Origin of the sequence: Tatumella sp. UCD-D_suzukii (genome assembly GCF_000611875.2) — a bacterium.
GTDB classification, from domain to species: domain Bacteria; phylum Pseudomonadota; class Gammaproteobacteria; order Enterobacterales; family Enterobacteriaceae; genus Tatumella; species Tatumella ptyseos.
On record NZ_JFJX01000053.1, the window covers coordinates 346,029 to 403,699 of the forward strand.

The window sequence follows — 57,671 nt, forward strand, 5'->3', positions numbered from 1 at the left end:
ATCCCGCTGAGCATTTTGGCCAGAGTCGATTTACCGGAGCCATTTTCGCCGATAATGGCGAGGGTCTGCCTTTCACGCAGGGTAAAACTGACATTTTTTACCGCATCCACCTGCTGAGGGCGAAAAAGGCCGGTTTTATAGCGATAGGTTTTCGACAAATCGCGGACTTCGAGTAAGGTTTCCATGGAACTACAGCTCTTTATTTAATGGAAAGTGACAGGCGTACTTATGGCTTTTCGTCCCGGTCAGCGCCGGGGCTTCTATACATTTCCGCTGGGCGTAGGGGCAGCGGGGGCCAAGACGGCAGCCCAGCGGTAAATGCTCCAGCGAGGGGATGGCCCCTGACAGGGTATTCAGTCGGCTCTTATGGGGCAGTGAACGCCCGAAGTCGGGCATTGAGCGGATCAGCGCCTGGGTGTAGGGATGATGCGGGGTAGCGATCAGTTCTTCACTGACGGCCGTCTCGACGGTTTGCCCGCAGTACATCACATTAATTCTGTTCGCCCACTGGCCCAGAGTACGCAGGTCATGGCTTATCAGCAAAATGGTCGTATTGTTGTTCTGGTTCAGGCGGCTGAGCAGCCTGAAGATCTGTGCCTGGGTTGTAGGCTCCATGGCATTGGTGGGTTCATCGGCAATCAGCAGTCGTGGCTTGGTGGCCAGGGCGATCGCTATCATGGCTTTCTGACATTCGCCTTCTGTCAGCTCATAGGGAAAACTGCGCATGATATCTTTGTGATCTTTAATGCCTACCCGGTGCAGTAATTCGATGGCACGTTTTTTACGCCAGAACCAGAAACGCCGGTACCAGCGTCCTTTAAAGGTCCAGCGGGGGATGGCCTGCATCAACTGACGACCAATACTTTCGGACGGATCCAGGCAGGACTGGGGCTCCTGGAAAATCATCGAGATATGGTGACCGATGATTTTTCTGCGCTCACGGGGAGAAAGACGCAACAGGTCGATGTCATTAAACCGCATCCGGTCGGCTGTGACCCGCCAGTTATCCGACGTGACGCCGCAGATAGCTTTGGCTATCAGACTTTTACCGGAGCCGGACTCGCCGACCAGGCCGCGGATTTCGCCTTCCGTCAGGGTCAGGTTAACCCGATCGACGGCTTTGACAGGACCTTCGGACGAAAAAAATTCAATGGTCAGGTTACGGATATCCAGTAATGGCATTATTTTACCCCAGCCTCAATGGCACGGCGCACGCCATCCCCGAATAAATTGATAATCAGCACTGCGAGCATCAGCATCAGCCCTGGCAGCATCACGGTCCAGGGAGCCACATAAATCAGCTCCAGTGAATCACCCAGCATGGCTCCCCATTCCGGAGACGGTAGCTGTGCCCCGAGGCCTAAAAATCCCAGCGCAGCAATATCCAGGATAGCCATCGACAGTGCGCGGGTCAGTTCACTGACCACGGAGGGCAATACATTCGGAAAAATGGTATCACGCAACAGAATAAACGGGCTGGCACCATCCAGCCTGGCCGCAATGACATACTCTTTATCCATTTGCTCGTGGATGGCGATATAAATGGCGCGGATAAGCCTTGGGATCAATGCCAGCCAGACCGCAACCAGAGCATGAAACAGTCCGGGGCCGACAAACGCGACCACAATGATGGCCAGCAGCATTGACGGAATTGACAATAAGGTATCGAGAATATGGTTCAGTAAGGCTGAACGCAGCCCGTGGGTCAGTCCTGCCAGTATGCCCGGCAGCAGTGCGCAGACACCGGAAAACAGAGTCACCAGCAGGGCGCTGCCTACGGTCGGTGCCACACCGCTCAGTAAGCGGCTCAGAACATCGCGGCCCAGATCATCCGTCCCGAGAAAGAAAGAGACGTCGCCATAGCGGGACCAGGAGGGCGGCAGTAACTGATACCCCATAAATTGCTGATCGACTCCATAGGGAGCCAGCAGGCCGCCAAACAGACAAAGAAAGATCAATGCGGCAAAGCCATACAGCCCGACCATGGCTGAAGTGTCATGGTAAAACTTCCCCCAGGATTGCCGGAATGCGCCAGGCAGTCGTTTTTCCTGATAGACATTATCGATGGGCATAAATACCTGCTTTGCTTCTTCTTAACATATTTAATATCGCTTTAAATTATCAGTATCTTACGCTGGCTTATAGCTTAATAACTTTATATTTTGATTCAATACCGTCAGCGACTTCGCTGCTGTGGAGGCAGACAGCCTCTGACTTTATCCTCACCGGGGGAAGACCGGCAACCTGATCCACACAGAGAAGAGGCGGCCCCGGATTATCCGTTGGATCCACAATGTTATGCAAGGACTGCCCGTGCACAAAACGCCGTCGCCAGCGGAACGAAAGGCTTTCGTGAGGGCGATGTTAACGGTGTCTTTAAAATCCGTGCAATTGTAACAGACCGCAGTTTTATACTTTTACTGCATTTCGTTTCCCATTAAGATTGCAAACTACATTTGTCAGGGAGGCAACACCATGAATAAGAAAACAGGTTTGGTATTGATTATCGGCAGTCTTCTTTCCGGCTGTACCCTGTCTGAGCATCCTGCGACAACGGCAGTGACGGCCATCCAGGGAGTTTATTCAGACAATAGCAGTCAGTATGGATACATCAAGTCTTTTCCCCATCCGGCCGGCGAGGGCGTCAGTGCGGATAAACTCAGACAGTGTGTATTATCCACTCGCGCGGCACAACGCCTGTCTCCGGTCGGTAATGGCTTCAGCGGTCAGACGACCTACACGGTAAACCGCATGGGAGCACCGGTGCCGTTTGTGGTGAATTTTACCCTGCAGGTGTCAGAGACATCGTCACAACGTAATTATGTTTTCAGCCAGATTACTCAGGCACCTGAAGAGGGTAAATCAGTCACGTCCGATGCCTGGGTAACGGCAAATCCGGCACAGGTCGTCGGTACCTTCAATAATGTCAGTGCGGATACCAATCGTTGTCTCAGTCACCCTTCATAACCCGGTGACCGCTGTCGCGGGTTAACGATGTCCCGGCAATATTTGGGCCTGTGCAGTGATAAGGGTAACTACGCTTTCACCCTGAAGCCAGTGACCGGCATTCAGGGCTATTCCCGGGAAAGCTTCCCCGGGAATTCAGTTTAACGCAGGGCATACCATTCTTTATGTTTTAGCGGGTTCAGTGCCGCGCCGATAATATCGGAAAGCACATTCACCAGCATCACCATGGTGCCGATGACCATCACGCCGGCAGAAATCGCTGCATAATCCTGCTGACGGATGGCCCCAATGAGCCAGTGTCCCAGCCCCGGCCAGTTAAATACCACCTCGGTTATCATCGTCAGTGTCAGCATGGTAGAGAACTGTAACCCCAGATGCGGGATCACCGGTGGCAACGCATTGTGCAGGACATGACGACGGATCACCGTCACGCGGGATAAGCCGCGGGTTACTGCAGCTTTAACATAGTTCTTTTCCAGTATATCCAGTGTACTGTTACGGACAAGGCGGATGACTTCGGTCATCGGCGCCACCGCCAGGGTGACTACCGGTAATATCAGGTGGCAGAGAATATTCAGCAACATCTCATGCCGCCAGGGTGAGTCTGACAACCAGGCATCGATGAGGACAAAACCGGTCACATGTTGCAAAGGATAGAGCAGGTCCAGTCGCCCGGAGACTGGCAACCAGCCGAGGGTCAGAGAGAAAAACAGGGTCAGCAACAGCGCCAGCCAGAACACCGGCACCGAAAAGCCGACTAAGGCGAGGGCGCTGATCAGTTTATCCTGCCACTTTTTACGCATGACTGCCGCGGTGATCCCCAGCGGGATCCCCAGCAGCAGTGCCAGCAGGAAAGCGAGTACGCATAATTCCAGGGTGGCCGGGACCACTTCTTTCAGCTGGTCTGTGATTGGCTGGCTGTTAACACTGGACACGCCGAAATCCAGTTGCAGCATACTTTTGAACCAGAACCACCAGGCATCGCCCAGCGAAGCGCCTTCCAGGGGGGCGTGCGGGGTAAAATAACTCAGGCTGAAGGCGACCAGCGACAGCAGAAACAGCGTGATCCCCAGCAGGACAAGGCGGCGCAGAATAAAAATAATCATGGAGCGTTATCCTCAGAATCATCCCGATAGACGCCGGCAAAGGAAGTATTACCAAACGGACTCAGGATCAGCCCTTTGATATCGTAGCGGTAAGCCTGCAAGCGCAGTGAAGATGCCAGCGGCAGTACCGGGAGCTGATCGGTCAGCATTTGTTGTGCCCGGGAGTAACGGTCGATACGCTCCGCCAACTGTTGTGACGTGAGTGCCTGATGGAGCAGCGTATCAAAGGCCGGGTCACACCAGTGGGCATAGTTGGTGGCAGAGCTTATCGCGGCACAACTGAGTAGTGGCCTGAAGAAACTGTCCGGGTCATTACTGTCGGTCGACCATCCCGCGAGCGTCAGGTCATGATTGAGCGACATTAACTGCGCTTCCTGAAAACGCCCCTCTACAGGAATAATGCTGACAGTCACCCCGATACGGCCCAAATCGGCCTGGATGAGTTCCGCCGTTTTCAGCGGGCTGGGGTTCCAGGGCTGTGAGGCGGTCGGCACCATTAATCTGAGATGCAGGTCATGCACGTTCAGTTGCTTCAGTGCCTGTATCGCTTTCGCCGGATTATAGTCAGAGACGGTTGCCTGGCTGTCATAAGCCCAGGATGCCCGGGGCAGAATAGAGGCTGCCGTTTCTGCGGTACCATAATAGATAGAAGACATCAGCCGGTCATTATTGATTGCCAGCGCCAGTGCTTTTCTGACAGCGGGATTATCCAGCGGCGGTTTACGGGTATTAAATGCCAGATAGGCGATGTTCATGCCGGGGCGCAGGGTCATCCGCAGGCGCGGGTCATCCCGCAAAATGGTCAGCTGGCTGGCGGCAGGATAGGCCAGAACATCACATTCGCCGGTCAGAAGTTTAGATAAACGGCCCGTACCACCCGCACCGATATCGATCACCACCTGCTGCATGCGGGGGATCCCTTTCCAGTAATCCGGATTCCGTGCCAGACGAATAAATTGGCCGGAACGATATTCGCTCAACTGGAAAGGTCCGGTCCCCACCGGCTGACGATCCATCTGCTCTTCATGACCGCTGGCTGTCAGCTGATCAGCGTATTCTTTGGACAGTATCGGAGCGTAATGGGTGGCAATGTGCCAGAGGAACGAGGCATCCGGATGTGTCAGCTGTATTTCAACGGTGTAATTATCCAGCTTTTTGATGCTTTTGACGTTATCCGGAAACTTCAGACTGTCAAAATAGGGGTAGCTGCCGCCGCCAATGTCATGCCAGGGGTTATTGCGGTCGAATATACGTGAAAAGCTGAAAACAACATCATCAGCATCCATGGCGCGGTGCGGTGTAAACCATGCCGTTTTCTGAAAACTGACATGATGGCGAAGATGAAAAATATAGGTCGCGCCGCCATCTTTTACATCCCACCCGGAAGCCAGTTCAGGCGTCAGCCGATAGGTATAGGGATCCACACCCAGCAAACTGTCATATAACTGGGCCGCCAGTGTATCCACGGTCAGTCCGCTACTGGCCAATTGCGGGTTAAAGGTATTCAGCACGCCGTTTACACAGTAAACGAAGCCATTCTGCCGGATATCAGGTGTTACTGACGCAGATGCAGTGTTGCAGAGCAGAGCGACGCCAAGACACAACGCGGAATATAATTTCAGCATAGTACTCAAAGATTATTTACAGATTACCTGAAGTGTACCGTAAACCCGGCAGTGACCCCAACTTTAGTATTTGTCCCTCAGGAGAAGTCCCGGAGGCTCCTTACCGTGAAACACATCACCGGTGGTGACCCGGCGCAGACGTTGGCCCGGGCCGGCATTATTCTGATGACGGCTCCGGGGCAGGATCAGCGACTGACCGGTATCTGATGCTTTTTGATCAGAGCACGAAGCTGGTGATAAGTCAGGCCAAGGGCAGCGGCGGCTTTACGCTGATGGAAGTGGTGTGTCCGCAGACTGTATTCGACCAGCGCACGTTCCTGCCGGTGCTGCCATCCTCTGAGGTCAAGAGGCAGTTCAGGTTCGGCGCTGAATGGCAGAGAACTTTCAGGCACTTTCTTCAGTTCCTCGCCGGGCGAAAATTCGGGACGGAATGGATTAAAAATAATCCGGTCAAGCATCTCTTCGCTTGAGTGATGGCGGTAAACAGAACGTTCGATGACATTTTTCAGTTCACGCACATTACCCGGCCAGTCCCAGTTCAGTAACTGCTGACGGGCCTTTTCGGTGAACCCCTGGAAAAGGGGGAACCCCAGCTCCCGGCACATCTGGATGGCAAACTGCTCGCCAAGCAGCAGAATATCGGACTGCCGCTCGCGTAGCGGAGGAATATTTACCACATCGAATGCCAGGCGATCCAGTAAATCGGCACGGAACTGACCGCTGGCGGCACGGGCCGGAAGATCTTCATTGGTCGCGCAGATCAGTCTGACATTGACCTGCAGTGGCTGGCTGCCGCCAACGCGCTCCAGCTGGCCGTACTCAATGACTCTCAGTAATTTTTCCTGGACCTGCATAGGCGCAGTGGCGAGTTCATCCAGAAACAGGGTGCCACCATCGGCCCGTTCGAAGCGGCCCTGATGACGGGTACGGGCGCCGGTGAAGGCACCGGCCTCATGCCCGAACAGTTCCGAGTCCAGCAGATTCTCGTTCAGTGCGGCGCAGTTAAGGGAAATAAAAGGGCCAGCCCAGCGCGGGGAGAGGTAATGAAGACGATTGGCAATCAGTTCCTTACCGGTACCTCGTTCACCGATGACCAGCACAGGTTTATTCAGCACCGCCAGAGCCGAAACCTGCTCAAGCATAGCGAGAAAATTATTCGCTTCTCCTGACAGAGGATCCCGTTGTTCCATGATGAATATAACCACTTAGTGATGAATATCACCATTCTACAGGCGCAGGGAATCAGGGCAATAAAAACAAAGCATTATAAATCATCATCTTAAAAACTGGCACGCCGCTTGCAATACTGATTATGCCACATGATTTTGTGTGAAATAATTTTCGCCGGGAATACCGGCAGCTTTCAGGAGAGTCCTTATGGGTATTTTTTCGCGCTTTACCGACATTGTGAATGCCAATATCAATTCGTTACTGGAACGGGCGGAAGACCCGCAAAAAATGGTAAGACTGATGATTCAGGAAATGGAAGACACCCTGATTGAAGTCCGCACCACCTCCGCGCGGGCACTGGCGGAGAAAAAACAGTTAAGCCGCCGCATTGAGCAGGCAACGGCTCAGTCCCGGGAGTGGCAGGAAAAAGCAGAACTGGCTATCCGTAAAGAGAAAGAAGATCTGGCCCGGGCCGCGCTGCAGGAAAAACAGAAACTCAACGGGGTGATTGAGGCATTGCAGCAGGAAATTGCACAGACAGAAGAAAGTCTGAACCGGATGAAAACCGAAATCACCGAACTTGAGAATAAACTGACTGAAACCCGCGCCCGTCAGCAGGCCCTGACATTACGTCATCAGGCGGCTTCTGCCTCCCGGGATGTCCGTCGCCAGCTGGATAGCGGAAAGATGGACCAGGCGATGGCCCGGTTTGAGTCGTTTGAGCGCAGGATTGACCATATGGAAGCCGAAGCCGAAAGTCAGCGTTTCGGTAAGCCACAGTCGCTGGAAAGCCAGTTTGCCAGCCTGAAAACAGATGATGAGATAAGCCAGCAACTTGCTGCACTGAAAGAAAAAATGCAGCGTACCGACGGGCAGTAATGCCCGATCATGGCTTTCTGCCTTTAACGCGACTCAGTAAGGAGAATTCATGAGTGCCGTCATTCTTTTTATGGTTCCACTGACCATTTTTGTCCTGTTTGTTGCGCCTGTCTGGTTATGGCTGCACTACAATAAACGGGGTAACGAACTCTCGTCGCAGGAGATGGAACGCTTGCAACAGGCGACGCAGGATGTCCGGCGTATGCGTGAGCGCATTGATGCGCTGGAAGCGATCCTTGATGCGGAAAATCCGCAATGGAGGCAGCCGCAATGAACCCAGGGTTGTCATCACGTAAATTATGGCGTGACCCGCAGCAGGGTAAACTGATGGGGGTATGCGCAGGGCTGAGCGAATACCTGAATGTCCCGGTGACACTGATCCGTATTATGGTCATCATTTCTTTATTTATCGGCCTGTTCATGATCACGGTAGTGGTCTACTTTTCGCTGGGGTACTTTCTGGAAAAAAGGCCACTCTCCGCCGACGGGGAGGATACTACGGCACCGGATGCGTCTGCATTACTGGAGGTTCTGGAAAGCGAAACAGGCCGGAATGAACGGCGTTTGCGTGATATCGAACGCTACGTCACGTCGGAAACATTTTCAGTGCGCAGCCGTTTCAGGCAACTGTAAACGGTGCGCCGTTCACAGCTAAGAGGTTAACGATGAAAAACACCGGACAGCAGAATGCATGGCAACGTGGAGTACCTGTGCTTAAATCTGTGTTGAAATTTGTCCTGATCACCGCTATCAGTCGTACACCCGCCGGCCTCAGTGCCCGGGTACTGAATCGCGTCGCCCGTAAGCCGGTACGTATTGTCCTGGCGATGGTGCTGGAACCGGCATTGTCTGCAATAATGAAAAAAATGTCGGCTCGCCTATTCAGGGAAAAGCATGAAGAGACTGCAAAATGAGATTGCATCACTGGTACAGCGCGGGGCGGATAAGCACCTGCGCCTGGCCGTTACCGGCCTGAGCCGTAGCGGCAAAACCGCTTTTATTACCTCACTGGTTAATCAGTTAATTAATGTTCATAACGGCGCGGCATTGCCGCTTTTTTCCGTGGTCCGGGACGAACGATTGCTGGGCGTCCGGCGAGTCCCCCAACGCGATATGGGAATTGCCCGTTTCAGTTATGACCGGGGCCTTGCTCAGCTTTTCGATTCCCCGCCGGCCTGGCCGACACCGACCCGGGGGATCAGTGAAATGCGGCTGGCGCTTCGTTACCGCTCACAGGACTCATTGCTCCGTTATCTGAAAGAAACCTCAACGCTGTATCTGGAAATTATTGATTATCCCGGCGAGTGGCTGCTGGATTTACCGATGCTGGCACAGGACTTTTTTAGCTGGTCAGAGCAGATGACCGGACTGCTGCACGGAGAGCGCGCGGCGCTGGCTGCCCGATGGCGGCAACTGACGGCGTCGCTGGACCCTTTTGCGCCTGCCGATGAGAACCAGCTGGCGGATATCTCTCACGCCTGGACGGCGTATCTTCATGACTGCAAACACCACGGGTTACATTTTATTCAGCCGGGCCGCTGCGTTATGCCGGGTGAGATGGCCGGCGCTCCGGCATTACAGTTCTTTCCCTGGCCGGTCGGCCCGGACGATGACAGGGCCGCGCTGAGTAAGGCCGATAAAAACAGCAATTACGGCATGTTGCAGGCCAGATATCATTATTACTGTCAGCATGTGGTTAAACGGTTTTATAAAGAACACTTTGTAAAATTCGACCGGCAGATCGTGCTGGTGGACTGTCTGCAGCCGCTGAACAGCGGACCTGAGGCTTTCAATGATATGCGGATGGCCCTGACACAACTGATGCAAAGTTTTCACTACGGTCAGCGCACACTGCTCAGGCGCCTGTTTTCTCCGGTCATCGATAAGCTGCTGTTTGCCGCGACCAAAGCTGACCATATCACGACCGATCAGCATGCCAGTCTGGTCTCGCTGTTACGACAGATGGTGCAGGAGGCGTGGCAGCAGGCAGCCTTCGAGGGCATCAAAATGGACTGTGTTGCATTGTCGTCAGTGCGCGCTACCGGCGCGGGGACGATGATGCACCAGCAGCAGCGTTTTCCTGCTTTGCGTGGACATCGTCTTTCTGATGGCAGTCCGCTGACGTTCTATCCGGGCGATGTTCCGGCCCGTTTCCCGGCTGATGCCTTCTGGCAGAACGGCGGCTTTCGTTTTGAAGCCTTCAGACCGCCGGTCATGGACAGTGACCGGCCGCTTCCCCATATCCGTATGGACAGTGCGCTGGAATTTTTACTCGGAGACAAATTACGATGAGTGACGATACTCCGCTAAAACCGAGGATCGATTTCCCCCCGCAGGATACCGGCACGGCGGAACCGTTGCGTGAAGCGCGGTATTTTGACCCGGGGGAGGGGGAATTTACCGCCTCACCGGATCCGGCAGAAGAAGAGGACGTGGTTGCTGAGGAAATTGTACTTAACGGTGCATTGCGGCCACGAAAGTCGTTCCGGTGGCGGCTTTTTATGCTCGGGTTGGTGATCTTCTTCATGACCGTCATCGCCCGGACCGGGCAATGGCTGACGGATGCCTGGCATCAGCGTGACTGGATAGCTCTTGGCGGAACCCTTTCTCTCGGGCTGGTACTGTTTGCCGGCGCCGCGAGCCTGGTCAGCGAAGGCTACCGTTTATACCGGCTGAGACACCGGGCGCAGGAACGCGATGAGGCTTGCGAATTACTTAACAGCCACGGAACCGGTAAAGCGAAAGCCTTCTGTGAACAACTGGCGGCGCGCAGTGGGATCGGCGAGGCGCATCCTGCCTTCCGTCGCTGGCAGACATCTCTGCAGGAAACGCACAATGATCGGGAGACCATGACGCTCTATGCCTCATGGGTACAACCCATCGCGGATAAACAAGCCCGCGAGAAGATTAGCCGTTATGCAGCGGAGTCTGCGGTGATTATTGCCGTCAGTCCGCTGGCGATGGCCGATATGTTTTTTATTGCCTGGCGTAACATCCGAATGATTAACCAGATAGCCCGTATTTATGGCATTGAGCTGGGCTATTTCAGCCGGATACGTCTGTTCCGGGGGGTACTGTTCAATATTGCCTTTGCCGGTGCCAGTGAGCTTGTGCGTGAGGTGGGTGTGGACTGGATGTCTCAGGATCTCATGGGCCGGTTGTCGGCCCGGGCGGCTCAGGGGATCGGTGCCGGTCTGCTGACGGCCCGGCTGGGCATTAAAGCGATGGAACTCTGCCGCCCGCTCCCCTGGATTGACGGGGATAAACCCCGGCTCGGGGATTTCAGAACTGAACTTTTTAGCCAGTTGCGCGATACCCTGAAGAAAAAACCCTCCGATCACACACGGGATAAAAACAAGGAACGTACGGCCGGATAACCCTGTCCGCGCGGTTTTCCGACAGCCGGCCCCGGCATCCTGCCGGGGCCGGGGTTCCGCTCAGCCCGGAGTGTCAACTTTTCCTGCCAGAGCCCTTCAGCTCCTCCGGCTGACGCGGTATGATGACTCATTATTATGATGGTCGGGAAAATATTGATGCGCCTGGAAATTTTCTGTAAAGACAGACAGGGGCTGGTCCGTGAATTGCTGGATCTGCTGGTCGCGCGGAATATCGATTTATACGGTATTGAAATCGTGGCCCTTGAACGCCTGTATCTGCGTTTCAGTGCGATAGCTTTCGAAGAATTTAGTTCGCTGATGGCCGAAATACGCCGGACGCCCGGGGTGACGGATGTGCGTACTGTCACGGATATGCCCTCAGAGCGCGAGCGCCGGGTACTGACTTCCTTACTGGAGGCCATGCCTGAGCCGGTCCTTTCTATCGACCTGAAAGGACGTATTGAGCTGGCTAATCCGGCAGCACAGACGCTGTTTGGTCTGGACGAACAGAGGATGTATCACTCGCCAATCGGGCATTTGATTGAAGACAGAGAGCTTTCCCATTGGCCGGAAAGTGACATTGTCACTTCTGTTACCCGACATGTGGTGATCCAGGGCCGGGATTTCCTGATGGAAATTCTGCCCATCTATCTTCCGGGTGAGCTGGAACAGCAGATCCAGCCGGTCGGTGCCATGATCATGCTGAAATCCACGGCGAGAATGGGCCACCAGCTTCAGCGTATTAACATGACTGATAACTGCGGTTTTGAACACATTGTGGCAGCCAGCCCGAAAATGCGTCAGTTACTGAATCAGGCCAGAAAACTGGCCGTCCATGATGCGCCTTTGCTGATCACCGGTGAGACCGGAACCGGCAAAGATATGCTTGCCAGAGCGTGTCACCAGCGAAGTCACCGTCATCTTCAGCCTTTCCTGGCGCTGAATTGTGCCTCTCTGCCGGATGATGTCGCCGAAAGTGAACTGTTTGGCCATGCTGCCGGGGCTTACCCGAATGCACTGGAGAATAAAAAAGGATTTTTCGAACAGGCCAACGGGGGCTCGGTATTACTTGATGAAATCGGCGAAATGTCCCCGCGTATGCAGACCAAATTACTCCGCTTCCTGAATGACGGAACCTTCCGTCGGGTCGGTGAAGAGCATGAGGTGCACGTCGATGTCAGGGTCATTTGCGCCACGCAAAAAAACCTGCAGGAACTGGTCAGCCGGGGGGAGTTTCGCGAGGATCTTTTTTACCGCCTGAATGTACTGACGCTTAGTATTCCGCCTTTACGCGAACACGCCCGCGATATTCAGCCATTAACAGAGATGTTTGTCTCACGTTATGCAGATGAACAGGGAGGGGCAGCCCCGTCGATTTCGCCACAACTGGCCGGTTATCTTTCACGATATAGCTGGCCTGGCAATGTACGACAGTTGAAAAATACCCTGTACCGGGCCATGGCGCAGCTGGAAGGTGATGAACTTCGTCCTAAGGATATTATCCTGCCGGAGCAGGCGGAGCATGAATTACCCATGGATGACAATCTGGAGGGGTCTCTGGACGATATTACCGGGCGATATGAACGCGCGGTACTGGTTCGTCTCTACAGCCATTATCCGAGTACCCGTAAGCTGGCGAAACGACTGGGAGTGTCACATACGGCTATCGCCAACAAACTTCGTGAATACGGGCTGAATAAAAAAGGGGCCGGTGAAGACGAGGCCGGATAACCCCGGATCAGCCGCGAGACAGCAGGCCCGTCAGGAGGCGGGCCTGCTGAGCGGAACTTACTTCAGCACAGCCAGGGCTGCGTCGTAGTCAGGTTCCTGCGCGATTTCTTCAACCAGTTCTGCATGCAGCACAGTATTATTTTCGTCCAGCACCACCACAGCACGTGCACTCAGTGCTTTCAGCGGGCCTTCAAGGATTTCGACACCGTAATCATTTTTAAAGTCACTGCCACGGAATGCCGACAGTGTGATCACATTGTCCAGGCCGTCAGCGCCGCAGAAACGACTTTGTGCAAACGGCAGGTCAGCAGAGATACACAACACAACCGTATTGGTGATGTCTGAGGCCAGCTGATTAAATTTACGTACCGAGGTTGCACAGGTACTGGTATCGATACTCGGGAAGATGTTCAGTACCTTACGTTTTCCGGCATAGTCTCCCAGTGAGACATCACTCAGATCTTTCGTCACCAGGGTGAAGTCAGGAGCAACGCTGCCTTTAGCCGGAAACTGACCCGCGATGGCAATTGGCTGCCCTTTAAAATTGATAGTCTGAGACATCAGCGATTCCTTATCATCATTTGTGAGTGACTGCGACGCACTTCAATAGCGTACAGTGCAAGTGAACCCCTAATTTATCCCATATTTTGCACCCTTTTACGAGCAGGGACGGTATATTGCCGTATAAATATCATCTCTGTCTGGCCGTGAAAGGGGCAGCCTGCCTGATATCAGGCCAGAGGAACGAAAAACAAGAGGGAGCACATATGGTTAACTGGTACAGGCTTTCCGCGCTGGCCCTGGCGATGATGCCCGCGACCGAGTGTCTGGCGGCGACACTGCCCCCCGGCGCGCACTTAGCGGCCCGGCAGGAAATTGTCCGGCAAATAAAAGATGAGCCGGCGTCACTCGACCCGGCACAGGCGGTGGGATTACCGGAAATGCAGGTGATCCGTGACCTGTTTGAAGGCCTGACGAACCAGGACAGTACCGGCAACATTGTGCCGGGTGTCGCTGAACGCTGGCAGAGTAACGACAATAAAACCTGGATATTTACTCTGCGCCGGGATGCCCGCTGGTCAGACGGTAAACCCGTGACTGCCGCCGATTTTGTCTATAGCTGGCAGCGTCTGGTGGACCCGGCACAACGTTCCCCTTTTGCCTGGTTTGCGGCGCTGGGCGGTATTGAAAATGCCGGAGCGATCACCCGCGGAGAAAAGCCGCCGTCTTCACTGGGCGTCACTGCGATTGATGCCTGGCATCTGAAAGTGACACTGGATCATCCAGTGGCTTATTTCCCTTCACTGGTCGCCAATGTCTGCCTGTTCCCGGTCCCGCGGGACGTTATCCGTAGCGCTAAAAATGACTGGACGCAGCCGGGGGAACTGGTGGGCAACGGGGCGTATCAGTTACAGCAGCGGGTGGTGAATGAAAAAATCGTGCTGGTCAGAAATAAGGATTACTGGGATAACACCCATACGGTGCTGAATAAAGTTACCTTTGTCCCGATCAATGAGGAGTCTGCAGCGACTCAGCGTTACCGTGCAGGGAATATCGATATCACCGAGTCTTTCCCGAAAAACATGTATCGTTTGCTGAAGAAAGAATTGCCCGGCCAGGTGTATACCCCGATGCAGCTCGGCACCTATTACTATGCGTTTAATACCCGTAAAGGCCCGACGGCAGACGTCAGAGTCCGACGGGCTTTGTCGTGGAGTATCGACAGACAGGTGATTGCCGATAAGGTGCTGGGAACCGGTGAAAAACCCGCCTGGGGTTTCACCCCGGTCGGAACACAGGGGTTTCATCCGCAACCGCTCTATATTCAGCAGCACACACAGCAGGAACTGAATGCGCAGGCCAAATCACTGCTGGCCTCTGCGGGCTATGGGCCGGGGAGACCGCTGCATCTGACGCTGTTGTACAATACGGCAGAAGTGCATCAGAAAATTGCCATTGCCATCGCCTCAATGTGGAAGAAAAACCTGGGGGTGGATGTCACTCTGCAGAATCAGGAGTGGAAAACCTATCTGGACAGCCGTAATCAGGGGAATTTCGACGTGATCCGGGCGTCCTGGATAGCGGATTATAATGAACCCTCTACCTTCCTGGGGCTGCTGACCCGTGGTAACAGCGGTAATATTTCCGGATTCAGTAACCCGCAATACGATGCTCTGCTGGCCCGGGCGGCCCGCGAACGCACGGAAGCTGCCCGCAACAGCGACTATAACAAGGCCGAGCAAATGATCGCCGAAGAGGTACCTATCGCCCCGATTTATCAGTACACCAATGCACGTCTGATCAGCCCGCGGGTCAAAGGTTATCCGATCAATAATCCTGAAGATGTGGCTTACAGTCGTGAGATGTGGATTGAACAGCCGCCGGAGAAATCTGCGCGGTAATTTCCTATCAGACTGATTATCCGGCTATTATTATCGAACGGGGCAGCCATTGTGTAATGCCCCTTTACGTTTTAAATGCAAATTATGGTAATCAATACACTACAATGCAGGTTTTGATTTACCGGAAACAGAATTAAGGGGAATGTGTGAGCATCATCGACGGTAAAGAACTGCAGATATCTGATGCGATTATTTCCTGTCAGTTAGACGGGCAGGGTGGAATGCTGCCTATCAGTGAAACTGAAATGGTGAATTGCGAGCGCCCCTGCTGGCTGCACCTGAATTATGCCCAGGAAAACAGCGCCGGATGGTTGCAGAAAACTCCGTTATTGCCGGACTCCGTAAGGGATGCTTTAGCCGGTGAGAGTATGCGCCCCAGGGTGAGCCGTCTGGCGGATGGTTTTATCATCGTTCTGCGCAGTATCAACTTTAATGAACATGCCCGTCCGGACGAGCTGGTGGCGGTCAGAATTTTTATCAGTGATAAATTAATCATTTCGACCCGCAAACGCAAAGTAGCCGCGGTGGAAGATGTCTGGGGTGAACTCCGGCAGGGGAACGGCCCGGAAAATGCGGGCGACTGGCTGGTGGAGTTTTGCGACTCACTGACGGATCATATCAGTGAATTTATCGAAGATTTACACGATAAAATTATTGATATGGAAGACGGGCTTATGGAAGGCCAGGCACCGGCGCGGGGCGAAATGGCATTGCTGCGTAAGCAACTGATTGTGATGCGTCGTTACATGGCACCTCAGCGGGATGTGCTGGCGCGCATCGCCAGTGAAAAATTTACCTGGATGGACGAGGCACAGCGCCGTCTGATGCAGGATATCTCAGACCGGCTGGGCAGGGGACTTGAAGATCTGGATGCGGGCATTGCACGGACCGCGGTTCTGACCGATGAAATCGATGCCTTGCTGACAGAATCCATGAACCGCAGAACCTATATTATGTCTCTGCTGGCGATGGTTTTTCTCCCTGCGACTTTCCTTACCGGACTGTTCGGCGTTAATCTGGGCGGGATTCCCGGCGGACAATGGCACGATGGCTTTGCTGTGTTTTGTGTGATTCTGGTACTGATTGCGCTGGGTGTGACCTGGTTCCTTAAAGAGCGCAAATGGTTATAAATCATGTGGTTGGATTAATAATCATAAAAATGATCTGAGTCAATGTATGCCGGGCGAAAATCGCGGATACTTCTTCCCGCAGGTGAATGCAACGTCAAGCGATGGGCGTTGTGCTCCACATTGTCTTACTTTTGAATTACTGCATAGCACATTTAATTCTTATGACCCCGGCGTTAGTGACGCCGGTTTTTTTTTGCCACCTCGCGGCCGCCTTTCACCGGTGCCTGACCGTGTTCTCTCCTCTGCTGCATCTTTGTTCTGTTCTGCGATATCTTTTGAAAGGTGATTTCCCCCTCGCGTAAAAGTCCGTATAATCCGCGCCCATGCATGCAGGCTTTTAACCAGGAAATAAACGGCCGGAGCACCCGGCGGTGAACAGAACCTATGAATCAGACCGATACCAGAAAAGACACACTCGAATTCAACAAACTCCAGAAGCGTCTGCGGAGAAATGTTGGCAATGCAATCACCGATTACCAGATGATAGAAGAAAATGATGTGGTAATGGCCTGCATGAGTGGTGGCAAGGACTCTTTTGCCATGCTGGATATTCTGCTGAGCCTGCAAAAAGTTGCTCCTGTCAGCTTTGAAGTGATTGCAGTCAACCTGGACCAGAAACAACCGGGTTTCCCGGAGCATATTCTGCCTGACTATTTCGAGCAGCTTAACATCCCTTACTATATCGTCGATAAAGATACCTACTCAGTCGTCAGAGAGAAGATCCCTGAAGGTAAAACGACCTGCGGACTGTGTTCGCGCCTGCGTCGGGGTACACTTTATTCCTTTGCCGAAAAGATCGGCGCCACCAAAATTGCCCTTGGTCATCACATGGATGATATTGTGGAAACGCTGTTTCTGAATATGTTCCATGGGGCGAGGATGAAGGCGATGCCACCGAAACTGCGTTCAGATGATGGCCGTAATGTGGTGATCCGTCCGCTGACCTACTGCCGCGAAAAGGATCTCATCCGTTTTGCTGATCATAAAGCGTTCCCGATCATTCCCTGCAATCTGTGTGGCTCTCAGGAAAATCTTCAGCGACAGGCGATTAAAGGCATGCTGAGCGAGTGGGATAAAAAAGATGCTGGCCGTGTGGAAAGTGTTTTTAAATCCTTACAGAATGTCAGTCCGAGTCAGTTAGCGGATCGCGAACTGTTTGACTTCGAAAACCTGCCGTTAGATCGTGAAGGAGAACGTGAAGCTTACGGATTTACGGAAGCGACCGTTTCTTCAACCAATATCGACCATTCGTTGTATATCGATGTCACAAATCTCTGAGACTATGCTCCTGACAGACGACAGTCTGCCGGTATAAAAAGGGGCAATTCATCAGTGATCCTGCAGGTTGTCCGCCTGGCCTTATCCGCGGGGCGGACACAAATCTAACTGATCAGCCCGCTGATCACTATCCAGAACAGACAAACCCCGGCCAGAACGCTGACAGCCAGAAGGCCGCGTCGGGCATATCGCCATTGGTGACGCTCGTTTTCGTCAGCTAATGCGATGACCGGATCCGCATGTTGTTTTCTTTTTTTCGGTCTGAAATCCAGCCAGAACGACGCCGCCGAGGCTGATGCTGCACAAATTTTCAGTGCTACGTAACCATCCATTATTTCGTTCCTTATCACGTCAGAATAAGCCGCCGACAAACCTGATGAAGCAGATGTGTTATCTGACACCCGCATATGACCTGCTGGTCATGGCGGATGACGATTTGGCCTGATATTCCCTGCCGGAAAAATACTCTGTGGTCAGCCGTGACCAGCGACCGGGGATCAGGCCCGGGATTATCAATGAAGAATAACAATAAAGTTCTGTCGGGGAAACGGATAACAGCCCCGTGATGGCGGGTTAACCACGAGGCTGAGCAGGAAAGGCGTCCGCAGACTGGCAGGGTATAACGCAGCCGGGACCGGGGGATGACTACCGGAAACGAGGGTGAATTATTTCACCCGGTATTTCTCTATTTATTCCACCGCAGTGAGGCATGGGCGACCCGTGCACCTAAGATTTTTGCAGTCTCTTTATCTGACTGAGTAATCCCCTCAATGCCTTTATCGGCATCCGCCTGCGCCATGGCCCCTAAAAATGAGCCAAGGCGGTTAAGATCATCTTCAGATCCTTTCGAGCTATTATTGCCAGGCATTAACCCAAGGCTGACCCATACCATCTGGTGTTGTGCAGCAAAAATACTTAGTTGCTGCAGCGTTGCCAGTTTATCACCACTGTGGGAAGCGGAGCAGGTAAATCCGGCGGCCAGTTTATCCCGCCATTTTCCCCAGTATTTTGAACTGGCATCCATAAAGGCTTTGAAAGGGGCAGAGGCGCTGCCCATATAGGTCGGGGAGCCGAAGATGATTGCATCGGCTTCTTCTTCCAGATACTGCCAGTATGACCCGACATTCTCCGCCGGGATCAGGGTGGTCGTCACCCCGGCCACTGATGCTGCACCGGACTCCACGGATTTGGCGATCTCTTCGGTATGTCCATAGCCGCTGTGATAAATAATCGCAATCTTAGTCATAAACACCTCAGGAATTATATTTTATGCCGGCTAAACGCCATTGTTAACCCAATCATCCTAATGCGCCTCTGGCGGATATTCAAAAAATTAGCCGGGGAGTCAGCACATTCAGGTAATTTACAGGCGGTATGCCACGAGAGGATGGCGGGATTTATTTAGTAAAAAAAAGTAACAGATATCGACCCGCCGTCGCCGCTGACATATTCTGGGCAACCAACTGTCCAACCTCCCGGAGCCTGATGAATGAAAATAGCCGCAATGTTGCTGGTGAGTGCCACCGTTTTACTCTCTGCCTGCAGCAGCCATAACGATGATAATGAACCCCCACAGCAGGCAACGGCTGCACATATCCAGCCCGTGGTGATGTCTTCTCTGGCGGAGTCCAACTGTGCAGGTGCAGGCGGTATTCTGGCCTATTCACGACAACTGGACGGTAGCAGGATCGGCATGTGTGAGTTAAGCAATGGCAAACGTTGCAGCGAAGTTGCGCTGATCAATGGTAACTGTGCCCGTTAACAGCATGGCACCCTGACCGGCAGGGTGCTGCTTTTCCGCCATGGCGGAGAGTTTATTGACCGGTACTCACTCTGTGAGTACAGCTCCTGCCGAGGGAGAGCTCCTGCAGATTACTCAGTGTGGTTTCTGCTATGGTGGTCAACGCTTCACGGGTCAGGAAGGCCTGATGCCCGGTAAACAGGACATTATGGCAGGAGGAGAGCCGGCGGAAGATATCGTCCTGAATAACATCATTCGAGTTGTCCTCAAAGAACAAATCCCGTTCATTTTCATACACATCCATACCCAGCGCGCCGATTTTTTGTTGCTTCAGCGATGCTATGGCAGCCTGTGAATCAATGAGTCCGCCCCGGCTGGTATTGATGATCATCACGCCATCTTTCATTTTACTGAATGCTGCGGCATCGAGCAGGTGGTGGTTTTGCGGTGTCATCGGGCAGTGGAGAGAGATAATGTCGGATTCCCGCAGCAGAGTGGTAAAATCCGTATATTCAACGCCCAGCGCCAGAGCCTCTTCGGACGGATAAGGGTCAAACGCCAGTAATCGCATCCCGAACCCTTTAAGAATACGCAGTGCTGCCAGCCCGATTTTCCCGGTTCCCACAATCCCGGCAGTTTTTCCGTGCATGGTGAAGCCGGTCAGGCCCTCCAGCGAAAAGTTAGCATCCCGGGTACGGAGCCAGGCCCGGTGAATATGACGGTTCAGGGCCAGCATAAGAGCGACAGAGTGTTCTGCCACCGCTTCCGGAGAATAGGCAGGCACCCGCACGACCTGAATCCCCCGGCTTTCTGCGGCCGCCAGATCCACATTATCGAACCCCGCACACCGCAGGGCGATAAAGCGAACGCCCCCGGCGGCCAGTTCTTCAATGACGTCTGCAGAACACTGGTCATTAACGAAGATACAGACGGCGTCAAAACCTTGTGCGGTTTTGGCGGTATGGTGATCGAGTTTGAAATCATAAAAAGTGAAGGAAAAACCAAAAGACTGATTCGCTTTTTCCAGGGACTGCTGATCATAGTGTTTCGTGCTATAAACGGCGATATTCATTACGGATCTCCGGGGTAACTTTGCAGGGAATGCCGGTGTTATTAGCGTTTTGCCAGAATCTTACATACTATGTATCGCAAATACGTAACTCGCTGATTTCAGTATAGGCCCGTGCACGACGAAAGCGGGATCATTAATGCGTTGTGTCACTGATGGCTCCGGGAGAACAGGGTGAATTTTCTATGACAGACAAACGGCGAACAGCCCTGGCGATTATCGTCCCGGTCGTGCTGATCACCGGTCTGGCCGTGGCTGCCATTGATGTCTGGCTGCCGCCGCTCGTACAGCACTGGCTGCCGGAAGGGACACGTCTGACGCTCAGCGGGCATTTTCGCCCGCACACCAGAAGCCTCAGTTTCCCGGGGATAGCGTTACAGGCGGGGGACTGTCAGGCAGTCTCCGTGAACGGCCTTTCTGTGGGCTATCGTGATCATTTATGGCAGTGGCATGCCACGGATGTTCGGGTTGATACCGACTGCCTGGCGACGGTTCCTTCCTCCTCTTCCTCCTCCGCGCCGGAAAAAACACTGGCGGAGTGGCAGGCGTTGCTGCCTGCCGGTCACTGGCAGGCCGATAAACTGGAAATTCTGCCCTGGGGTCAGTATGCCGGACGTCTGTCGCTGACGACCCAGCAACAGCGGCAGGCACTGACCTACGATAGCAATGATCTTCAGCTAAGCGCAGTGCTTAATGGCCAGGCACTGACGATCACCCGGTTACGATTGATACCTCCGGGCGGAACTCCGCCGCTTACTCTGCAGGGCTCCGTCGGGCTGGCCCCGAAAATCGGGCAATGGCCTGAGCGGGGGCAACTGGACGGGCAGCTATCTCTGACCGGTCTTCCGCTGCACCTTGAGCTGCACTGGCAGCAACAGCAGGGTGTGCTGAACGTACTGACCCCGAAGAGCCCCGAACCCTTGTTACAGTTGCCCTGGACGGCCACGCCACAACTGCTTGAAATTCAGCAAGGCAAATGGCAGTGGCCTTTTGCGTCTCAGCCGTTGCAGGGGGGGATTGCGCTGCAAGCCAGCCACTGGCGTGAAGGGCCGGAAAATAGTGTTATTTCCGGACGAATGAATGCCTTAACCTCCGGTCACGGCGGTAAAGGGAACGTTGTACTCAGTCTGGGGCCAGGTAAACTCAGTCTGACCGATAGCGCACTACCGTTACGTCTGACCGGCACGGCAAACAGCCCTGAATTACAGTTTTTTGCCCGGCTACCGGCGCAGCTGACCGGGCCGCTGACCGGACCCGAAATCCGCTTTCTGAGCGGCGCCTTACTCCGTATGCGTGGTCAATTGCTGGATACCTTCCAGGTCGATGAAGCGCGCTGGCCACTGGCCGGGGTACATCTGTCAGCTTCAGGGATTAACGGACCCTTACAGGCCATATTACAGGTACACAACCGCACCTCCGGCCGCTATCGTCTGCAACTGGCCGGTCAGGCCCGGAATTTCTGGCCGGATCAGGGGCAATGGCAATGGCGTTACTGGGGCAGCGGCGTGCTGTTACCTTTTAAAGCCGCCTGGGATCTTCAGGGCAGCGGTGACTGGCAGGGGCCGCAGATCACGCTTAAAACATTGTCGACCGGTTTTAACCAACTCAGGTACGGCGGCGTACGGGTCGTGTCTCCGCGTCTGACACTGACCTCGCCGTTGATCTGGCACCGGCAGGTGAACGCTCCGAAACTGGCAGGGGCATTTGCGTTAACGGCCGGGAAGACACTTTTCAGTTATGGCGGCAGACTGCCGGCACTGCATCTGCCGTTTTCGGTCTCCGGAACCTCCCCGGGGGATTTCCTCTATCAGGCGCGTCTCAGCGCCGGAACCCTCGGGCCACTGGCACTGCGTGGTCGCTGGGATGGTGAGCGTTTGCGGGGTCAGGCATGGTGGGCCTCTCAGCCACTGGCCGTTGTCGAGCCGTTGCTGTCACCGGACATGAAAATGAAAATCACCGGCGGAAAAATGCGGGCACAGGCTGCCTTTTCCGCCTCGGCCACCAGCGGCTTTCAGGCCGGCGGACACTGGGTGATCACTCAGGGCAGTGCCTGGACGCCGGACAATCAGATACAGGGGGCTGGTTTTTCTTTACCGTTCCGTTATCAGCAGCAGCGCTGGCAGTTGGGTTACCGTCAGCCTGTCCGTCTGACCATCGACCGTATCGTGGATCAGATAGGTTTGTCAGGGATCACTGCCAGCCTGCAGGGGTTCTATCCCTGGAGTCAGGAGAAACCCTTGCGGTTATCGGATGTCAGTATGTCGGTTTCCGGCGGCAAACTGAGCCTGGCTGAATTGAGGCTTCCGCAGCGGCAGGCAGCACTGCTGAAAGCCGATAAAATCAACCTGAGCAGGCTCATTACGGCATTACATCCCGGCAAAATAGCCATGTCCGGCCTGGTCAGCGGGGAGTTGCCGTTATGGGTCAATGACCCGCACTATATCATTCGTGACGGGTGGGTCAGTAACGACGGACCTCTGACCCTGCGGGTCGATAAAGAGATGATTGACGCCATTACCAGTAATAATATGGCGGCCGGCGTAGCCGTCGACTGGTTACGGTATATGGAGATCGGTCGTGCGCAGGCGAAGTTACAGTTAAGTAGTGACGGTGAACTGATCATGAAATCGACCGTTCAGGGAACCAGCCGCTTCAGTAATCATGATCAGCGGGTTAATCTGAATTATACTCACCAGGAAAATATCTTCAGACTCTGGGAGAGTCTGAATTTTGGCAGTAATTTAGAGTCGCTGTTATCGCAGCAACTGAAGTATCCGCAAACGGAGAGAAACAATGATGAAAAGCGGTAACCTGCTTATCTGCCTGATATCAGGTCTGATCCTGGGCGGGTGTACACCGCGTATTGAGGTCGCTGCGCCCAAAGAACCGATTACTATCAATATGAATGTCAAAATTGACCATGAGATCACGATAAAAGCAGATAAAGACGTCAATAGCCTGTTAAAAAATTCGCAATAACGGCCCGTTACACAGGGGGAGGCACTGCAGGTCACCCGGCCTGTAGATGCCGGATAAGCTGATAAGGCCGGGGAAGTTCAGAGAGGCATGGCTTTCACCCCCGGAGCTTCGGGAGTGCCCTGACCATGTACAGAGCAGAGGCAACAGGTCAGTAAAAAGTCAGGGTGAAACTGCCGGCCTGCAGAGACCGGCAACAGAAGGTCAGACGGCGATAATTGATTCGATAGCCGTTTTCGCATCTGTCGTGGCTTTCGCGCCGACTTCCGGGCCGTAACCATAGCCTTCCGCGAACACAAAGTTCACATCCGAAATCCCGATAAAGCCAAGGAATAATTTCAGGTAAGGGGTTAGCAGATCCGCGGGGGTATCTTTATGTACACCACCACGGCTGGAAATAATCACTGCACGTTTGCCTGTCACCAGTCCTTCGGGGCCGTTTTCCGTATAACGGAAGGTCACACCGGCGCGGGCGATGAGATCGAAATAGGTTTTCAGTTGCGTCGGGATATTAAAGTTATACATTGGCGCGGCGATGACAATCACATCATGAGCCTGTAACTCACTGATCAGTTCATCAGACAGAGCCAGCGCTTCCTGCTGGCGAGAGTTCAGTGGCGTTTCTGAAGGGCGCAGGGCTCCGACCAGTTCGCCATCCAGTACCGGGACTGGCTGTGCAGCCAGGTCACGCACAGTGACAGTGTCACCTTTGGCGATGGCCTGCCCGGCATAAAAGTCGGCTAACTGCCCTGACTGTGAATAGCCGGCCAGAATACTGGATTTCAGAACGAGTACTTTGCTCATATTTGTTTTCCTGTCATAGAGGCGGAGTCTTCCGCTAAGTGGTCTCACTGTACGGGGATAGACCGGCAGATAAAAGTTGATAATTTCGAGATCTATATTCGAAAAAATTGAATGAGTCAGGGGCAGGGAAAGGTGTCCTGTCATAACAGCGCTTCATGAGTATGTTACAATCATGCACTGTCGCAGACAGACGGACATTTCCTGCCTGCTGATGCAGGGCCCGGGTCATTTTGTCATATAAAATCAAGGTAACGCATTATTATGTCATCTCAGGATTTCTCACCGCTTTCATCGCTGTTCAGCAGAACGGAACCGCTCATGTTGCGGGATCGCCAGAAAATCAGGCGTCGTCTGACCGGTGCCGAAAAGGTGAAGAACCCGCAGGCGCGTGCTGAAATAACCAGTAAGATTGAACAGGATATTGCTGAGGCAGAAACGCGCCTGGCGCTCCGTCTGGCTTCGGCCCCGAAAGAGATTGAATTTCCGGATAACCTGCCGGTCAGCCAGAAGCAGCAGGAAATTGCAGAGGCCATCAGTAACCACCAGGTCGTGATCATTGCCGGTGAAACCGGGTCCGGTAAAACCACACAGATCCCGAAAATCTGTCTGGCCCTTGGCCGGGGAAACCGCGGCCTGATTGGTCATACCCAGCCGCGCCGTCTGGCGGCCCGGACGGTGGCTACCCGTATCGCCGAAGAGATGAAGAGTCCGCTGGGCGATGTTGTCGGTTATAAAGTCAGGTTTAATGACCAGGTCAGTGATAACAGCCGTATTAAACTGATGACCGACGGGATACTGCTGGCGGAGATCCAGCAGGACAGGCTGCTGTTGCAATATGACACCCTGATCATCGATGAAGCCCATGAACGCAGCCTGAATATTGACTTCCTGCTCGGGTATCTGCGTGAACTGCTGCCCCGCAGGCCTGACCTGAAAGTCATTATTACCTCGGCGACGATCGATCCGCAGCGCTTTTCGCGTCACTTTAATCATGCACCGGTCATTGAAGTGTCCGGGCGTACGTATCCGGTAGAGGTCCGTTACCGGCCGGTCACTGAAGATTCCAGTGACGGCGATCGCGATCAGTTGCAGGCTATTTTTGACGCGGTCGATGAACTGATGCGTGAACCTGCCGGTGATATCCTGATTTTTATGAGCGGTGAACGGGAAATCCGTGATACGGCCGACGCTCTTAACCGCAGAGAGTTACGTCATACCGAAGTGCTACCGCTGTATGCCCGCTTGTCCAATACCGAGCAGAACCGGGTGTTCCAGTCGCACAGCGGACGTCGTATTGTCCTGGCGACTAACGTTGCGGAAACCTCCCTGACGGTCCCCGGAATTAAATATGTGATCGACCCCGGCACTGCGCGGATCAGTCGTTACAGTTACCGGACCAAAGTACAACGCCTGCCCATTGAGCCGGTGTCTCAGGCATCCGCCAACCAGCGAAAAGGGCGATGTGGCAGGGTCTCGGAAGGGATTTGTATCCGGCTGTATTCTGAAGAGGACTTCCTGAACCGTCCGGAGTTTACAGACCCGGAAATCCTGCGAACGAATCTGGCGTCGGTCATTCTGCAGATGACCGCACTGGGTCTGGGAGATATCGCGGCGTTTCCTTTCGTGGAAGCCCCGGATAAGCGTCATATCCAGGATGGTGTCCGTTTGCTGGAAGAACTTGGCGGGATCCTGCCGACGGCAGGCGGAGAGGTTAAACTGACGGATCTGGGCCGTGAACTGGCCCGCTTGCCGGTCGACCCGCGGCTTGCCCGCATGGTACTCGCGGCACAACAGTTTGGTTGTGTACGTGAAGTCATGATTATCACCGCCGCCTTATCCATTCAGGACCCGCGGGAGCGACCCTCAGATAAAAAACAGGCGTCTGATGAAAAGCACCAGCGCTTTGCGGATAAAGAATCCGACTTCCTGGCCTGGGTTAATCTTTGGAATTATCTGCAGGAACAGCAGCAACTGCTGTCAGGTAATCAGTTCCGCCGTCAGTGTAAAGCCGACTATCTGAATTATCTGCGGGTACGTGAGTGGCAGGATATCTATACCCAGTTACGTCAGGTAGTTAAAGAATTACGCCTGCCGGTCAACAGTGAACCGGCACCGTATCGTGAAGTTCACAGTGCGCTGTTGTGCGGCCTGCTTTCCCATGTCGGTCAGAAAGATGTAGAAAAACAGGAATTCACCGGCGCCCGTAATGCACGGTTCTCAATCTTCCCGGGGTCCGGCTTATTCAAAAAGCCCCCGAAGTGGGTGATAGTGGCCGAACTGGTGGAAACCAGCCGTCTCTGGGGACGCGTTGCTGCGAAAATCGATCCGGAGTGGATTGAACCGCTGGCTAAACATCTGCTGAAATATCATTACAGTGAACCGCACTGGGAGAAATCTCAGGGGGCGGTGATGGCAACGGAAAAAGTCACGCTCTACGGACTGCCAGTGATTGCCGGGCGTAAAGTCAATTACGGTAAAATTGATCCGCAGGTCTCACGTGAACTCTTTATCCGTCATGCGCTGGTGGAAGGTGACTGGCAGAGTCGCCACGCATTTTTACGCAATAACCGTAAGCTGCTGAATGAAGTAGAGGATCTTGAGCATAAGTCACGACGCAGAGACATTCTGGTCGATGATGAAACCCTGTTTACCTTCTATGACCAGCGTATCGGCCACGATGTTGTCTCGGCGCGTCATTTTGACCAGTGGTGGAAGCAGACCAGTCGTGAACAACCTGAGTTGCTCAATTTTGATAAGCAGATGCTGATCAAAGAAGGTGCTGCGCAGATCAGTGCGCTGGATTACCCGAACTTCTGGCATCAGGATAACCTGAAGCTGCGTCTCAGTTATCAGTTTGAGCCCGGGGCCGATGCCGATGGCGTTACCGTCTATGTTCCCTTGCCCTTGCTGAATCAGGTCAGTGACCGCGGTTTTGAATGGCAGATCCCCGGCATCCGCCGTGAGCTGGTGATCGCATTAATCAAATCGCTGGCCAAACCGTTACGCCGTAACTTTGTACCTGCACCGAACTATGCAGATGCCTTTCTGCAACGGGTGACCGACAGCAGCCAGCCGCTGACAGATGCCCTGGAACGCGAGTTCAGACGAATGACCGGGGTCACCGTCAGCCGGGAGGACTGGCAATGGAATGCGGTGCCCGATCATCTGAAAATCACATTCCGTATAGTGGATGAAAACAATAAGAAGCTGGCGGAAGGCAAAGATTTAACGGCCCTGAAAACTGCGCTGAAGGAGAAAGTGCAGGAGACGCTCTCGGATGTGGCTGATGATGGTGTGGAACAGCAGGGGCTGCACGTGTGGAGCTTCGGCGACCTGCCACAAAGCTATCAGCAAAAGCGGGGCACTTATCAGTTGCAAGCCTGGCCTGCGCTGGTGGATGAGAAAGACAGTGTGGCTATTCGTTTGTTTGACAGCCAGGCAGAACAGCAGAAAAGCATGTGGCGGGGCCAGCGCCGTTTGTTGTGGCTGAACATTCCGTCACCGGTTAAGTACCTGCATGAGAAGCTGCCGAATAAATCAAAACTCGGACTTTACTTTAACCCTTACGGGAAAGTGCCGGAGCTGATCGATGACTGTATCTCCTGCGGCATCGATAAACTGATGGCTGAGCATGGCGGCCCTGCATGGACTGAACAGGATTTTACCCGTCTGAAAGATATTATCCGCGGCGGATTGAATGAAACGGTGGTGTCCATTGCCATCCAGGTCGAACAAATCCTGACAGCGGTGTTCCGGATCAATAAGCGACTGAAAGGAAAAGTGGATATGAGCCAGGCGCTGGCACTGTCAGATATCAAGGCGCAGATGAGCGGCCTTATCTACCGGGGCTTTGTGACCGGTAATGGCTGGCAGCGGCTGGCGGACACTCTGCGCTATCTGCAGGCCATTGAGCGACGACTGGACAAGCTGCCGGTCGACCCGCACAGTGATCGGGCGCGTATGCTGAAGGTTCAGCATATCGGACAGGCCTGGGAGCAATGGCGTAGTAAGCTACCGCCTAAGCACCGGGACGATGAGGATGTTATGGCGATACGCTGGATGCTGGAAGAACTCAGAGTCAGTCTGTTTGCCCAGCAACTGGGTACCCCGTATCCGGTGTCGGAAAAGCGCATACAGCAGGCGATGGAACAGAAGGAACTCTGAAGGCTAAGGAGAGGGCAGCGGTAACCTTTACCGCTGCCCTGCGGCATTTACGGGATTTGAGGGCTAATCGTGTAAAAAACCACGATAATTAGATAACATCCTGTTTTATATGTTAAAAACCACCCACATAATGGTTTTAATGATCCAACTTTGCCCGGGGTTTTTGAGTATACTTGCTGCTGAGAGGTAAAGAGGTGGTTTTGTAAGTAGACCTGTGTTAGTTCCAGACACTTTTTGAGATTTCCGTTTTTTCAGCCATCAACCGGTATTCTTCCGGCGTCAGATTATTCAGGGATTCATGAGGTCGTTCGCGGTTATATTCCGTCAGCCACCGATCTGTGATCTCCCGTACTTCATTCATTGTTCTGAACAGATAAAAATCGAGTATTTCAGTCCTGTATGTCCGGTTAAATCGTTCAATAAAAGCATTCTGAGTGGGTTTGGCCGGCTGAATAAAATCCAGTTGTACACCATGATCGTCAGCCCACTGAGCCACTGCCAGTGAGATAAATGCCGGACCATTATCCATCCTCAGTTTCAGCGGATAACCACGCGTAGCTACGATTCTGTCCAGTACACGAACAACGCGTTGTGCCGGAATATTCAGGTCAATTTCTATTGCAAGTGCTTCACGGTAAGAGTCATCCAGCACATTGAATGTCCTGAAACGTCTGCCACTGACCAGAGCATCGTGCATGAAATCAATCGACCAGCTCTGGTTTATTGCCTCTGGTGTCGCCAACCGTGCCGGATTACGTACCGGCAAACGTTGCTTTCCTTTACGTCTGAAATTCAGTTTCAGCAGGCAGTAAATCCGGTGAACCCGCTTATGATTCCATACATGGCCTTGCCGGCGAATGACCTGAAAAAGCTTCTTAAAATCGTATCGCGGATAACGCTCAGCGAGTTCTGTGAGGACTTCAATGACAGCGTCATTACGCCGTGTATCCGGTTTGTAGAAAAATACCGTCCTGCTCAGTGATAATGTCCTGCATGCCTGACGTGTGCTCATTGTAAACTGCGAAATAAGATAATGGGCGAGCTCACGCTTTATCACTGGTTTTAAAGCTTTTTTTCGATAACGTCTTTAAGGGCACGGCATTCCAGACTCAGATCAGCGAACATCTGTTTGAGACGTCGGTTCTCTTCTTCCAGGTCCTTGATTTTTTCGGATATCAGAAGCTTCCATTCCGCCATATTTTGCTTTCCGGTTATAATAGCTGGCTTCAGAAATTGCAGTCTCGCGGCAGACATCTTTCACCGTTCGACCTGCTTCAACAGACTTCAGAACGGCGATAATCTGGTGTTCAGTAAATCGGGCTTTACGCATAGTGATCTCCTTCAGGAAACATATTCAGTATGTCCGAAGATCTCTAAAAATGAATGGTTCTTTTTGCAGGGATGCTTACAAAACCACCTCCCCAGGTGGTTTTTTCGTTTAACAGTGCAAGAGATTACGCTCATAAATAAAGGATCTCGAGTGGATCAATTAGAGGATCTTCATTTTCTACCTAAAATAGCCTCTCCTGCCATTACCTTATCTAGGGTAAATAAACATTTATCTTTCCAAAAAGAAGCCGTTCTTACAGCCAAGATTGCTAACCGGGCTTTTAAATAATATTCATTGATTTCATCCTGAGTTGGTTCAATAAAAGGAACTCCGCAGATTAATTCAACATTGCTTTTATCAACAAACTTCAGAACTTCTGATGGGTTTTTAGAAAGAGCATATGCCATCGATATATCTAACCCTTCCTGGAAAGACGCAACTCCTAAAAACGGCTCTTTCTTCAACTCAGGATATAAATCAACCCAGCGATTTCCTCCTTCAGACATATACCTAGATACATCATCATACTCATCATCTGAAATGTTCACGCTATTTTTGTTTTTTATAGCTGCACCCACTTTCTCAAAAACAACCGATTCTCTATTCAAGCTCGCATTTGAAAAACAGGGGAAAAACAGTATAAATAAAATTGCATAGATCCACTTCATTTTACAATCAACTCACTATCACCGCTATCAGCTATTTTTTTTCTAACATCCAACGACGCAAGAATGCAGCCGTTTGAAGCCGTTCCACGCCCATTATCGCCATGAATAAGGAAGCCTGCACGGCCACACATGGCATTCCCGGCATATGGTGTTAATCGGAGAACAAATCGACCAGCAGTCGGATGCTTAGCCATGGGACTACCTATTTTATACTTCCCTCTTGGTAATGGCCCTTTATTTACTTCACACTCTAATGAAGGATCATCTTTATAACCAGGAGCACCTGCATACATCGACTTAAATTTAATAATACCATTTTGTGTAAACGTCTTTTTTCTTACGTCATAAACCCAGGTCATAAAACCTCCGTAAAATGGTGCAGTTACGCGCCATTCATTTAAATCCCTTTAAGATCTTTCTTTCCATGAATTCGAGTGCTGGATATTTCCATCACAATATTTCCACGTGATTTTTTCATATCTCAGCGTCACCGACTCTAGGTGATTCATATTCTCAATGGATTTAATGTTGTGCATTAGCGGGTTGACAGATACAACCTTTACTCCCTCAAGGAGCATTAAAATATTCTTCTTCCTGTCCCGCGTGATTGATGCGATACCACTTGATTTCTGCGCTCTTGAGCGTTTGGCCGGAGGAAACCGCCTTGTACAGATACGGACTGGACGAATCAAACTCCTTCTCAAACTCCAGTGTACTGTGCACCCTTGTTCCGTTCAGCTTTCCCGTATGGCTGTCGGTGGGGATGCTCAGCCCGTGCATAAAACTCAGCACCTCAATGCTTCCCTCCCTGTCCTGGACGTCAACAGAACCCTTGATATCTGCGCCGCCGTCATCCTTTAGCCAGAGATACGCTGGAATAGCCATAATTTTTCTTCACTCCGTGTGGTTAGAATAGATCCACACAGATAGTACATTGATGCAGGTTGACCATAAATTGACCTGCATCAATTGATTTACCACAACATAACGTTTATCCCAGCGATGGTCCGTCATACGTTTGCTGCCGCTGTGAACGTTCCAGTTCCAGCGTTTTCTGATCCGCCAGCACCCGCTCGTGCTGACGCCGCTGTTCTTCGGCATTCAGCCTTTCGACAACCGGCGCAGCTGCTCGCTCAAACTCTGCACCTGCCTGCTCAAGCCCGATACGCGATCGTTCAGTACCGCGTTCTCCCGTTGCATAAGACCAGACATCGTCCGCCATTCCGCGAAGGCGCTCTCCCACTCGTCCAGCCTTTTTGAGTAGTCCTGCTGTAGCTGCTCTAATGGGCTCAGCAATTGTTTTTCCAGCCCCGTAATGTGCTATTTCCCCGCTTCCGGGTTCACCCGTACGCAGCGACGCCTGCTGTCCCCGCACGTCGAAAGCTGTACGCCTTTGTTCCTCTCCGACAGCATCGTCTGCGTCTGCTCCCGGATAGTCTCCAGGTTCGAGACGATTCGCTGCCCCTGGTACCACAGTATCCCGCTTTGTAGTGGTCAATATTTTTAGGACACGGACAGAGGTTTTTTTTGCATTTGTCTCTCTTTTTCAACAGGAGATAGTCCGCCGTTATGCCTGTGGGGACGTATTCTGTTGTAATAACCACTCAGATAAAACGAGATGTCTCTTCTGGCTTCTTCAATGCCCCGATAACCCTTTGCCGGCAGCCATTCACTTTTCAGGCTGCGGAATAAACGTTCTGCTACCGAGTTATCCCAGCAGTTTCCTCTCCGGCTCATACTCTGCATTATTCCGTATTGCCGGCACGCATGCTGATAAGTCTGGTTGCTGTATTGTGTTCCCTGATCTGAGTGGAACAGAATACCTGACGGACGCCCGCGGCTTAACCATGCCATTTCCAGCGCTTTCTGTGTAAGCCTGCTGTCTGCTATGACGGATAAAGCCCAGCCCACGACCTTCCTCGCGTACAGGTCCAGAACGACTGCCAGATAAGACCATCTCTGCGCTGTTTTAATAAAGGTAATATCACCGCACCAGACTTTGTTTGGTTCTGCCACATCGAAGCGGCGGGCCAGCTCATTTCGTGCAATAAGTGAAGCTTTATCCCGGACTCGATAACGATGTCTGCAGGGCTGATGGCTGACAAGCCCGGCCTCGCGCATCAACCAGGCCGCTTTATAGCGGCCAGCCTGCAGACCTTCCTGCAGGAGCAGGGATGACAGCGTACGTGCCCCGGCAGAGCCACGGCTCATCTGATGCAGTTCAGTGGCTCTCTGACGCAGGACGTCACGCTCCGTAGTCCCTTTATTCTGTTGTTTTCTGTGGTAGTAATACTGACTCCGGTGCACGCCCAGCAACGCGAAGAGTTCTTTTATGCTGTACGGCCCGCTTAATGCGGTGATGAGCTTCAGGGTTTTATGGCGTCCGAGATCAGCAAAGCCGTAGCTTTTTTTAATATTTCTTTATCCCGTTCCAGCCGGTGAATCCGTTCCTCAAGCTGGCGAATACGCTGCTGTCAGCGGGACAGCCGATGGAGAAATCATTATCCCCGGAGCTGTGATGCCGCCATTGCGTTCTGAGCGGAGTTGCTTCACCCAGCGTCGTATTGCAGAGGAGCCTGCGTCAGTAGCTTTACAGGCCTCTGACACGGTATAGCCATGGTCAGGAACAAGCTCAGCACATTCACGCTTAAATTCAGGAGTAAATTGTCTTCCACTCATAAGTCACCTCTCTTGATAGCGAAGTTATAATCTGTGAGCGTGTCCGAAGCTATTAGGCCACTACACTTAGGCCCGCGATAAGCAGCACGGACACCACCGTGATGGTCAGCCACGTCCGGCCCACCATGCGCAGCACGTTCAGCCTGTTCGACCGCATGGCTGAGGTCATACCCTGCTCGTGGGCGCTGATGGCGGCGCTGATTCTCTTCGCGCTTTCGTTCAGTTCCGCTTTTACAGACTGCTCGTGCTCGCTGAACGCGATTTTCAGCATCCAGGCGGTAATCTTCTTCCTGCGCCTGTCGCATCAGATTTGCCATCACGGCCGGATGCCAGAATCTTTTTTTGACGACGATCGGCGTTTTCTTTGGCTTTCGCATTCGCTCTCTTTCGGGAACGCCGGACGGCAAGGAAATTTTTCCGGGGCGGGGCGGGGTTGGACAAGCGCCAGCGCGTCAGGGCTTTGCCCTTAGCGGGTTTCGGGGCGTAGCCCTGAACCAGTCACAGCGTTTACGCTGTGTATACTGGCTTAATATATTAAGGCGAAGTGGGAATTCAGGAAAGTGCTTCATGTGGCAGAGGAAAAATGCGGGCACTAGAGCGAAAGAGGAGTATGCAGAAACGGGTGAAATGACGCCTCCTCGCTCATTCGCTCACTGACGTTCGGTCATGAGACTGCGGCGGGCGTTACAGACTTACGAATAATGGGATAAAGCGATGGCGCTCAAACAGGGAAAAACCAAAAAAAAAGATGCGGCGCTGCCGTTTTTCCATAGGCTCCGCCTCCCCTGACGAGCATCCCGAAATGGACGCTTCAAGTCAGAGGAGGGCGAAACCCGACAGGACTTAAAGATGCCGGTGATTTCTCTCCGGCGGCTCCCTCTTGCGCTCTCCTGTTGCCATCATGCGGTTATCGGTGTCTCTCCGCTGTTAAAGGCCGTGTATTCTCATACCACGCCTGACACTCGATTCCGTTTAGAGGGGGTTGAGGGCTAATCGTGTAAAAAACCTTTACTGACTCAATTCCTGAAGCTTGTCATAGAATGAAGTGACCGCGATGGCACGGTTGTCAGCACGGTAGCGGTCTTTGGCCGCGGGAGCCGAACTCTGTACCGCAATAATCTGCCAGCCATTATCGGTCTTTAACAGCAACGGTGACCCACTGTCACCGGGTAGCGTATCACAGCGGTGTGACAGTACCGCTTTCTGTGACCAGCCGGTGACCTGACAGCCCTGATGTGCATACAGATTATCCAGATGATCTGCCGGATAGCCTGCCTGTGTGACTTTATTACCGTCTTCTTTTAAGGCTGCAATCAGGTCTGAGCGGCTACCGGAAAACAGCGGAATAGGGGTAATGACGGACGGCGGATTACGGATAATGATGATGCCGTAATCATAAGGTGCGGCAGAAGGGGGTACAATCCAGCCATCACCATCCGCTTTCAGTTTGCCCGCCAGCATAGGCTCTACACGGGCATCAATATCATGAATTTCATAACGCCAGCCATCAGAAAACGCCATAAAACGGATAGCGACCGGCGGGTCGAATTTACCGGGCGGCGTCAGCAGGCAGTGACCGGCGGTCAGGGCAATATGCGGTGAAATCAGAGTGGCTGTACAGACATTACCGCTGTCGGTTTCCACCTGGCCGATAGCATCCCAGGGCGCGGAGGCGACATCGGTGATTTCTTTACGGTGATCTTTACCAAAAAATAAGGTTTTTATTTCGCTGGCGTTGGGTGTGTCATCATCATCATCAGCGTGAACCTGCACACTGAAACAAAAAGCACTTAAAATAATTACAGTCAGCAGGCGCATAATTCTCTCAATGGCGGGAGTCTGTAGGTTAAAGATTGCGGTAAGGAAAGTAATATAGTCGTTACAGTGGAAAAAAGGGAGAGATACTGAGTAGTTACCGGATACTAAATAAAAAAGCTGGCAGCGATGATGCCGCAAATGATTACGCTGATCAGAATGATTTCGAAGCGATAACGACGTACCATGCGGGTTACTCCGGTAAAAAACACCCGGAGAACCGGGTGTTTTAATCACTTTGACGCGTGCTCAGGAAATTCCTGACGTGTCAGGTACTGATTTTAAATTAGTGAGCAGCTTTCTTAGCTACTTTTTTGTGGTGGTGCTTTTTAGCAGCCTGAGCTTTCTGAGCAACAGCTTTCTTAGCTACTTTTTTGTGGTGATGCTTTTTAGCAGCCTGAGCTTTCTGTTCAGCAGCTTTCTTAGCTACTTTTTTGTGGTGATGTTTTTTAGCAGCCTGTGCTTTCTGCTCAGCAGCTTTTTTGTGGTGCTTACGGTGTTTGTGTTTATGTTTGTGAGCAACGTGCTTAGCAGGAGCTTCAGTTTTTGCCGGAGCAGCAGTGGTTGCAGCTGCAGGTGCAGGTGCAGTAGTGGTGGTGTCTGCAGCGAATGCTGCTGAAGACAGACCCATAGCAGCGGCAACTACCAGTGCAAATAATTTTTTCATTGCAAATTCCTCGAATTCATTTTCATTTATTAGCCCACTGCGGGGCCGGTAAAATCACTATATGAGAATAAATCGGGGGCGTCCGTTGGTGAATGGTATCCTTGTGTAACCGAATGTACAGTCGCGATAAGAAAGGAAAAAAACGCGCCGGCGGCCGGAAAAAATAACCGCCGGACAGAGGGTTAGCTGCAATAGCGTTGCTCAAGATGCTGGCGGAAAAAGGCCGGGTTCAGGGTCTGACCGGTCGCTTTTGTCAGCAGTTCGTCAGTCGTCAGTAAACTTCCGTACTGCCAGATGTGGTCGTTCAGCCAGCCGGAAATATTTTGCAGATTTCCGCGGGCGATCTCTTCGGAAATGGCCGGGAGTTGTTGTTTCGCCGCCGCAAATAACTGGGCTGCATACATGGCACCCAGCGTATAGGTCGGGAAATACCCGAAAGCACCATCGGTCCAGTGAATATCCTGCATGCAACCTTCCCGGTAATTACCGCGGGTATCCAGCCCCAGGTAGTGGTGCATCTTTTCATCCCACAGGGACGGGATATCTTCCACCTCAATCTCACCTTCAATCAGGGCCTTTTCGATATCGTAACGCAGCATAACATGCGCAGGATAACTGACTTCGTCGGCATCGACGCGGATAAACCCGGGTTTCACCTGCTGTGCCAGTGCCACAAAGTTGTCTTTTTCCAGGGCAGGTTGCGACCCGAAGATAGCCTCAACCTGCGGCTGAATAAATTCCAGGAATTCGCGGCTGCGGCCCAACTGCATTTCCATAAACAGGCTCTGTGACTCATGGATAGCGGTAGACCGGGCCAGGCCGGCGGGTTGTCCTGCCCACTGTTTTGGCAGATTCTGCTCATAACGGGCATGTCCGGTTTCATGGATCACTCCCATCAGGGCACTCAGTAAGTGCTGTTCATCATATCGCGTGGTGATCCTGACATCTTCAGGAACACCGCCGCAAAACGGATGGGCACTGATATCCAGCCTGCCATGATTAAAATCGAAGCCCAGAGTCTGCATGACTTGCAAGCCGAGCTGTTTCTGTAACGGGGGCGGGAACGTCCCGGTCGGGGTTCGTGGCCGAGTAGCCGATTGTTTTTCCACCACGCGGGTTAATAACGCCGGCAGCCACTGTTTCAGGTCATTAAAGACAGAGTCCAGTTGCTGGCTATCCATGCCAGGTTCATAAAGATCCAGCAGAGCATCATAGCGTGACGTGCCATTGGCTGTTGCGCGGATATCGGCTTCCTGGCGCGACAGGCGAACTACCTCACGCAGGTTTTCTGAAAACCCCTGCCAGTCGTTTGCCTGACGCTGGGTTCGCCAGGCATGCTCACAACGCATACCGGCGATAGATTTTGCTTCGACTAATTCTGCCGGTAGCAGAACCGCCTGTTGCCACTGACGGGTCATCTCCTGCAGGTTGGCACGTTCATCCGGCGTCAGGGGCAGGTCGGCGGCGGCCCGCAACAGGTCACCGTTTTCTTTATCGGTCAGCAACTGATGCTGTAATAAGCTCAGTTCTGCTAAGGCTTCACCGCGGGCTTCACTTCCGCCTGCGGGCATCATGGTTTGCATATCCCAGCCAGCGATTGCCGACAGGTGACCGAAGCGGGAGAGGCGACGAAAGCGCTGGCACAGTCGGGTATAGGCATTATTCATTTCAGTTTCCTTTTAAATGTACTGTGGGTGGCGCCAGCGGGGCGGGTTGTGTGGCGGGCCAGCAGAACCGTACCGAGGCACCCCCCAGAGGACTGCTATCGATGGTCACCGTTCCGCGGAAGGCCTGAGCGATAGAGTAAACAATGGCCAGGCCCAGTCCGCACCCGCCGGTTGCCCTGTCTCTGCTCGGGTCCAGCCGGACAAAAGGTTCAAAGACATGCTCGCGTTCTTCGGGGGGAATGCCGGGGCCGTCATCTTCTACCTGCATCATTCCCATCGTGCCATCAAACCACAGACTGACACGTAACCGGCGTACGGAATAACGTAGCCCGTTATTGACCAGATTATCCAGCACACGCTCCATCAGGCGTAAGTCGGCGTATCCCTGGTTTTCCTGTTGCGGTATATCCAGCTCCAGGGTATGTTCCGGGTGGAGCGAGCGTACATCATCGATGCGCTCGGTCAGCCAGTGGGCCAGGTCGATATGCTGTACCTTCATATCGACTTTTGGCCGGTCCAGCCGGGCGTAGGTCAGCAGTTCTTCTATTAATCCTTCCAGCTGGCTGATATCACGGTTCAGAGCAGCCGCTTCGTTTTCTGTCAGATTATCACTCATCTCCAGCCGGTAGCGCAGCCGGACTAACGGAGTTCTTAATTCATGGGCAATACCGTCAATCAGCTGTTTTTTACTGGCAACCAGGATCTTAATATTGTCTGCCATCTGGTTAAAGGCAATGCCTAACCGGTAAAGACTGGAAGTGTTATCAAAGTGGGTACGGGAGTCGAGATCCCCCTGACCAAAGCGTTGTGCAGCGCGTTCCAGTTTCTGCATTTCTTTCCAGTGCGGCCGCATCCAGATAAATACCGGCAGGGCCAGTGACATGCCGATAAACGCCAGCAATGCAATATCCAGCAGCCGCATCTGGTGCAGATAGAAAAGGTACGGGATCGGGCCGACAGACAGCACGTAATGGCTGCGAGGAATATGTTGCAGGAAGGTGTACTGATCATCCAGCGCCACAATTTCCCCGGCACGAAGCCGGCGCATATTCTCAGGTGTCAGGGTATAGCGACTCATCGGCTCAATGTGCAGCTTAAACGACAAATTGAGATCCAGATTATCAATGGTCTTATTCCAGTCGTGAGGCGGAATTTCACGCAACTCAGTACGCATTAAATAGAGAGAGCTGGCCATCAGGTCATTCATGGACTGACGACCGGCGCGCTCTGCAGTCATTTTATAGACCAGCCCGACCAGTAAGGTCATCACCAGGAAACAGGCAAAAAGCAGAAGATAAAACTGGATAAACAATTTCTTCATTCTGAGTGAGTATCCCAGGCCTGAGGGGCGAACAAATATCCTTTATTACGGATGGTCTTGATGCGAAAAGGTTCGGTCGCGTTATCGTGCAGTTTTTTGCGTAACCGCGAAATGGCAACATCGATACTGCGATCCATGCCGTCATAACTGACCCCCCGTAAGGTTTTCAGCAAAGCATCACGGTTAAGGATTTTACCGGCATGGCTGGCCAGCTCCCACAGTAAATCGAAGTCGGCTGTGGAAAGGGGGATTTGCTCATCAGCAAGGGTGACTTCACGGTTTAGCATATCTATGGTCAGTGTCCCGAAACGGATAAGCCTCGCCGGGGCCGAACCGAGAGAATGTTCCTCTATGGAACTGTTCTGCTGGGATTGACGTAAATGCAGACGTAACCGGGCCAGCAGTACAGCGGGCGGGGTGGTCTTGAGGATATAGTCATTGGCGCCCATCTCCAGCGCCAGAATATGGTTCATATCACTGTCCAGTGATGTCAGCAATACAATCGGCCCGTTCCAGCGGGTACGTAAATCCCGGCACAGCGTCATACCATCTTTTCCGGGTAACATAATATCCAGCATTACCAGGTCAGGCTGCTCTGAAATAATCGTTTCCTCAGCCCGGTCGCCTCGTGTCTCGACAACTACGTCAAAATCATGTTTTCCCAGGTAAGCTGCGATCAATTCGCCCACTTCAGGTTCATCTTCTACGTAAACTAGTTTATTCATAATTAACAATAATTATTTATATTTAACATGTAAATAACCTGCCTCGATAATATCTGATACGTTAGCACGAAAAAGGTACCTGTTGCTGGTGCATTCCCTACATAATGTGCCATTATTATTTCAGCTATCTGAGTTACCGAAGGATCGATTCTACAAGGGGGTTGAGTGTCTGATGATAAATTAGCCTCGGGCATACATAATCAATGCATCTGTTTTAATTACAGCGATTACCTCTCTTCATCCTGTAAAAAACAGTGGAGTTTTGTCGATGCAATATATGGTGTGTTACCTGTTTTCGGGATAGTGACACGTAAAACGCTGCGTAATGATCCTCTGATAACGGATGCCGATCTCTTTAAAGAGATGGCCCTGCAAATTATTTCAACTCAGGTTAGCGATGAAATCAATATCGCCAGGCTGATTGCACTCGCAGAACAACAGAAAATTGTGAGTTTTGATATTCAGTTGCCTTACCCGCTCTCTGAAGAGCAAATCGCCGGAATTTATAAAGAGTACCGTAAACCGTTGACACTCAGACAGTCGGGAGATTGTCTGAGTATCGTGCTGCCCTGAATCTCTTCTTGCCGGCCTTTTCAGGCCAGCAACTGCATAATGCCTGTGCCCAGCGCAGAAAGCAGCAGGAGGGTCATCAGACACTTATCCGTACGTGTCAGCGGAAGCCTTTCCGGGGCGGTGTAACGGGCAATCATAAACAGAAATAATCCCGGTGCATATAGCATCAGCGACATAATCAGGTTGACAGGCCCGGAGGCATACAGCAGCCATACTCCATAGATGGAGGCTCCGATGCCGGTGATCAGTGCCGCGGAAATTTTACGACCTGCCGTCTTAACCAGAAACAGTCCGACCAGCAGGTACGGAACCAGAACCATCTCTGAGGCGATATTCAGCAGATTATTATAATCCGCATGGGTTAACCCGATAATCAGCAGGCAGACCTGAACACTGCCGTTGGTCAGCCAGAGCGACCCGGAAGGGGCATTATGGCGATTCTGACGGGCAATAATCCGCGGAAAGGAATCCGTCCGGGCGGCCAGGAAAGGTATTTCTGCGGCCATAATGGTCCAGCTCAGATAGGCACCCGAAACAGAAAGTACCAGTCCGGTGACAATAATCACCGTCCCCCAGTGACCAATCATTGCAGATAACAGCCCGGCCATGGAGGGGTTGTGCATCTCCGCCAGCTGCGTACGCGGCACTATCCCCAGCGATAACAGTGTTACCAGCAGATAAACCAGCAGGGCAGCCAGTACGGCCCAGAGCGTTGCCCGACCGACATCCCGACGGTGACTGGCGCGGGCAGAAATCACCACTGCACCTTCTACCCCGATAAAGACCCACAGGGTGATCAGCATCGTTTGTTTTACCTGCGACCAGAGAGGGACGCCCAGGCTGATCCCGCGGAAATCATGGATAAAGTTCTCAAACCGGAAGGAAAATATGGCCAGTACCACAAACAGACAGAGCGGGATCAGTTTTCCGAGCGTTGCGAGCAGGTTAATGCTGGCCGCAGTCTGAACGCCCCGCAAGACCAGAAAATGTACCAGCCACAATAATAATGAGGCCCCGGCAATGGCAGGCCAGGTATTTCCCACGCCAAAGATAATATGGCCCGGACTGTCAGTGAAGAAACTGAGGGCCGAAAAAACGATCACTAAATAGGACACATTGGCAATAACGGCACACAGCCAGTATCCCCATGCTGAACAGAAGCCGATGACCTCGCCGAAGCCGGCACGGGCATAGGTATAAATACCGCCATCAAGGTCGGGGCGCATACGGCTGAGTAATAGCATCGCCAGTGCCAGAAAGAGGATACCGGCACCGGTTATCAGCCATCCGCAGAGTAACGCGGCAGGTCCGGCGACAGCGGCCATATTTTGCGGCAGGCTGAAGACACCGGCCCCCAGCATTGAGCTCAGTACCAGGGCTGTTAATGCGCCAAACCCTAATTTTTTTTCTGACATGACGTTCCTGATTAAAATAGTACTTATTATCCCGTTTCACGGAATAAAGCAGAAGAAGCTACTGGCGAATAAAATCTATATGAAATATATCACCAGATGCGGCCGGGCCGTGATTTTACGGAGTGGGGCAAGGGAACGCAATGCGAAAAAGGATCAAAGCGGGGATTAGCCGCCTCTGCGGGTAACAAATAATTATCCGCAAAGACGGCTAAGGCATTATTTAAACAGTTCTGCAGTAACGGTCAGGTTACCGCCGCTCTGGTTCTGCCATTGACGGGTGATATGGTAGAACTTCGCGCCTTTATCAGCGGCGAGACGTCCGATAGCATCAGAAATTTCAGTCGGTGTCCCGAAGTGCCCTGTGGTTGTCACAGTAGCGAACGGTGTCATCTGTGCTGCAGTCAGCGCGCTGAGATCCTGAACGGTCCGGCCATCCGGCAAGGTGACAGTGTAACGTTGTCCGGTGGATGACTGAGTTTCAAAGAAACGGCCGATACTTCTGTCCGGGGTATCGGAAGAGGCAACGCCCGGGATCTGGACATTCTTAGCCGCACTACCGCCCGCGGCTAATGCCGCTTTACCGGCTTCTGAATTGGCCGGAATGGCATCCGGGCTCTGGACCTGGCGGGTTTTTGCATCGGCTTTATAGATATAGGCCGTGACATACTGATTACCGCCGTTGTTAGCATCGATCTGGCGCACGATAAAAAACGAAGCAGCGCCTTTCTCTTTTGCAGCACGGCTAATGGCATCCACCACATCCGGCTGGTTTGGGAAGTAGCCGCTGACAGTGACCGTATCGTAAGGGATCAGGCGGTATGCGACCTTTTTAGGTAACTGCTGAACGCCGTTAATGGTACGGAAAGTGGTTTTTTTCGGGACGGGGGCGGCATTACTGTGATAAAGCGCAGCGGTCACCCGCCAGTTACCGCTGTTTCCGGTGGCATCACTCACACCTTCCACATAGAACGCTGCTGCACCTAATTCATCAGCGCGTCTGGAAATGGCATCACTGGCATCGCCCAGTGAATTAAAATGGCCGATGATATTAATCCGGGTAAATGGCTCCAACTGAGCGGCTTTTTCCGGAGTGAGTACCTGAGCTGCGAAAGCATTGACTGTCGTTACAGAGAAAAGCGCCGCAACTAAAAAAGTTTTCTTTAAATTCATAAACAAATAATCCTTTCCCTTACGCCTGAATGAGTCGAAAACATGCCGGATATTAATATTTCGTCTGTTTGCCGACGATTATTACATGTAATAAATGTGCTGTCTCAGTCAATTTAGTGATTACGCCGGACACACATCAATGGTTCAGTCGCGGGGCAGAGCATATCCCCTTACCGCAAAGGAGAATACTACGGCAAAGTGATCATCTGATGAATATAAAGAGCTTCTCTGCGGGAACAGAGAAGCTGGCAGGAGGAATTAATGTTCAGACGGAGGGCCGTTTTTTGCTTCCGGGCTGACGAAGTCATCGGGTTTAATAACCAGCAGGTCGCAGCGGAGATGATCGATGACCTGTTCGGCAGTATTGCCAAGGAAGGCGGCAGAAAGTCCGGTTCGTCCGAGCGACCCGAGAACCACCACACCGGCATCCAGCTGAGCTGCTATCGCCGGGATGACCTCTTCAGGGTCACCTTTTTCCACGTGGGTGAATTCATCTCCGATAGAAAACTGCTGACGCAAGGCTTTCATCGCAATCAGATGCTGGCCGCGGATGGCTTCATTGTACGTTTCAGGATCAAAATCAGGCAGTTCAATAGCAATATTGACCGGTGTTAACGGATAAGCCCCGACAAGATGGACTTCCGTATGGTTGACCATGTCCGCCAGCTGCTGGCTTTCCCGGACCAGTTTCTGATTCAGGGAATCGTGGTGGGGCTCATCGCTGGAAAGATTGACCGCCACCAAAGCTTTACCGCCATCCGGCCAGGGTTGATCTTTGACCATCCAGACCGGCCCCGGACATTTCCGCAGCAGATGCCAGTCTGTCGGTGTAAAAATAACAGACTCCAGACGATCATGCTGATGTGCCATTTTCAGGACTAAATCGTGCCGGTGTTCCAGCACCTCATCGATAATCGCCTCATGCGGGCGGTTATGCCAGACGACTTTGATTTCGATGTTCACACCGGCGTCAAGGTAGGCTTTCGCCTGCTGGCGTATCCATTCACTGCGTTGATTAATGACGCCCTGCCGCATACTGGTACGCTCATCCGGGGAAAGCAACGTCGTCATTTCATAGGAAAAGTCGTAGATGGGCAGAAAGGCTTTGATTTTTCCGCCGATACGCTGATTAAGATACACCGCCCGCCTTAACGCCGGTTGATCGTCCTGCTCCGGGTCAATAGCGACCAACACATTCTGATAGAGGGACATACTGACATCTCCACGGAAAACCTTTGATTGACTAAAGATAGCCTAAGTTAATCCCACGGAGAAGAAAAGTTATTACAGTGCGTGGCCATCCGAGCCACCACTGTAATACGGCAGAGAAGAACTCCTGCTTAATTACAGGGAGCCGTCTGGCCCGCCAGCTCGGTCAGCATCGCATGATTTTCAATCGTGATATATTTTCCTTTCACGGCGAGCATACCGCTTTTCTGGAAACGTCCCAGCAACCGGCTGATCGTTTCAACGGTCAGTCCAAGATAATTGCCGATATCTCCGCGGGTCATCGTTAAACGAAATTCACGTTGAGAGAAACCACGCTGGGCGAAACGGCGGGCAAGATTCCAGATAAAAGCCGCCAGACGTTCTTCGGCACTCTTTTTCGATAACAGCAGGATCATGTCCTGGTCACTTTTGATTTCCCCGCTCATCAGACGCATCATCTGCTGACGCAGGGCCGGCATTTTCCCTGACAGATCATCGAGGGTTTCGAAGGGGATTTCACAGACCATGGACGTTTCCAGTGCCTGAGCGAAGCTCGGGTGATGACTGGTAATAATAGCATCGAAACCCACTAAATCACCGGCCAGGTGAAACCCGGTGATTTGTTCATCACCCTGTTCGGTGATCGTGTAACTTTTCAGCGTACCGGACCGAATGGCATAAAGTGATTTTAGTTCGTCACCCGCTTTGAAAAGTGACTGGCCTTTCTGGATAGGTTTTTTACGCTCAATGATGTTATCCAGCTGGTCAAGCTCATGTTCATTCAGAGTAAAAGGGATACACAACTGATTGATACTGCAATCCTGACAATGGATTGCGCAACCGCCAGATTGAACCCGGCGAATAATCCTTTTTTCTGGAATCATAATTCAGCTCCGGTAGTAATTAACTGACAGGGATTTTGACATTTTTCGCGAAGAAAAACAGGTTTATAGTGGTCTGTTACTAAAATATTTTAAATTTTCAACAGAGGATTTCAAAATGTTTCATGAATTCATCAGGTTATTTATCGGCAACAGTATAAACTAAATTGTCTTACCGGGTTTAGCAGAGAGAGACATTATCCTCAATCGGGAGCAGATTCAGAATTTAACCAGGCTTGCCGGTGATGAAAATTTCCCCGGTGGGGCAGAAAGGGCGGCTGATTGAGATAACCGCCCCCGTTCCGGCGGGCGGAAAGGGATGATGAACCACGATCACTCTTAAGCGTTTAAGAAGACAACGGGGAATGTTAATTCGATGAATATGATAATACTCCGTCTTCATTACGTTCGGTCAGCCGGATCCCGCCCTTCAGCTTTTGCAGGCAGCCTGCCGTTCAGCTGTGAAATTGAGTACCACTCAATGTTTTATGCAATGGCCGGAATATGTAGCTTACTGAAATGACAGAGATTCAGGAGCCGCCCGGGGCTGTAGTCTCTTATGGCAGGGTAATGTTATGTTCCACTCCGTCATATTGAAAAAACAGGGAAGTGAAAACAGGGGGAGCGTTTACGCAAAGACGGCAGACGTTATCTGTACCAACAGAGAACACATAAAAGCCTCAGCAATGTTAATTATGTTATGACATTAATTATTATGCAACGCAGTCTCTGCGTCACTGACTTTGTGCACATTTCCTGTCGGATGCGGAAGGCGTAAGCCTTAAGCCGCGGGGTGTGGTGTGATAATACTACCGGAATCATCAGACGTGAATACCGGTTTTTTGTTAGCCACAGTGAAGTTTCGCTACGATGGTAACTTTAGCGGTGTACCCAGGTTGCTTTTCAGGCCAATCCGGCAAACACTTAAACGGGTTAACCAGATAAAGGAGCCAACATGAGTGGAAAGTATGAGGTCTTTCAGGGGAAAGATCAGCAATATTATTTCCGACTGAAAGCTGCGAATGGTGAAATTATCCTCAGCAGTGAGGGGTACACGACGAAGAGCGCGTGTCATCACGGGATTGCTTCGGTTCAGAAACACAGTCCCGATGACCACAATTATCAACACCTGACGGCTAAAAATGGCGAGCCTTATTTTACGTTGCGTTCGGCAAATCATCAGGTAATCGGACGGAGTGAGCTTTATAGCTCCACGGCCGCGCGGGATAAAGGCATTGAGTCGGTGAAAAAAAACGGGCCGGGGAGTCCAGTCACTGAACTTCCGGCCCGTTGAGCTGCTGAGCATCCCCGGGGTCCCGGGGATAGTTTCAGAAGTTAGAACGTAATTGCGGATATTTCCGCAGGCTGTAAAGACACCACAGCAGGCTGACGGCACCGAAGGCCGCACCGACATAACCGACCGCGGACATTCCCACATGGGCGCTGACCTGATTACCAATCAGCGCGCCGGCACCAATACCGATATTATAAATACCTGACATCAGAGACATGGCTACATCCGTCGCATCCGGGGCCAGAGACAAGACCCTTACCTGCATCGCCAGGTTAATCGACATCATCGCTATTCCCCAGACAATACACAGCAGGCTTATTTCACCCGGATGGGTCGCGGTTAGCCACAACAGGCCCATACAGAGTGTAATGGCTGCGATAGCACCGGCAAGTAACGCGGAAGGCAGTCGTTTACCCAGAGCACTGAACAGCACACTCCCGAAGATCCCCGCGCCTCCGAACAGCAATAACAGCAGGGTGGTAAAGTTTTCATCCTGGTGGGCTATCTGCTGCATAAAAGGCTCAATATAGCTGTAAGCCGTATAATGCGCAGTCACTACCAGAGTGACCAGCAAATACATGCTCAGCAGGGCCGGGCGACGACACAGTTCCGGCAGACTTTTCAGGGAGCCGGTGTGTTCGCTGTTCATTTTCGGCAGCAGTCTGGCCAGCATGATCATCAGTACAAACGAGGCCACCCCGATCAGCCCGAAGGTGGTACGCCAGCCCATGGTCTGACCGATAATCCGTCCCAGCGGTACGCCCAGAACCATCGCCAGTGCCGTCCCGGTCGCAATCATGCTCAGTGCCTGGGTCTTTTTGCCCGGCGGGGCAATACGGATGGCCAGAGAGGCGTTGATCGACCAGAAGACCGCATGGGTGATAGCTATCCCGATCCTGGAAACCAGTAAGGTATTAAAGCTCCAGGCGAAGGCGGACAGAATATGACTGGCGATGAAAATCACCAGTAAGCCGACCAGCAGGATCCTGCGTTCAATATTGCGGGTCACCAGCATCAGAGGCAACGAAAGCAAGGCCACACACCATGCGTAAATCGTCAGCATGATCCCGACATCCGCCGTTTTCATATTGAAGCTGGAAGCTATATCGGACAGGAGTCCCACAGGGACAAATTCCGTGGTATTAAAAATGAAGGCTGCAATAGCCATCAGAAGAACCCGTAACCAGGCAACTTTCCTGGAGGTGTTAGCCGGGTTTTCATGCATTGTTGGCGAATCTGCTGTCATAAAAAATGCTTTTTCCCTTAGCTGTTGAGTGATCTGCATCACACTATAGAACAATTGTGACGATTTTACCGGGCTGATGAAACCCTTAATTCGGTTGTCTGCTGCAGAAAGAAACGATTAATCAGTTTTCCGCCACCGCCGGGGGAGCATATTTTGCAGGGCATTATCTTCACGAAGAAATTGGTGCGCGAGAGCCGCCATCGCGTGCAGACCAATCAGCCAGTAGCCGGAAAGCGCAATGATTTCATGCCAGCGGATAATTTCGCGGCTTAGCATGACATCAGGATGCGGTGATTGTGGCATAGGGATCCCGAACAACTGCCAGGGGATCCCATGCAGATACCGCGAGGTTATTCCCATCACCGGCAGGCCGATAAACAGCAGATAGAGTGCGCACTGGCCCAGCCAGGAAACCACTTTATTCAGCCAGTGTAACCGGGGCGTAATTTGTGGTGATTTGAAGACGCATCGTAACGCCAGACGGATAACCATCACCGTTAAAATCAGCACACCGCAACTCATATGTGTGCCCGTCAGGATCCTGCCTGGCAGAGACCCCCGGGCCGCCATGGTTCGCAACTCGATGGTGGCATACACAATTACCAGCAGTATCAACGTTAACCAGTGCAAACGGATTTGCCAGCGGTGGTAACCCCCCTGATAATTTTCGGACATCATCTACTCCGCAGATTAAAAAAACCGGGTCCGGTGGATGGGTATCTGGCCGGACCACAAAAGAGCAGACAGTATAAGGGAAAACGTGGCGGAAGTTGTCAGTAAACGGGAAGAAGGTTGCAGACAGGGGAAACATCAGATGAACGCCCGGGACCGGGCGTTCACAGGAGGACGGAGATCAGGTGACAGGTTGCAGCCGGCGCATCAGTTTATAACCGACCAGCAGCGCCAGTGATAATAACACGGCGATAAATGCGGCCACGCCTGGCCATCCGTAGAGTTTCCAGAATATTCCGCCTGAGGTGCCGGCAATGCTGGACCCTCCGTAATAGCAGAACAGATACATGGAAGATGCCTGACCTTTGGCCCGACGGGCACGTATGCCTATCCAGCTGCTGGCGATGGAGTGCGCGGCAAAGAACCCCCCGGTAAACATCAGAAGACCGGGCAGGATGAGCCAGACGGATGCAAACAGTGTTAACAGCACACCTGTCAGCATCAGGCCGACACAGCTCAGGAACACCGGTCCGCGACCGAAGCGTGCGCTCATGGCACCGGCCTTCGGCGAGCTCCAGGAACCCGCCAGATAAACGACAGAAATCAACCCGACAGTGGCCTGACTCATGGAATACGGGGCATGTAACAGCCGGTAGCCGATATAGTTAAACAGGGTGACGAAAGCGCCCATCACCAGGAAACCGATAATAAACAGCAGCGGCAGGCCTTTATCACGGAAATGCAGACGGAAATTAATGAACAACGCCTTAGGTTTCAGTGGTACAGGACGAAAATGGCGTGAAGCGGGCAGAATTTTGGCAAACATGACCGCGGCGGCCAGTGCACAGCAACCGATGGCAAGGATTGCAATTCTCCAGCTGGCGATGTCAGTAATAACTCCGGTTAACAACCGGCCGCTCATCCCCCCGATAGAGTTACCGCTGATATAGAGTCCCATGGAGAAAGCCAGTACTCCGGGGTGCATCTCTTCGCTGAGGTAGGTCATGGCGACGGCGGCCACACCGCTGAGGGATAAACCGAGCAGGGCTCGCATCACCAGCATCGCGGTCCAGCTGGTCATCAGCGAAGAGGCGATAGTAAAGCAGCCTGCCAGGATCAGTGCACCGACCATCATTTTTTTTCTGCCTACGGCATCTGAAATCGGCCCGGTGATCAACAGACCGAGAGCCATACAGGCGGTAGAGACAGAGAGCGATACGCTACTCATGGCCGGAGTGATATCAAAATGATGGGAAAGCACCGGAAGTATCGGCTGAACACAATAGAGCTGGGCAAAAGTGGCAAGACCGGCAGAAAACAGGGCGAGGGTGACCTGCAGGAAGGCCCGGGTACCGCGTGTAATATAGGGGGATTTACTTCGCGGTTGGGCAGGGCTCTCTTCTTCCGCTAGCGGAAGCGTCGTCGCCCGGGACGTACTGTTCATGAAAGATCCTCTGTTATTCAGGTGCGGATACTCTAGGAAACAGCAAATAAGTTGTCTAATATATTAATAATCTCAAATAAGATGATTTAAATATGAATATTGAGTTAAGGCATCTGCGCTACTTTATTGCGGTAGCGGAAGAACTGCACTTCGGACGTGCAGCATTGCGGCTGAATATCTCTCAGCCGCCGCTCAGTCAGCAGATCCGCCAGCTTGAAGAAGCCGTGGATGCCTGTCTTTTCGTCCGAAATAATCGACGGGTAGAACTGACGACCGCAGGTGAACAGTTTCTGACCGATGCCAGGGCCATCCTGTTGCAGGTGGATCAGGCCAGCGAGCGCGCCTCCCGACTGCATTACGGCGACAGCGGGGAATTACGTATCGGTTTTACCTCCTCTGCACCGCTGATTAAGCAAATACCGGACGTTGTCTACCGGTTTCGGCGGCGTTATCCGGATGTGCATCTTCACCTGCAGGACAGAAACAGCCGGCAGTTGCTGACCCCGCTGCAGGAAGGGCGGATTGATCTGGCGATCATGCGTAATACTCCGTTGCCGGATGACCTTCAGTACCGCTTATTACAGACCGAAACGATGTGTGCCGTGGTGCATAAAGATCACCCGCTGGCCGGTGAACGAAAAATATCCCTGCAGCAATTACGGGATGAGTCGTTTATCTTCTTCGACCACCAGGGCGGGACGGCGTTGTACAGTGAGATCCTTGGGCTGCTGCAACGTTATGAGGTTACTCCGAATATCACGCTGGAAGTCGGGGACGCGATGGCAATCCTCGGGCTGGTGGCGACCGGGCTTGGTGTCTCTATTTTACCGAGGTCTTTCCGCCGGGCCAGGCTCAGTGAAGTCGTCTGGCTGGAGCTGACCGAAACGGATGCCCGTTCCGAATTATGGATGGTCTGGTCCGCTCACCGACAGGTAACGGCGCCGTTGCGTCATATGCTGGAGTTGCTGGCGACCCTGTCCTGAAATAATCTTGCGTGAAGTCAATCACATTTCCTTATTTGTTGCCATCGTCCCTTTGGTAAATCCACCATAATCACTCTGATTTAGCGGGTAACTGAAAAACAGGGAGGCAGCGAGTGTACGCAGCACATCAGCCAGGACACACCGACCTGATCCGGCAGGTCAATGCCGGGACAGTCTATCGCCTGATTGACTGTTACGGTCCGGTCTCCAGGATCGCACTGTCACGTCTTTCCCTGCTGGCTCCGGCCAGTATTACTAAAATTATCCGCGAAATGCTTGAGGCCCGGCTGGTTCGTGAATGCGGGCTTAATGAACCGGGACTGCGGGGGCGACCGGCAACCGGCCTGGTGCTGGATTGTGCAACCTGGCATTTTCTGGTGTTACGTATTACGGGGCGTTTTCTGTATATTACGCTGCGTGATCTCAGCGGGCATGAGGTGGCAGGCTCACAACAGGATCTGCCGGCGGATCCCGCCACCTGTATTCCCGATTATCTCTCAGAAGTTGTCGGGGACTTTTTTTCCCGCTATAACGCGCTAACCGAACGCCTGACAGCAATCACACTTATTCTGCCGGGGGTGATTGATGCTGCCAGCGGCACAGTGCACCGCATACCTTATTATCACGCAAGAGATATTCCGCTGGCGCAAAGTCTGCATCAGCGGACAGGGCTCACTATTTATGTACAGCAGGATCTGAAGGCCAGTCTGCTGGCTGAACATTTCTTCGGTGCTGCCAAAGGTTCTGATGACATTATTTATCTGGTGGCCGGTCGGCAGATAGAGGCTGCGGTCATCAGCTCAGGCAGACTCCTGCATAAAAACAGCACGACTCAGGCAGAGGTGGGACATACGGTGATGGATCCCGGGGGACGGCGCTGTGACTGCGGCCATTATGGTTGCCTGAATACCCTGGCAGGAAGCAGCCCTCTGACAGAACGCTGGCGCCAGAGTGCCGCAGAGTCCGGCCCCCCCCTGTTGCCGGGGACTGAAATAGCCGCATTGTGTCATGCAGCGCTCTCGGGTCATCTGCCGTCGCAGTCGATTATCCGTTATAGCGGAGAACAGATTGGGCGGAGTCTGGCTATGCTGGTGAATCTGTTTAATCCTGAATATATATTGATAGATTCGGCGCTGAATAATGCCGCAGAAATCTTTTATCCTGCCCTGTATTCCACCATAAAAAAGGAGTCTGTCGCCCGACGCCGCGGTTCGCTGATCATAAAACCTGCCAGCTTCAGCGGGGCAGATACCCGGCCTGGTACCGCGCTGATTAAAGAGGCGTTATACAGTGGTGAGTTATTGCATCAGCTTTTACAAGGTTAAGTTGCCTTAAACTTGCGTTAACGCAATTCCTCCCCCCCGGTAATCCCCTAAAATGCGTTTTACATTCAATTATCTGAACTATCAGTCAGAATTTTCCCGGGGAGCTCAAGTGAAAAAAGTGTTTATTACAGGCACAGACACTGCTGTAGGTAAGACAGTTGTCTCACTGGCCCTGTTGCAGGTCGCTTTACAACAGGGAAAACGTTGTGTGGGTTATAAGCCGGTCGCGAAGAATGCTTTGCCGACCGCGGAGGGCATGCGGAATAACGACGCACTATTACTGCAGAAAGCCAGCTCTGTCGGGCTTGCGTATGAAGATATTAATCCGTTTCCGCTTTCCGGCGATGAAATCAGTACCAGTCCGGGGTGCAGGGTGGATTATGAAGTGCTGACCGCCGGGCTTGATAACATCAGCGAACAGTCTGACTGCGTGGTCGTGGAGGGGACGGGGGGATGGCACTGTCTGATGAATAACGAAAGGCCACTCTCCGATTGGGTCGTCAGTCAGCAATTACCGGTGATCCTGGTCGTCGGGATCAAACTGGGATGTATCAATCATGCCTTACTGAGTGCCGAAGCGATTCTGAATGACGGCGTGCCACTTTACGGGTGGGTAGCGAACCGTATCAACCCGGGGCTGGCAGAATATGCCAGTATTATTGAAGTGCTGAAAAAACAGATTGGTGCTCCTTTGCTGGGGGAAATTCCGTATCTGCCCAGAGCAGAGCAACGTGACTTGACGAAGTTTCTGGATCTGTCACGGGCGGAAGAGGCGATATTCGAGAGTTAACGCCGGGAACAGACAGGAGCAGGGTGCCTGCTCCTGTACCCGGGATTAGCCGGCAGAAGACGGACTGTTGCTGTCGCTCAGACGCTTGTAGACAATTTTCTGGCTGTCGTTCTGGCAATGCCCGACCACCAGGCCACCTTTCTGATCGGCCTGATCGCTTGGTACGATATCCAGGCTGAAGCCGGTCTCAGGTACACCGTTAGCAATGATCTTTTTACTGATATCGGCTTTTACCGACTCGCAAGATGCCTGAGCCAGCAAAGGACAGGCAATCAGCAGGGCACCGGCCCATAAGATTTTACGTTTCATATGTGGTTCCTTTTCTTTGTAAAGACGCAATTGTTATTATCATCAGGGAGTTATCGGACGTCCTGTGCGCCGGTCAAGGCAGCGCAGGGTATTCGGCTCCCAGTAAGCATTGAGATTTGCACTCTGCTCACATTTATCACGGGTATCAAAAGCGTTATCAGCTTTATCAAACTCTTTCTCAACCCTGCGATTTACTTTATGCCGCAGTGAGCGGGTATCATCCCACTGCTGCTGGCGCTCACGCGCTTCTTCTTTTGTCAGCGCATTGTCGCCGTTATCAATAACAATGTGCTGTGTCGCCGCCCGGACGGCAGGTACTGCTGCCAGTGTTCCGCAACCCATCACCGCACACAGAACTACCGGTAAAATCACAGAGGTCTTTTTCATATTGAGTTCCTTTATTCTCAATGACGGACAGCCGGCCTTAGCTGTACCTGCGACTATCAGTATAACATTTGAACGGCTTTTCCTGCCAGCCATGTGTCCGGTGAGGGCACCGTGGCAGGGGCGGCGGCGGCATCAGACATTTTTCATGACTTTCAGACCGCCGTACGCCTGGCAGACCGGCATCATTTCCAGGGTATTAATATTGACATGGGCAGGCAGCGTCGATACCCAGTAAACGGATTCGGTAACATCTTCGGCAGTCAGCGGCTGCGTACCGTCATACACGGAGCTGGCTTTACTGTCATCGCCTTTAAAGCGGACATTTGAAAACTCAGTGCCTCCCACCAGGCCTGGCTCGATATTGGTGACACGAACCGCGGTACCCTGCAGATCTGTCCGCAGATTAAGGCTGAACTGGCGCACAAAGGCTTTGGTGGCTCCGTAGACGTTGCCGCCCTGATAAGGCCAGTTACCGGCGGTTGAGCCGATATTAATCACATGGCCTTTATTGCGGGCGACCATGGCCGGTAACACGGCACGGGTCATAAACACCAGTCCTTTAGCATTGGTATCTATCATGGTCTCCCAGTCATCAGTGCTGGCATTCTGTGCCGGTTCTATCCCCAGTGCCAGCCCGGCATTATTAACCAGGATATCGATAGCCTGCCATGCTTCCGGTAATTCGCTCAGCGCCCGATCGATAGCGTCCTTGTCGCGAACATCCAGTTGTAACGGATACAGACTGTCGCCATGAGTGAGCTTCAGTTGCTGCAGGCGATCGGCCCGGCGTCCGGTGGCAATGACTTTATGCCCGTTCGCGATAAAACGGCGGGTAATAGCTTCCCCGAATCCTGCTGTCGCACCTGTTACCAAAATAATCATAGTGTTTTATGTCCTGTTATTTTTCCTGAGATATGCCATAAACATAGCATTGAAAACTGACCCATGCCTATACCTTATCAATGGTCACGGGCCCCGGGGAGCCGCGACGCCCCTCCATTGTGCATATGTGATCTCTCTGCACTATAGCAGGGCAGGGTTTTCGTGAGCAGCAGTTTCCAACCGGGAATAATTATCAGGACAATCGGTTGCCATCAAAAAGCAAACGATTACCTTTCCGGACAGCCCGGTAAAACCCGCACATCAGTAATAACCCGGGGGAAATTATTTAACGTATTGAAAATAAAAGACTAATTTAAAAAAATCCTCTCTGGCACGTTACTTGCAAACTTCCTGTCATACCACTGATACGTGATCAGCAGATTTCGGGACAGAGATCGGAAAGGAGACGGGGAGCTATGATGTCAAAGAAACGCCTGCAGGGGTTCCGTGCTGCATTTATACACTATGCGGGAGTGGCACACCACAGTGATGAAATCGCCGGGCAGTTTCGTTATCTGCCCGACGGACTGTTATTAATTGCCGACGGAAAGGTCGTTTCGCTGACCCCCTGGGATGACGGTAACAATGTGCCGGAAGGCTGTGAATTCACTGATTACCAGGGACGGTTGATCCTGCCCGGGTTCATCGACACCCATATTCATTTTCCGCAGACAGAGATGATTGCTGCTTATGGTGAGCAGTTACTGGAATGGCTGGAAAAGTATACCTTCCCGGTGGAAAGCAAGTATGGCGACAGTGAATATGCCAGTGCGATGGCCGCATTCTTTATCCGTCAGCTGTTCAGCCATGGTACTACTACTGCGCTGGTCTTTGCGTCTGTGCATCCTCAGTCCGTGGATGCGCTCTTTCGTGAAGCACAGAAGTATGCCATGCGCATTATTGCCGGGAAAGTGATGATGGACAGGCATGTGCCCGAGGCGTTACTGGAAGACCCGGCGGAAAGCGCCCGACAGACCCGGCAGTTGATTGAGCGGTGGCACGGTAAAGGGCGGCTGGGTTACGCCATTACCCCGAGATTTGTTCCCACCTCCTCACCGGCATTACTGGAACAGGCCGGTGTATTACGCCGTGAATATCCGGATGCCTGGATGCAGACCCATCTGAGTGAAAATTTACGGGAAATTGAGTGGGTCAGTGAACTCTTCCCGGAACATGACAATTACCTCGGCGTGTATGACCACTATCAGCTGACGGGTAAACGCAGCGTCTTTGCACATTGTATTCATTTGCAGGATAAGGAATGGACGTGTCTTCAGCAGACCGGCTCCTCTGTCGCCTTTTGTCCGTCGTCCAATCTGTTCCTCGGCAGTGGTTTGTTTAAGCTGTCTGCAGCGAAGGCGAGGAAGATCCCGGTCGGGATAGGGACAGATGTGGGTGCCGGTACCAGTTTCAGTCTTCTCCGTACACTGGGGGATGCCTATAAGGTGCAGCAATTGCAGAGTTATAAACTGAATGCCTGCGAGGCTTTTTATCATGCCACGCTTGGCGGTGCTCATGCCCTGGACCTGGATAGCGTTATCGGTAATTTCGCACCGGGTAAAGAAGCTGACTTTATTGTGGTTGACCTGACGGCCACACCGCTACAAAAACTGCGTTGTTCCGGAAGTACCGATATCCTCGATAAGCTTTTTGTACTGATGACGTTGGGTGACGAGCGCAATATCACGCATACCTGGGTAAACGGCGAATGTGTATGGACACAGGGAGAGACAGAGGAGAATGACCATGCAATTTTTGCTTAATCAGCAGCTGATCACGGTCAGTCATCTTGACCCGAATATGACGGTACTGAATTACCTGCGGGAAGAAAAACAGCGTTGCGGCACCAAAGAGGGATGTGCCTCCGGTGACTGCGGTGCCTGTACGGTGGTGGTGGCGTCACTGGAAGAGGATAAGCTGCACTATGAGACGGTGAACAGTTGCCTGACACTGGTCAGTGCCTTACACGGTAAACAATTGATCACGGTGGAAGACCTGCAGGAGGGACAGCATCTGCATCCGGTACAGCAGGCCATGGTCGATAACCATGCCTCTCAGTGCGGTTTCTGTACCCCGGGCTTTGTGATGTCACTGTTTGCCTTAATGAAACATGGTGGTTCTGCCGGGCATACAGAGACGGAACTGGCGCTGGCCGGTAATCTTTGTCGCTGTACAGGTTATCGCCCGATCCTGCAGGCAGCCAGTGATATTGTGAGTCAGGGAATGAGTCAGGATCAGTTTCTGCGCCATCAGGCACTGACGAAAAAACAGCTTAATGCGATACAGACACCGGAAATAAAGATCCTGCAACAGGGAGAGCGGATCGGTTATCTTCCACAGAATATGACACAACTTGCCGGACTTTATCTGCAACATCCCGATGCCGTGCTGGTGGCCGGCGGTACGGATTTATCTCTGGCCATTACCCAGTCCCGTCAACGGTTTCCGGTGCTGGTGGCGCTGAGTCATGTCCCGGAGCTGAAACACTGTTATCGTCAGGGGGGATCGCTGTTCATCGGCGCGGGGGCCAGTCTGACCACGGTTGCCGCCTTCCTTGCGCAACATATCCCGGCGACAGGTGCATTCTTTACCCGGTTTGCATCGTTACAAATCCGTAATCAGGGAACGGTTGGTGGTAATCTTGCCAATGCATCGCCGATCGGTGACTGTGCGCCAATGCTACTGGCCATGGATGCGCAACTGTTACTGCAATGCGGGGAGCAGCAGCGTCATCTGCCCCTGGAGAAATTCTTTACCGGTTACCGGCAGACCCGCCTCAGACCGGGTGAGTTTATCCGTTCAGTAATCATTCCATCCGTGACACTGTCACAAAAAACAACGCTGCATAAGGTCTCAAAACGAATTGACGATGATATTTCTGCGGTCTTCGCCGCGATTACGATCTCTGCAGACCATCAGGGACGCGCAGATCATGTGCGGGTTGCCTTCGGAGGGATGGCTGCGACGCCCTGCAGGGCTTATCGTTGTGAAGCGGTGCTCTCCGGGCAGGTCATCACTGCGGCGCTGATTGAGCAGGCCTGTGCAGCACTGTCTGAAGATTTCCAGCCATTGAGTGATTTCCGGGCCAGTGCCGGCTACCGCCGTGATGTGGCGGCGAATCTTTTACGTCGCTGGTATTTCCGCTATAGCGATCCTTCTGACCTGACGGAGATCACTGACTATGTCTCATAATTCTGTCGCGCTCTCCCGGGAAGCCCTGAAAGCACTGTTTGACGCAGAAAGCCCGGCTACGGTAGGCAGCCCCCTGATCCATGAGAGTGCTAAAAAGCATGTCTGCGGTGATGCGATATATATTGATGATAAAACCTGCCTGGCCGGGACGTTGCATCTGGCTCCGCGGCTCAGTGAACATGCCCGTGCGCGGATTGTGGCTATGGATGTCAGCCGCTGTTATGAAGTGGCGGGGGTGGTCAGGGTGATCACTTGCCAGGATGTGCCGGGGGTCAATGACATTGGCCCGTTAGAAGCAGGGGACCCGTTGCTGGCCGATGGCGAAGTGTTCTATCACGGGCAGATCGTGCTGGTGGTTGCGGCAGAAACCCGTGAGGCGGCCTTTGAGGCGGCGGCGCTGGCAGTGATCGAATGCGAGCCGATGGAAGCCGTGCTGGATGTGCGTCAGGCATTGTCGCAGCAGTTGTATGTGCAGGAACCGCATCGTCATCAGCGTGGAGATGCAGCGGCGGCACTGCGCCTGGCAAAACACCGTCTGCAGGGGGAATTTTCCATTGGTGGCCAGGAACACTTTTATCTGGAAACCCAGACGGCACTGGTCCTTCCGG

53 protein-coding genes and 3 pseudogenes (2 of these 56 cut by a window edge) are annotated in these 57,671 nt (G+C 52.5%); 23 read left to right on the forward strand and 33 right to left on the reverse strand.

The window, feature by feature from the left end; translation table 11 throughout:
- The 3 genes in view from sapF to sapC are tightly spaced (at most 4 nt apart) and all read right to left on the reverse strand, a layout consistent with a single transcriptional unit that may run on beyond the window.
- Positions 1-185, reverse strand: partial view of a putrescine export ABC transporter ATP-binding protein SapF gene (gene sapF, locus CG67_RS11525; RefSeq protein ID WP_025903098.1) — the 5' end (the start) only. 622 nt of this gene lie to the left of the window's left edge; only the first 185 of its 807 coding nucleotides appear in the window; the start codon lies at positions 183-185; its stop codon lies beyond the left edge, outside the window.
- Positions 186-189: 4 nt separating this feature from the next.
- Positions 190-1,182 carry a putrescine export ABC transporter ATP-binding protein SapD gene (gene sapD / locus CG67_RS11530; RefSeq protein ID WP_025903099.1) on the reverse strand — a complete coding sequence of 331 codons (993 nt, stop codon included), beginning with the start codon at positions 1,180-1,182 and terminating at the stop codon, positions 190-192.
- Positions 1,182-2,072, reverse strand: coding sequence for a putrescine export ABC transporter permease SapC (gene sapC, locus CG67_RS11535; protein ID WP_025903100.1), 891 nt, complete (start codon positions 2,070-2,072; stop codon positions 1,182-1,184). The genes sapD and sapC overlap by 1 nt, the downstream gene beginning before the upstream one ends.
- Before the next feature lie 403 nt (positions 2,073-2,475).
- Between sapC and CG67_RS11540 the strand changes: the two genes are divergently transcribed.
- Positions 2,476-2,967 carry a hypothetical protein gene (locus CG67_RS11540; RefSeq protein ID WP_025903101.1) on the forward strand — a complete coding sequence of 164 codons (492 nt, stop codon included), beginning with the start codon at positions 2,476-2,478 and terminating at the stop codon, positions 2,965-2,967.
- A gap of 140 nt (positions 2,968-3,107) precedes the next feature.
- Here CG67_RS11540 and sapB read toward each other — a convergent pair whose 3' ends face one another.
- The 3 genes from sapB to pspF form a co-directional block, all read right to left on the reverse strand.
- A complete protein-coding gene (sapB, locus tag CG67_RS11545; protein ID WP_025903102.1) occupies positions 3,108-4,073 on the reverse strand; it encodes a putrescine export ABC transporter permease SapB in 966 nt (321 codons plus the stop codon).
- Positions 4,070-5,698 (reverse strand): ABC transporter substrate-binding protein SapA, encoded by a 1,629-nt coding sequence (gene sapA / locus CG67_RS11550; protein ID WP_025903103.1) that lies wholly within the window; start codon positions 5,696-5,698, stop codon positions 4,070-4,072. The genes sapB and sapA overlap by 4 nt, the downstream gene beginning before the upstream one ends.
- A 185-nt stretch (positions 5,699-5,883) precedes the next feature.
- Positions 5,884-6,891, reverse strand: coding sequence for a phage shock protein operon transcriptional activator (pspF, locus tag CG67_RS11555; RefSeq protein WP_025903104.1), 1,008 nt, complete (start codon positions 6,889-6,891; stop codon positions 5,884-5,886).
- 184 nt (positions 6,892-7,075) lie between these two features.
- On the opposite strand from pspF, the gene pspA reads away from it, so the two are divergent.
- From pspA to tyrR, 7 genes are all read left to right on the forward strand, one after another.
- Positions 7,076-7,747 (forward strand): phage shock protein PspA, encoded by a 672-nt coding sequence (gene pspA / locus CG67_RS11560; protein WP_025903105.1) that lies wholly within the window; start codon positions 7,076-7,078, stop codon positions 7,745-7,747.
- A 49-nt stretch (positions 7,748-7,796) separates the two neighbouring features.
- Complete coding sequence (gene pspB, locus CG67_RS11565; RefSeq protein WP_025903106.1) at positions 7,797-8,021, forward strand: envelope stress response membrane protein PspB; 225 nt, start codon at positions 7,797-7,799, stop codon at positions 8,019-8,021.
- Positions 8,018-8,380 carry an envelope stress response membrane protein PspC gene (gene pspC / locus CG67_RS11570; protein ID WP_029990366.1) on the forward strand — a complete coding sequence of 121 codons (363 nt, stop codon included), beginning with the start codon at positions 8,018-8,020 and terminating at the stop codon, positions 8,378-8,380. The genes pspB and pspC overlap by 4 nt, the downstream gene beginning before the upstream one ends.
- 32 nt (positions 8,381-8,412) lie before the next feature.
- A complete protein-coding gene (locus CG67_RS11575; RefSeq protein WP_025903108.1) occupies positions 8,413-8,661 on the forward strand; it encodes a phage shock protein PspD in 249 nt (82 codons plus the stop codon).
- Complete coding sequence (locus CG67_RS11580) at positions 8,642-10,039, forward strand: YcjX family protein (protein WP_025903109.1); 1,398 nt, start codon at positions 8,642-8,644, stop codon at positions 10,037-10,039. The genes CG67_RS11575 and CG67_RS11580 overlap by 20 nt, the downstream gene beginning before the upstream one ends.
- Positions 10,036-11,124, forward strand: coding sequence for a YcjF family protein (locus CG67_RS11585; RefSeq protein ID WP_025903110.1), 1,089 nt, complete (start codon positions 10,036-10,038; stop codon positions 11,122-11,124). The genes CG67_RS11580 and CG67_RS11585 overlap by 4 nt, the downstream gene beginning before the upstream one ends.
- Positions 11,125-11,280: 156 nt before the next feature.
- Complete coding sequence (gene tyrR / locus CG67_RS11590) at positions 11,281-12,855, forward strand: transcriptional regulator TyrR (protein ID WP_025903111.1); 1,575 nt, start codon at positions 11,281-11,283, stop codon at positions 12,853-12,855.
- Positions 12,856-12,912: 57 nt separating this feature from the next.
- On the opposite strand, the gene tpx is transcribed toward tyrR, so the two are convergent.
- The gene (tpx, locus tag CG67_RS11595; RefSeq protein WP_025903112.1) at positions 12,913-13,416 is read right to left on the reverse strand and encodes a thiol peroxidase; all 504 of its coding nucleotides are present in this window, start codon (positions 13,414-13,416) and stop codon (positions 12,913-12,915) included.
- A gap of 245 nt (positions 13,417-13,661) precedes the next feature.
- Between tpx and CG67_RS11600 the strand changes: the two genes are divergently transcribed.
- The 3 genes from CG67_RS11600 to ttcA all read left to right on the forward strand — a co-directional run bounded on the left by CG67_RS11600 (position 13,662) and on the right by ttcA (position 17,665).
- Positions 13,662-15,257, forward strand: coding sequence for a peptide ABC transporter substrate-binding protein (locus CG67_RS11600; protein ID WP_235501134.1), 1,596 nt, complete (start codon positions 13,662-13,664; stop codon positions 15,255-15,257).
- Positions 15,258-15,403: 146 nt separating this feature from the next.
- Entirely contained in the window at positions 15,404-16,387 is a 984-nt protein-coding gene (gene zntB, locus CG67_RS11605) for a zinc transporter ZntB (RefSeq protein WP_025903114.1), read from the forward strand.
- 384 nt (positions 16,388-16,771) lie between these two features.
- The gene (gene ttcA, locus CG67_RS11610) at positions 16,772-17,665 is read left to right on the forward strand and encodes a tRNA 2-thiocytidine(32) synthetase TtcA (RefSeq protein ID WP_025903115.1); all 894 of its coding nucleotides are present in this window, start codon (positions 16,772-16,774) and stop codon (positions 17,663-17,665) included.
- A 104-nt stretch (positions 17,666-17,769) separates the two neighbouring features.
- On the opposite strand, the gene CG67_RS11615 is transcribed toward ttcA, so the two are convergent.
- Positions 17,770-17,997, reverse strand: coding sequence for a hypothetical protein (locus tag CG67_RS11615; RefSeq protein ID WP_025903116.1), 228 nt, complete (start codon positions 17,995-17,997; stop codon positions 17,770-17,772).
- A gap of 353 nt (positions 17,998-18,350) precedes the next feature.
- Positions 18,351-18,911: a flavodoxin family protein gene (locus tag CG67_RS11620; protein WP_025903117.1), complete on the reverse strand. Its 561-nt coding sequence runs from the start codon at positions 18,909-18,911 to the stop codon at positions 18,351-18,353.
- A 243-nt stretch (positions 18,912-19,154) separates the two neighbouring features.
- On the opposite strand from CG67_RS11620, the gene CG67_RS11625 reads away from it, so the two are divergent.
- A complete protein-coding gene (locus tag CG67_RS11625) occupies positions 19,155-19,427 on the forward strand; it encodes a DUF333 domain-containing protein (RefSeq protein ID WP_025903118.1) in 273 nt (90 codons plus the stop codon).
- A 52-nt stretch (positions 19,428-19,479) separates the two neighbouring features.
- On the opposite strand, the gene CG67_RS11630 is transcribed toward CG67_RS11625, so the two are convergent.
- The gene (locus CG67_RS11630; protein WP_025903119.1) at positions 19,480-20,478 is read right to left on the reverse strand and encodes a 2-hydroxyacid dehydrogenase; all 999 of its coding nucleotides are present in this window, start codon (positions 20,476-20,478) and stop codon (positions 19,480-19,482) included.
- A gap of 182 nt (positions 20,479-20,660) precedes the next feature.
- Between CG67_RS11630 and CG67_RS11635 the strand changes: the two genes are divergently transcribed.
- Positions 20,661-23,285, forward strand: a complete 2,625-nt coding sequence (locus CG67_RS11635; protein WP_025903120.1) for a YdbH family protein — start codon at positions 20,661-20,663, stop codon at positions 23,283-23,285.
- Positions 23,272-23,454, forward strand: coding sequence for a YnbE family lipoprotein (locus tag CG67_RS11640; RefSeq protein WP_025903121.1), 183 nt, complete (start codon positions 23,272-23,274; stop codon positions 23,452-23,454). Before CG67_RS11635 ends, CG67_RS11640 begins: the two co-directional genes overlap by 14 nt.
- A gap of 201 nt (positions 23,455-23,655) precedes the next feature.
- Here the strand turns inward: CG67_RS11640 and CG67_RS11645 are convergent, their stop codons facing one another.
- Complete coding sequence (locus CG67_RS11645) at positions 23,656-24,255, reverse strand: FMN-dependent NADH-azoreductase (protein ID WP_025903122.1); 600 nt, start codon at positions 24,253-24,255, stop codon at positions 23,656-23,658.
- A 261-nt stretch (positions 24,256-24,516) separates the two neighbouring features.
- On the opposite strand from CG67_RS11645, the gene hrpA reads away from it, so the two are divergent.
- Entirely contained in the window at positions 24,517-28,419 is a 3,903-nt protein-coding gene (gene hrpA, locus CG67_RS11650; protein WP_025903123.1) for an ATP-dependent RNA helicase HrpA, read from the forward strand.
- 217 nt (positions 28,420-28,636) lie between these two features.
- Here the strand turns inward: hrpA and CG67_RS11655 are convergent.
- The 12 genes and pseudogenes from CG67_RS11655 to rstA all read right to left on the reverse strand — a co-directional run bounded on the left by CG67_RS11655 (position 28,637) and on the right by rstA (position 39,291).
- A pseudogene (locus CG67_RS11655) lies at positions 28,637-29,749 on the reverse strand (IS3 family transposase).
- Positions 29,750-29,919: 170 nt separating this feature from the next.
- Positions 29,920-30,417, reverse strand: a complete 498-nt coding sequence (locus CG67_RS17840; protein WP_051546390.1) for a hypothetical protein — start codon at positions 30,415-30,417, stop codon at positions 29,920-29,922.
- On the reverse strand, positions 30,414-30,776 hold the full coding sequence (locus CG67_RS11670) for a tlde1 domain-containing protein (protein ID WP_025903126.1): 363 nt from the start codon (positions 30,774-30,776) through the stop codon (positions 30,414-30,416). Before CG67_RS11670 ends, CG67_RS17840 begins: the two co-directional genes overlap by 4 nt.
- 48 nt (positions 30,777-30,824) lie before the next feature.
- A pseudogene (locus CG67_RS11675) lies at positions 30,825-31,302 on the reverse strand (Hcp family type VI secretion system effector).
- A gap of 216 nt (positions 31,303-31,518) precedes the next feature.
- Positions 31,519-31,734 carry an MbeD family mobilization/exclusion protein gene (locus CG67_RS17540; protein ID WP_074011200.1) on the reverse strand — a complete coding sequence of 72 codons (216 nt, stop codon included), beginning with the start codon at positions 31,732-31,734 and terminating at the stop codon, positions 31,519-31,521.
- 186 nt (positions 31,735-31,920) lie between these two features.
- Positions 31,921-33,096, reverse strand: a pseudogene (locus CG67_RS11685) (IS3 family transposase).
- A 52-nt stretch (positions 33,097-33,148) separates the two neighbouring features.
- Positions 33,149-33,367 (reverse strand): MbeB family mobilization protein, encoded by a 219-nt coding sequence (locus tag CG67_RS11690; RefSeq protein ID WP_371190694.1) that lies wholly within the window; start codon positions 33,365-33,367, stop codon positions 33,149-33,151.
- A 737-nt stretch (positions 33,368-34,104) separates the two neighbouring features.
- The gene (locus CG67_RS11695; RefSeq protein WP_025903129.1) at positions 34,105-34,914 is read right to left on the reverse strand and encodes a serine protease; all 810 of its coding nucleotides are present in this window, start codon (positions 34,912-34,914) and stop codon (positions 34,105-34,107) included.
- Between the two features lie 283 nt (positions 34,915-35,197).
- The gene (gene asr, locus CG67_RS11700; RefSeq protein WP_025903130.1) at positions 35,198-35,578 is read right to left on the reverse strand and encodes an acid resistance repetitive basic protein Asr; all 381 of its coding nucleotides are present in this window, start codon (positions 35,576-35,578) and stop codon (positions 35,198-35,200) included.
- Positions 35,579-35,760: 182 nt separating this feature from the next.
- Positions 35,761-37,245 (reverse strand): carboxypeptidase M32, encoded by a 1,485-nt coding sequence (locus CG67_RS11705; protein ID WP_025903131.1) that lies wholly within the window; start codon positions 37,243-37,245, stop codon positions 35,761-35,763.
- Between the two features lies 1 nt (position 37,246).
- Entirely contained in the window at positions 37,247-38,566 is a 1,320-nt protein-coding gene (gene rstB, locus CG67_RS11710) for a two-component system sensor histidine kinase RstB (RefSeq protein ID WP_025903132.1), read from the reverse strand.
- The gene (gene rstA, locus CG67_RS11715) at positions 38,563-39,291 is read right to left on the reverse strand and encodes a two-component system response regulator RstA (protein ID WP_025903133.1); all 729 of its coding nucleotides are present in this window, start codon (positions 39,289-39,291) and stop codon (positions 38,563-38,565) included. Before rstA ends, rstB begins: the two co-directional genes overlap by 4 nt.
- Positions 39,292-39,456: 165 nt before the next feature.
- On the opposite strand from rstA, the gene CG67_RS11720 reads away from it, so the two are divergent.
- Complete coding sequence (locus CG67_RS11720) at positions 39,457-39,864, forward strand: hypothetical protein (protein WP_025903134.1); 408 nt, start codon at positions 39,457-39,459, stop codon at positions 39,862-39,864.
- Positions 39,865-39,884: 20 nt separating this feature from the next.
- On the opposite strand, the gene CG67_RS11725 is transcribed toward CG67_RS11720, so the two are convergent.
- From CG67_RS11725 to CG67_RS11740, 4 genes are all read right to left on the reverse strand, one after another.
- Positions 39,885-41,279 (reverse strand): basic amino acid/polyamine antiporter, encoded by a 1,395-nt coding sequence (locus tag CG67_RS11725; protein ID WP_025903135.1) that lies wholly within the window; start codon positions 41,277-41,279, stop codon positions 39,885-39,887.
- Positions 41,280-41,495: 216 nt separating this feature from the next.
- Complete coding sequence (gene ydgH, locus CG67_RS11730) at positions 41,496-42,449, reverse strand: DUF1471 family protein YdgH (protein WP_025903136.1); 954 nt, start codon at positions 42,447-42,449, stop codon at positions 41,496-41,498.
- A 258-nt stretch (positions 42,450-42,707) separates the two neighbouring features.
- On the reverse strand, positions 42,708-43,661 hold the full coding sequence (gene uspE, locus CG67_RS11735) for a universal stress protein UspE (RefSeq protein WP_025903137.1): 954 nt from the start codon (positions 43,659-43,661) through the stop codon (positions 42,708-42,710).
- A gap of 128 nt (positions 43,662-43,789) precedes the next feature.
- The gene (locus CG67_RS11740) at positions 43,790-44,542 is read right to left on the reverse strand and encodes an FNR family transcription factor (RefSeq protein WP_025903138.1); all 753 of its coding nucleotides are present in this window, start codon (positions 44,540-44,542) and stop codon (positions 43,790-43,792) included.
- Positions 44,543-45,494: 952 nt separating this feature from the next.
- On the opposite strand from CG67_RS11740, the gene CG67_RS11745 reads away from it, so the two are divergent.
- Positions 45,495-45,833 carry a YegP family protein gene (locus CG67_RS11745; RefSeq protein WP_025903139.1) on the forward strand — a complete coding sequence of 113 codons (339 nt, stop codon included), beginning with the start codon at positions 45,495-45,497 and terminating at the stop codon, positions 45,831-45,833.
- A gap of 34 nt (positions 45,834-45,867) precedes the next feature.
- Here CG67_RS11745 and CG67_RS11750 read toward each other — a convergent pair whose 3' ends face one another.
- From CG67_RS11750 to CG67_RS11760, 3 genes are all read right to left on the reverse strand, one after another.
- Complete coding sequence (locus CG67_RS11750) at positions 45,868-47,079, reverse strand: sugar transporter (RefSeq protein WP_276971226.1); 1,212 nt, start codon at positions 47,077-47,079, stop codon at positions 45,868-45,870.
- 117 nt (positions 47,080-47,196) lie between these two features.
- On the reverse strand, positions 47,197-47,757 hold the full coding sequence (locus CG67_RS11755; protein WP_235501129.1) for a cytochrome b/b6 domain-containing protein: 561 nt from the start codon (positions 47,755-47,757) through the stop codon (positions 47,197-47,199).
- A 175-nt stretch (positions 47,758-47,932) separates the two neighbouring features.
- Entirely contained in the window at positions 47,933-49,195 is a 1,263-nt protein-coding gene (locus tag CG67_RS11760; RefSeq protein WP_025903142.1) for an MFS transporter, read from the reverse strand.
- Positions 49,196-49,287: 92 nt separating this feature from the next.
- Between CG67_RS11760 and CG67_RS11765 the strand changes: the two genes are divergently transcribed.
- The 3 genes from CG67_RS11765 to bioD all read left to right on the forward strand — a co-directional run bounded on the left by CG67_RS11765 (position 49,288) and on the right by bioD (position 52,293).
- A complete protein-coding gene (locus CG67_RS11765; RefSeq protein ID WP_025903143.1) occupies positions 49,288-50,178 on the forward strand; it encodes a LysR family transcriptional regulator in 891 nt (296 codons plus the stop codon).
- Positions 50,179-50,291: 113 nt separating this feature from the next.
- The gene (locus CG67_RS11770) at positions 50,292-51,503 is read left to right on the forward strand and encodes an ROK family protein (RefSeq protein WP_025903144.1); all 1,212 of its coding nucleotides are present in this window, start codon (positions 50,292-50,294) and stop codon (positions 51,501-51,503) included.
- Between the two features lie 109 nt (positions 51,504-51,612).
- On the forward strand, positions 51,613-52,293 hold the full coding sequence (gene bioD / locus CG67_RS11775) for a dethiobiotin synthase (protein WP_025903145.1): 681 nt from the start codon (positions 51,613-51,615) through the stop codon (positions 52,291-52,293).
- Between the two features lie 45 nt (positions 52,294-52,338).
- On the opposite strand, the gene CG67_RS11780 is transcribed toward bioD, so the two are convergent.
- The 3 genes from CG67_RS11780 to ydfG all read right to left on the reverse strand — a co-directional run bounded on the left by CG67_RS11780 (position 52,339) and on the right by ydfG (position 53,871).
- A complete protein-coding gene (locus CG67_RS11780) occupies positions 52,339-52,602 on the reverse strand; it encodes a DUF1161 domain-containing protein (RefSeq protein WP_029990393.1) in 264 nt (87 codons plus the stop codon).
- A 42-nt stretch (positions 52,603-52,644) separates the two neighbouring features.
- Positions 52,645-52,989 (reverse strand): DUF1283 family protein, encoded by a 345-nt coding sequence (locus CG67_RS11785; protein WP_025903146.1) that lies wholly within the window; start codon positions 52,987-52,989, stop codon positions 52,645-52,647.
- Positions 52,990-53,121: 132 nt separating this feature from the next.
- The gene (ydfG, locus tag CG67_RS11790; RefSeq protein WP_025903147.1) at positions 53,122-53,871 is read right to left on the reverse strand and encodes a bifunctional NADP-dependent 3-hydroxy acid dehydrogenase/3-hydroxypropionate dehydrogenase YdfG; all 750 of its coding nucleotides are present in this window, start codon (positions 53,869-53,871) and stop codon (positions 53,122-53,124) included.
- A 419-nt stretch (positions 53,872-54,290) separates the two neighbouring features.
- Here ydfG and guaD point away from each other — a divergent pair, with 419 nt between their 5' ends.
- The 3 genes in view from guaD to xdhB are tightly spaced (each overlapping or abutting the next) and all read left to right on the forward strand, a layout consistent with a single transcriptional unit that may run on beyond the window.
- Positions 54,291-55,634 carry a guanine deaminase gene (gene guaD / locus CG67_RS11795; protein ID WP_152975061.1) on the forward strand — a complete coding sequence of 448 codons (1,344 nt, stop codon included), beginning with the start codon at positions 54,291-54,293 and terminating at the stop codon, positions 55,632-55,634.
- Positions 55,618-57,063 (forward strand): xanthine dehydrogenase small subunit, encoded by a 1,446-nt coding sequence (gene xdhA / locus CG67_RS11800; protein WP_025903149.1) that lies wholly within the window; start codon positions 55,618-55,620, stop codon positions 57,061-57,063. The genes guaD and xdhA overlap by 17 nt, the downstream gene beginning before the upstream one ends.
- Positions 57,053-57,671 carry the start of a xanthine dehydrogenase molybdopterin binding subunit gene (gene xdhB, locus CG67_RS11805; RefSeq protein WP_025903150.1) on the forward strand. 1,745 nt of this gene lie beyond the right edge of the window, so the window shows 619 of its 2,364 coding nt (coding positions 1-619); its start codon is at positions 57,053-57,055; its stop codon lies off the right edge, out of view. Before xdhA ends, xdhB begins: the two co-directional genes overlap by 11 nt.

Excerpts from the sequence above, each read along its gene's own strand:
- sapD (WP_025903099.1), bottom strand. The coding sequence starts at position 1,182 with ATGCCATTACTGGATATCCGTAACCTGACCATTGAATTTTTTTCGTCC.
- sapC (WP_025903100.1), bottom strand. The coding sequence starts at position 2,072 with ATGCCCATCGATAATGTCTATCAGGAAAAACGACTGCCTGGCGCATTC.
- CG67_RS11540 (WP_025903101.1), top strand. The coding sequence starts at position 2,476 with ATGAATAAGAAAACAGGTTTGGTATTGATTATCGGCAGTCTTCTTTCC.
- sapB (WP_025903102.1), bottom strand. The coding sequence starts at position 4,073 with ATGATTATTTTTATTCTGCGCCGCCTTGTCCTGCTGGGGATCACGCTG.
- sapA (WP_025903103.1), bottom strand. The coding sequence starts at position 5,698 with ATGCTGAAATTATATTCCGCGTTGTGTCTTGGCGTCGCTCTGCTCTGC.
- pspA (WP_025903105.1), top strand. The coding sequence starts at position 7,076 with ATGGGTATTTTTTCGCGCTTTACCGACATTGTGAATGCCAATATCAAT.
- pspB (WP_025903106.1), top strand. The coding sequence starts at position 7,797 with ATGAGTGCCGTCATTCTTTTTATGGTTCCACTGACCATTTTTGTCCTG.
- pspC (WP_029990366.1), top strand. The coding sequence starts at position 8,018 with ATGAACCCAGGGTTGTCATCACGTAAATTATGGCGTGACCCGCAGCAG.
- CG67_RS11575 (WP_025903108.1), top strand. The coding sequence starts at position 8,413 with ATGAAAAACACCGGACAGCAGAATGCATGGCAACGTGGAGTACCTGTG.
- CG67_RS11580 (WP_025903109.1), top strand. The coding sequence starts at position 8,642 with ATGAAGAGACTGCAAAATGAGATTGCATCACTGGTACAGCGCGGGGCG.
- CG67_RS11585 (WP_025903110.1), top strand. The coding sequence starts at position 10,036 with ATGAGTGACGATACTCCGCTAAAACCGAGGATCGATTTCCCCCCGCAG.
- tyrR (WP_025903111.1), top strand. The coding sequence starts at position 11,281 with ATGCGCCTGGAAATTTTCTGTAAAGACAGACAGGGGCTGGTCCGTGAA.
- tpx (WP_025903112.1), bottom strand. The coding sequence starts at position 13,416 with ATGTCTCAGACTATCAATTTTAAAGGGCAGCCAATTGCCATCGCGGGT.
- CG67_RS11600 (WP_235501134.1), top strand. The coding sequence starts at position 13,662 with ATGATGCCCGCGACCGAGTGTCTGGCGGCGACACTGCCCCCCGGCGCG.
- ttcA (WP_025903115.1), top strand. The coding sequence starts at position 16,772 with ATGAATCAGACCGATACCAGAAAAGACACACTCGAATTCAACAAACTC.
- CG67_RS11615 (WP_025903116.1), bottom strand. The coding sequence starts at position 17,997 with ATGGATGGTTACGTAGCACTGAAAATTTGTGCAGCATCAGCCTCGGCG.
- CG67_RS11620 (WP_025903117.1), bottom strand. The coding sequence starts at position 18,911 with ATGACTAAGATTGCGATTATTTATCACAGCGGCTATGGACATACCGAA.
- CG67_RS11625 (WP_025903118.1), top strand. The coding sequence starts at position 19,155 with ATGAAAATAGCCGCAATGTTGCTGGTGAGTGCCACCGTTTTACTCTCT.
- CG67_RS11630 (WP_025903119.1), bottom strand. The coding sequence starts at position 20,478 with ATGAATATCGCCGTTTATAGCACGAAACACTATGATCAGCAGTCCCTG.
- CG67_RS11635 (WP_025903120.1), top strand. The coding sequence starts at position 20,661 with ATGACAGACAAACGGCGAACAGCCCTGGCGATTATCGTCCCGGTCGTG.
- CG67_RS11640 (WP_025903121.1), top strand. The coding sequence starts at position 23,272 with ATGAAAAGCGGTAACCTGCTTATCTGCCTGATATCAGGTCTGATCCTG.
- CG67_RS11645 (WP_025903122.1), bottom strand. The coding sequence starts at position 24,255 with ATGAGCAAAGTACTCGTTCTGAAATCCAGTATTCTGGCCGGCTATTCA.
- hrpA (WP_025903123.1), top strand. The coding sequence starts at position 24,517 with ATGTCATCTCAGGATTTCTCACCGCTTTCATCGCTGTTCAGCAGAACG.
- CG67_RS17840 (WP_051546390.1), bottom strand. The coding sequence starts at position 30,417 with ATGAAGTGGATCTATGCAATTTTATTTATACTGTTTTTCCCCTGTTTT.
- CG67_RS11670 (WP_025903126.1), bottom strand. The coding sequence starts at position 30,776 with ATGACCTGGGTTTATGACGTAAGAAAAAAGACGTTTACACAAAATGGT.
- CG67_RS11690 (WP_371190694.1), bottom strand. The coding sequence starts at position 33,367 with ATGCTGAAAATCGCGTTCAGCGAGCACGAGCAGTCTGTAAAAGCGGAA.
- CG67_RS11695 (WP_025903129.1), bottom strand. The coding sequence starts at position 34,914 with ATGCGCCTGCTGACTGTAATTATTTTAAGTGCTTTTTGTTTCAGTGTG.
- asr (WP_025903130.1), bottom strand. The coding sequence starts at position 35,578 with ATGAAAAAATTATTTGCACTGGTAGTTGCCGCTGCTATGGGTCTGTCT.
- CG67_RS11705 (WP_025903131.1), bottom strand. The coding sequence starts at position 37,245 with ATGAATAATGCCTATACCCGACTGTGCCAGCGCTTTCGTCGCCTCTCC.
- rstB (WP_025903132.1), bottom strand. The coding sequence starts at position 38,566 with ATGAAGAAATTGTTTATCCAGTTTTATCTTCTGCTTTTTGCCTGTTTC.
- rstA (WP_025903133.1), bottom strand. The coding sequence starts at position 39,291 with ATGAATAAACTAGTTTACGTAGAAGATGAACCTGAAGTGGGCGAATTG.
- CG67_RS11725 (WP_025903135.1), bottom strand. The coding sequence starts at position 41,279 with ATGTCAGAAAAAAAATTAGGGTTTGGCGCATTAACAGCCCTGGTACTG.
- ydgH (WP_025903136.1), bottom strand. The coding sequence starts at position 42,449 with ATGAATTTAAAGAAAACTTTTTTAGTTGCGGCGCTTTTCTCTGTAACG.
- uspE (WP_025903137.1), bottom strand. The coding sequence starts at position 43,661 with ATGTCCCTCTATCAGAATGTGTTGGTCGCTATTGACCCGGAGCAGGAC.
- CG67_RS11740 (WP_025903138.1), bottom strand. The coding sequence starts at position 44,542 with ATGATTCCAGAAAAAAGGATTATTCGCCGGGTTCAATCTGGCGGTTGC.
- CG67_RS11745 (WP_025903139.1), top strand. The coding sequence starts at position 45,495 with ATGAGTGGAAAGTATGAGGTCTTTCAGGGGAAAGATCAGCAATATTAT.
- CG67_RS11750 (WP_276971226.1), bottom strand. The coding sequence starts at position 47,079 with ATGACAGCAGATTCGCCAACAATGCATGAAAACCCGGCTAACACCTCC.
- CG67_RS11755 (WP_235501129.1), bottom strand. The coding sequence starts at position 47,757 with ATGATGTCCGAAAATTATCAGGGGGGTTACCACCGCTGGCAAATCCGT.
- CG67_RS11760 (WP_025903142.1), bottom strand. The coding sequence starts at position 49,195 with ATGAACAGTACGTCCCGGGCGACGACGCTTCCGCTAGCGGAAGAAGAG.
- CG67_RS11765 (WP_025903143.1), top strand. The coding sequence starts at position 49,288 with ATGAATATTGAGTTAAGGCATCTGCGCTACTTTATTGCGGTAGCGGAA.
- CG67_RS11780 (WP_029990393.1), bottom strand. The coding sequence starts at position 52,602 with ATGAAACGTAAAATCTTATGGGCCGGTGCCCTGCTGATTGCCTGTCCT.
- CG67_RS11785 (WP_025903146.1), bottom strand. The coding sequence starts at position 52,989 with ATGAAAAAGACCTCTGTGATTTTACCGGTAGTTCTGTGTGCGGTGATG.
- ydfG (WP_025903147.1), bottom strand. The coding sequence starts at position 53,871 with ATGATTATTTTGGTAACAGGTGCGACAGCAGGATTCGGGGAAGCTATT.
- guaD (WP_152975061.1), top strand. The coding sequence starts at position 54,291 with ATGTCAAAGAAACGCCTGCAGGGGTTCCGTGCTGCATTTATACACTAT.
- xdhA (WP_025903149.1), top strand. The coding sequence starts at position 55,618 with ATGCAATTTTTGCTTAATCAGCAGCTGATCACGGTCAGTCATCTTGAC.